Below are 57,671 nucleotides of genomic sequence, written 5' to 3'. Positions count from 1 at the left end.
GAGAATGTATTTTTAAAGATTTTGAACTTTTTAAATAGAAAAAATGTTAATACAATTAATCCTACCAAAACAGCAATAATTAAAGGCAAAGGATAAGATTGATTAATATTTTCCACAACCTCATAAGTATAGATCAGATAATCAACCGCGATGAAGTTGAATCTTACTCCAAACTCATCCCAGAAAGGAATTTCGGCTAGTAAACTGAAGTAAATGATAATAAAAATAAGACTTAAATAAAAATAAGTAAAACTTTTATCAAACAAAGATCCTATCCATTTTTTAGGCAGGAATAAAAGATAAATTCCGTACAAAGAGAGCATTAACAATCCCATTGTAAGGTCGAAACCTAAGCCTGTAAAAAATGCTCTTAATATGTAAATTGGATTAAAATCTACATCTTTTGAAGACACAATAAGAAATGAAATTCTTATTAATAAACACAAAAAAATATATAAACTTAAAACACTGAAAAATGTTGAAAATCTTCCTTTAAATAATTTTTGTAATTTTCCTGAAGCCATACTTTATCTTTAAAAGATACAAAGTAAAGACTCAATTTAGAAGAAATTTAGAATTTTTAGAAAATCACAACAAAAATGTGATTATTGTTTTCAAATTTATAATCAATTGTCCAGTTTTGTGATTTACAAATTTCCTTTATAATGGCCAGTCCAAGACCACTTCCGTTACTATCTGTTGACAATCTTGAGAAACGTTTAAAAAGAAGATCCTCATCTAATTTTTTGTCCCCAGAATTCACAACTTCGAATTTTTTTTCTGATAACTTTATCAAAATTACCCCGTTTTTTGGAGTATGACGAATTGCATTGATTAATAGATTATTAATTAAAACCTCTGTTAAGCTACTATTTGCATTTACTTTGACATTAGCAGAAATCTGAGATTTTACAGAAATACTCTTCTGTTCAAAATGTTCTTCTAACATTTCAATGCTTTGACTTACCAAAAGATTAAGTTGAATTTCCCCCGAATTATTAAACTGACTATTATCAATTTTTGCTAACAATAAAAGATTTTTATTAATTCTTGAACTTCTTGTTAATGCCTTGTTTATATCTTCAACAATTTCGTATTGCTTTTCCGTAAGATTCTCGTTTTGAAGTAAAATATCAAGTTTATATTTAATAATTGCTAAAGGGGTTTGTAATTCGTGAGAAGCATTTTCTGTAAATTCTTTTTGAGTTTTATATACCGAAATGCTATGTTCTATCAGCTTATTCAATGATTGATGAAGTTCTTCAAATTCAATGGTATTTGTTTTTTCAAATTCAATATTATTTTGATGATTCAGGTTAAAATCTTTCAGTTTTTCCAATGTATTTCGAAAAGGAAGCCAGATCGTTTTGGAAAGTCTTCTGTTTAAAAATAACAACCCAACGACGATCATAATAAAGAAAAAAGTAGTCGTAATCGCAATTACACCAATAGTTTCTTCAGACTCCTCAATATTGGTTTCAATCGTTAGGAGAAAAGGTTTATTATTAATGTAAATAACCTTTTTCAAACATCTATATCTTTCATTTTCAACATCTGCCGAAAAAGGTTTTGGTCTTTCTACCGTAAAATATAAGTCTTCTTTTAAATTATTAAACGAGATTTCCTCAATATTTGTTTCAGGCTGAATTTGTCGCCATAAACCAATACTTTTTTCCAATTCCTCGTCCGAAAGCTTAAGATGATTAAATTCGTAAGCGGTCTTTTCAGCAATGGTTTTGTTGTGTTCATCAAGCTCGTTTTTCCAAATGGTATCAACAACCAAAAAATAGACGGGAATACTGATGACCAAAATAATAAGGACATAAATTAGAAAAGGTCTGGTTGCTTTGCTTAAAAGGCGTTTCATGTAAAATGACGTAATTTTAGTTTTTCAAGAGTGAATCGTCAATTGTGAATTTTATCCCATAATATTGACAATTGACATAAAATAATTCACAATTCATCAGTTTCATCCATTCGCTTCCCATTTATAGCCTGTTCCGTAAACTGTTTTCAGATAATGTTCACAACCTGCATCATTCAATTTTTTCTTAAGATTTTTCACGTGTGCATAAACAAAATCATGATTATCCAACATATCTGCAAAATCTCCTGAAAGATGTTCTGCTAAAGTACTTTTTGAGATAACTTTATTCTTATTTCCAATAAAATAAAGCAAAAGATCAAATTCTTTTTTGGTCAACGCGATAGACTGATTATTTATAGAAACCGTTTTCGCCAAAATATCTATCTCCAATTCATTTTGTTTGACAATATTAGAATTATTAAACTGTTTTCGACGAATGATAGAATATATTCTCGCCATTAATTCAGACAAATGGAAAGGTTTTGTTAAATAATCATCTGCGCCCATCTGAAGACCATTGATTCTGTCATCCAAAGCATTTTTTGCAGAAACAATGATCACTCCATCTTGCTTATTTTGTTTCTTTATTTCTTTCAAAATTTCAAGCCCATTTCCGTCAGGAAGCATGATATCCAGTACGATACAATCGTAATAAAACGTTCCGATTTTGTTCATGGCTTCGGTGAAAGTAGTCGCAAATTCACATAGATAATTTTCCTCGGAGAGATATTCTGCGATGCTTTTTGCAAGTTCTGTTTCGTCTTCTATGATCAGGATTTTCATTTGGCTAATTTACATAATCAATTTTGAAGAAAATTTGAATTAAATATAATAAAAATGAATTATGGTGTCTCGTCATGAGGCATGTCAACAGGTTTTGATTCCGGAGAGCCCTTTTCCCGAAGCCATATGGAGAGGATAACAAGCGATGCAACCGCCAGAAATTCACTTTGCCAGTTTTGGAAAGATTCAAACCAAAATCTTGATTGTGAAATATAATCCAATGCAGTAGTTGTAGGTTGATTTTTCATAATTTGCTCTTCATTAAAATCTTTAAGGCTTCCATAGAAATGCAGCGAAAAACTTACTATAAACAAGATTGCAAAAGCCAATGACAAAGAATGCTTGTAAATGGCAAGCAAGACTCCTCCCTTCTTTACAGGCCAAGGTGCTTTTGGATGAGGTTTAGGTTCATTATCGACCTCCTCTTTTTCTTCTAAAGATTTAGATTCACTGGAACCTTTTTGCCTTAAAGAAATTGTTAAAACAACATATAGCATCATCTGGAGAAATTCACTTTCCCAATTCTCGAAAGTGGCTTGTATAAAGTGCCCGCTGTGAATATATTGCGCTAAACTTAACAATGCCTTTCCGTTTTCTGACAGTTCTTTATTTTCTGTTTTCCAACCTGTAAGAAATTGACCGAAAAGACAGGAAATCATTAAAATTATTAAGACAATACTTAAGCTATTACGATAAAAAAAATTCTTCTTAGCCATCTTTTTAGTTTTGATGTTAAAAATAAACTTGAGCCAAAAATGACCCAAGTTTCTATATATAAAATTATTTGAGATTCAGTGAGTCGCTTTCTGGCGAACCACTTTTTTACAGCTTTTTATCCGTTTACGATAAGACCACCGTTGGGATGAAGAGCCTGCCCCGTAATTTGCGCTGCATCATCACTTGCCAGAAAAAGAAAACTTGTCGCTATCTCTTCGGTAGAAGCATTTCTTTCCAGAGGTGGTTTGCTTTCATCTTCTTCCTCTTCCCCGAAAGTTTTTTCCGTTAAAGGTGTTGCGACGGGTCCGGGAGCAACGGCATTTACACGAATTCCTTTAGACTTTGCCTGTAAGGCTAAAGATCTTGTGAATGAAACAATTGCACCTTTTGTAGCTGAATAATCCAACAATTCTTCGTGTCCCTGATAAGCGGTTGCAGACGTTGTATTGATGACCGAACTTCCCTGTTTTAAATAAGGAAAAACAAATTTCGTCAACAAAATCATTCCTATAATATTAGAATCAAATGTTTTACGAATATTTTGTTCTTCCATATTTTCAATATTATCGGTAGGAAACTGGACTCCGGCATTATTAATTAAAATATCAATCCCTCCAAATTCCGAAGCTACTTTTTTCGTGGTTTCTTTACAGAACTCAGAATCATTAATATCACCTTGAAAAATGACGGATTTTCTACCCAATTTTTCAATTTCTGCTTTTGTTTTTTCAGCATCTCCTTTATCAGAATGATAAATAATTGCAACATTGGCTCCGTGATGCGCAAAAAGCAGGGCTACAGCCTTCCCGATTCCACTGTCTGCACCGGTAATAAGAACGGATTTATTTTCTAATTTTAATTCCTGCATATTAAAATTTTTACTTTAAAATTAACATCTGATTCATTTCGCTTTTAAAACATCCCAAAATAAATTCAGTATAATACAATTGGGCGTTTAATGCTTGAGTTTTTGGATGTAATTCTAATTTTTTAGTTAAAATTATTTCGCCTTTGTAAGCAAAAGAGAAATAGGCAAAAATTTTATACATTGAATTTCTTATGGGTGTACAATACCCTGTTGTCGCAATCGACCAGTCCGATTGGAAGAGTCTTGCGGCATTCAAAGCCATAGTTTCTGCGATATTTTCTGAAACACAATCGCATTCTTCAGCTTCGTCTTTATCTACATTCAGCAACCTTACTTTTTCAGATATAGTATAAGCCGTCATTCCGCCTTTGTAAAAAAGTGAAGCATTGGGCATTTGTGAAAAAGCAAGCTGCAAACAGCCTGATGTAACGCTTTCTACAATAGAAATCGTTTCATCTGCAGTCATTAGAGACTGGCTGATATATTCTAAAAGATTTTTTTGAAATTCCATAATTTTAATATTTTAAGTGGTGTGAAAGGTGTGATCTTATTTAAATTTTACTCTATTTTTAAATATTTCGTTCGATTTCTAAATCCCAGACTCTGTGCTGTGAAATAGCATTTATAAATTTATCCGCAGAATTATTATCTTCCCAAGTTATAATTGCAGGATCATCATGTTTTTTTGCGGCGACATTACTGTTTTTGTACAAGTTCTCAGTTCCGTTGCCGAAAGAAATTGCTTTACAATGCATATACGCTTCATTGATAAAATGCAAAACTTTATGCCTATTTTCGGGAAGGGAAAGTTCTTTTACAGAATCTTCTCCAGCACTGATATACAATGCATCAAAGCAAACACTTGCAGTATTGGTTAAAGTATGTTTCGGCGTTGCAGAACTACCGTCGTTTAATGTAATAGGTGCTAAACTTGGAGCAATAACCTGTACTTGCGCACCTGCATTTTCGAGTTTTGTTTTTAAATCGTTAAAAGAGTTTGCATCCGCTCCATTTCCTGCAATAAATCCGATAACTCTTGTTTTAATGGTATTTTTAACAGTGTTCTGCATGCTCAAAGCATCAGAAGTTTTGGTGTGAGATTCTCGTTCTTCACTTTGAAGTTCGGAAGCATCTGCATCGGCAGGAATACTTTGATTTGGTGAGTCTAATTTTTTAACTTTTAAACCTAATTTTGCAGCAACTTTTTCCGCTAAATCTTTATCGATAAATGCCAATTGACCAACCATTCTTTCGCGGATTTCAGGAATTGTAACTTTTGATAATTCAAAAATCAAAGCATTTTGTAAATGTCTTTTTTCCGGTTCGGATTGGCTATTGTAAAATAATTTTGCCTGAGAATAATGTTCAACAAAACTCAAACTTCTTTCCCTGATTTTCGTTCCTGAAACTCTCTCCTGATGCGATGTAAAACCACCTTCGGACATCATTGCCTGATATGGACATCCGCCACCGATAGAATTGGGTTCGTAGCTTACTTTTCCTTTCACAATTTGCTGTCTCATATGTCCATCACGCTGATTGTTGTGAACGGTATTGATTGATTTATTAATCGGAATTTCATGGAAATTTGGAGATCCCAATCTCGACAATTGTGTGTCTGTATATGAAAATAATCTTCCCTGCAAAAGTGGATCATTACTGAAATCTATTCCGGGAACGAGATGTCCCGGATGAAAAGCGATCTGCTCTGTTTCTGCAAAAAAGTTATCCGGATTTTTATTTAATGTAAATGTTCCGATGATTTCTACGGGAACTTCCTCTTCAGGAACCAGTTTTGTAGGATCAAGAAGATCAAAATCAAACTTATCTTCATCTTCTTCGGGAATCAGTTGTACACCGAAATCCCATTCCGGGAAATTACCGCTATCAATGGCATCCCAAAGGTCTCTTCTATGAAAATCGGGATCGACACCAGAAATTTTCTGAGCCTCGTCCCAAGCCACAGAATGAACACCCAATTTTGGTTTAAAATGAAATTTAACAAAGTGAGATTTCCCCTGTTCATTGATAAATTTAAAAGAATGTACTCCAAAACCTTCCATCATCCTCAAGCTTCTAGGAATGGCTCTGTCACTCATTACCCACATAATCATGTGCATACTTTCGGGCATTAATGAAATAAAATCCCAAAATGTGTCATGAGCCGATGCAGCCTGCGGAATTTCGTTGTCGGGTTCAGGTTTTACGGCATGAATAAGATCCGGAAACTTAATCGCATCCTGAATGAAAAACACTGGAATATTATTCGCAACAAGATCATAATTTCCTTCTTCCGTATAAAATTTTACAGCGAAACCGCGTGCATCTCTTGCAAGATCAGAACTTCCTCTGCTTCCTGCAACGGTAGAAAATCTTACGAAAATTGGAGTTTCTTTACCAACATCCGATAAAAATTTTGAAGTGGTATATTCTGCAAGACTTTTAGTTAATTTAAAAACGCCGTGTGCGCCTGAGCCACGTGCATGAACAATTCTTTCAGGAATTCTTTCGTGGTCGAAGTGAGTAATTTTTTCCCTTAAAATAAAGTCCTCCAATAAGGTTGGACCTCTATCTCCTGCTTTCAGAGAGTTTTGATTATCATTAATTTTTATTCCCTGATTGGTTGTCAGTTTTTCATCTTCATTGGATGTACTGTGCAACTCGAGCTGATCTAACTTTTCATTAGTTTGTTTAATGTCTTTCATATCTTAATATTTTTGTTGGTGTGGTGTAATTTCTTTTTTTAAACAATCAAATAAAAGTCATTATTCTTTATTTCAAAGGTTTTTAAATAGAGTTAATAGCAACGATTAGAATCAAACCGTTTTGGTTGTACTCTTTCAATCGTTGGTATTGGATGTAAAAGAACTTTTGTGTTTTGTGAAATGATACTCTATCAAATTTACTTATTTAATAGAGCTGAATTTTATGACCTAAGTCATGTTTGAGGCTTTAATAAAGGATTTTTCGGTTTTCTATCTTTATCTTTCCTTCTTTTTCCATCTTTTTTAAAGTACGGATTACTGTTTCGACTCTTAAACCTACAAGATTTGCCATTTCCTGTCGGGTTAACTCAACATTAAAACATTGTTCGCATTCGCCATTATGGTAACTTTTAAGGTAATCCAGCAAACCTTTTAAACGATGCACAGGATTTTGGGAAGCCAAACCTTGCAACATAAGAGATTTAAAATAAAGTCTTTGCGAAAGACAGGCATTCATTTCTAAGGAAAGATGAGGGTTTTTATCCAGCATTTCAAAGAAATTCTTCTTGGGAAGCCTCATTAATTCGACAGGTTGTACGCAGATCGCATTCATTCCATGAAATCTTTCCAAAAAAAGAATAGAATCTCCAAAACTCTGATTTTCACCCAGTAAATTTTGGATAAATTCTTTTCCTTCTTCATCATAATTGTTAAGCTTTACTTTTCCACTTACAATCTGATAATAATAACCTGCATTTTCTCCTTCCCGAAAAATAACATCTCCTTTTTTATAAGTTTTACTTTCGGCACCAAATGAACGAAGCACATCTTGGTCGATATTCATGCAACTTATTGTTTTCATGGCTTTTTCTTATTTTTTAATATAAAATTTTACGATCCTTTATTTTGAGCAGATTGTTCCGCTCCATTGTTTTTATAGTTCTTATAGCAGTTTCTACACAAAGACCTGTGAGACTTGCCATTTGTTGTCTTGTTAATGGAATCGTGAAAGTATAAGGCGTTTTATCATCCTGAAAACTTTTAAGATAATCCATTAAATTTTTAAGTTTAAACGCAGGACTCTGCGAATACAGATTTTGCGTCATTACAGTTCTGAAATACAATCTCTGAGCCAAAAATGCATTCATATCCTGACAAATTTCAGGATTCAGCTTTAAAAGATTTAAAAATATAGGTTTAGAAAGCTTTAGAACGCTACATTCAGTGATTGCAATTGCGTTCATTGGATATAATTTATCGATAAAAAGCAAAGATTCTCCGATGCTTTGTCCATCTTCCAGAAGTGTCTGAATAATTTCTTTCCCTTCTTCACTGTAATTATTAAGTTTTACCTCTCCACTTACAATTTGATAGTAAAAGTTAGGAATATCTCCCTCATTGAAAATGCTTTCCGAGGGTCTGTAATTTTTTATATTTGCTCCTGCTGAGTGCAAAATTTCTTCTTTAATAACCATTTTAGCTGTTTACTGTTTCTTTAATTCAAAATTTTGACATCTGAAGTAGAAATAAAATTGTGGTGTTTAATAAGTATGCAAAAATCGAACCTTTACATTAAAAACAAAGTTAAATTTTAGTTATTTATTGGGAATAATTTAAACGTAATGCTTTTTTTTAATTTAATTTATAAATTATTATTTGTTTTCATGTACTTTCTTCACTTCAATACATCTTTTTTCTCTAATTAAATCAAAACTGATGTCATAAGGAATAATTACCTATTTTTTCTAAAAGGTAATAAAGCGGATAAAAAAATCAAACCCGTTTTAATTGATAAAAACGGGTTTAAGAATTAATGATGGGGCAAAATTTTATTTCTTGACGGCTGTTTTCATCGTGTCCGTTCGTACTGCAGAAGTGGTATCTACAGCTGGAATAGTGTCTGACGGAGCAGGAGTAACCGTTGTTACGCTGTCTGTGGTAACGACCGTGGAGTCTGTTGTAGTAGTTGATGTTTCTGTTTTTTTGTTGCAACTCAAAGCTACGACTCCTAGTAGAGCCAGTGATAAGACAAATTTCATAATTTTATATTTTAAGTGGTGTGAGAATCAAAGCTAGAGATTTATTATTATAAAATTTATGACTTGGATCATATTAACAAAATAAGTCCTCATTTAGCGAATTTTTTAGTTCCTGCAACACAGAGAATTACACCAACTGTTACACCCAACATTCCGATGCTTACCTGCTCATGAAGTACATATGCTGCCAAAGCCAATCCGAAAAACGGCTGTAAAAGCTGTAGTTGTCCGACCGTGGTAATTCCGCCCTGCGCCAAACCTTTATACCAAAATATAAAACCAATAAACATACTGAACAGAGAAATGTATCCTAACCCAAACCAACTCTGAAAGGAAATTATTTCTACATTTTCAGGAAAATAGATAAAAAATAATGGTAACATTAATGGTAATGCCAAAATCAAAGCCCAGGAAATAACTTGCCAACCTCCCAATGTTTTCGATAATTTTGCACCTTCCGCATATCCCATTCCGCAAAGAATTACTGCTAATAACATCAAAATATCGCCAATAGGAGAAGCCGAAATTCCTTGTGCAATGGCATAACCTATAACTAGTGAACTTCCAATGACTGAGAAAACCCAAAATATCGGATGTGGTTTTTCTCCTCCGCGAAAGACTCCAAATAAAGCGGTCATCAATGGCAGCATCCCTAAAAATACAATTGAATGTGCCGAAGTTAAATATTGCAATGCCATCGCCGAAAGTAAAGGAAATCCAACAACACAACCAATCGAAACTAAAATTAATGGAAAAATCTGATTTTTCGTAGGGCGTTTTTCTTTATAAATCAATAAAACAGAAAGTGCTAAAACTCCAGCAATTCCTGCTCTTGCAATTGTTACAAAAAGCGGCGTCATTTCCATTACGGCTAATTTTGTTGCAGGCATTCCCGCACTGAAAAGCAAAACTCCGATAAAACCGTTGATCCACCCACTCACCGACTGATCTTTTGAAATTGTATGTGTTGTCATTTTTTTTAATCTTATTTAATGCTTCAAAATTATTAAGGTTAAAAAAATAAACACAGTCTCAGTTTTGTATATTTGCATGAGCACAGTTTTAAAAATGAATAAAGAATATTTATACACAGAAATCGCCAACGAAATTGCTTCGCAGATAAGAAACGGAATTTTAAAATCAGGAGATAAACTGCCTTCTGTAAGGAAATTATGCCAAGATCATCAAATAAGTATGAACACCGCAAAACGTGTTTTTCTTGAGCTGGAATCACAATCTTTGGTTGATTCTAAGCCTCAATCGGGTTATTTTGTAAGCAATATTCTTTCTGTTGAACTTCCTCTTCCGGAAGTGAGTCGCCCCTCTTTGATTGCCAATAATGACGAACCCGATGAACTCATCAGCAAAGTTTATGAAAATATAGGCAAAAAAGATATGACGATCTTTTCAATCGGAATTCCGTCGGGAGATTTGCTTCCACAGGCTAAATTGAAAAAAGAAATCATCAATGCAACCCGAACTCTAAGAGAAGGAGGAACCGAATATGAAGAATTGCAGGGAAATGTGAAACTTCGCAGAATGATTGCCATGAAATCGCTACAATGGGGTGGAAACTTTCATGAAAATGATTTAATTACAACAAATGGCGGTATGAATGCGCTATCATTCTGCTTAATGGCTTTAGGAAAACCTGGCGATACAATTGCTATTGAAAGTCCGTGTTATCCGGGAATTTTGCAATTGGCAAATGGTTTAGGTTTAAGGGTTTTGGAGCTTCCGACTCACCCTACGACAGGAATTGAAATTGAAGCTTTGAAAAAAGTGATTCCAAAAATTAATATTTGTCTATTGATTCCTAATTTTAATGCGCCTTTGGGAAGCTTAATGTCCGATGAGAATAAAAAAGAAGTCGTAAAATTACTTTCAGAAAACAATATACCTTTAATTGAAGATGATGTTTATGGTGATCTTTATTTTGGCTCAAACCGTCCAAAATGCTGCAAATCTTTTGATAAAGAAGTAAATGTTTTGTATTGCAGTTCGATTTCAAAAACATTGGCTCCGGGCTATCGTGTCGGCTGGATCGCGCCAGGAAAGTATAAGGATAAAATTTTAAAATTAAAACTACTCCACTCGACTTCTTCGATATCTATTGTAAATGAAGCTGTTGCTAATTTTCTCAAATCCGGAAAATATGAAAAACATCTTCAGCAAATGAGAAAAGCGCTTCAAAATAATTATCAGAACTACGTTCAGACTATTGCAGAATCTTTTCCGGAAGGTACCAAAACCAGTCGCCCACAGGGAGGATTGTCTCTTTGGGTTGAATTTGATAAAAAGATTAAAACAACGGAATTGTATGATTTAGCCATCAAAGAAAATATAAGTCTCGCACCGGGAAGAATGTTTACATTGCAAGATCAGTTTGAGAATTGTATGCGATTTTGTATTGGCTTACCATGGTCAGAAGAAACACAGGTGAAGCTTAGACAAGTGGGGAGTTTGGCGAAGCAAGTTTTTAGAAAAGGATAATCGAAGCTCGAGGAAATATGCAAGTTTCAAAAACAAAGTCTGTCATTCTATAAGAATATTAGCAATTATTATTAAAATTATGCCTAGATTCTTAAGGAATGATAAACTTTATGTTTAATTTATTTAAAGAAAAATAAGAGTAGCTTTAAACGTACAGTACCCAGCTTCAAGTCTTCCCACCTACTTATTATCCGGGACGAAATTTTTCCTAGCCAGTTCCTTTCTCACACGGCTCAAGCTTTCAGGAGTGATTCCTAAATAAGAGGCAATCATCCATTGTGGAACTCTTAACAACAAATCGGGATACATTTTGATGAATTTCATGTATCGTTCTTCTGCCGTTTCTCCTAGCAAAGAATTGATCCTGTCTTGTAAACTTTTAATATGTTTCTGAACCAAAATATCGCTTTTTTCAAGACTGTTCGGAAATTCACCAACCAATTTGCTGATAAAATCAGGGTGTAATAACAGTACTTCCGAATCTTCAACAGCTTCAATATAATAGATCGATTTTTCGTTGAAATAAAGACTGCTTCTGTCGGAAATCAGCCAACTTTCCGGCGCAAACTGAATGATATGTTCCTTTCCGTTTTTGTCGATAGAATACATTTTCAAAAGTCCTTTTTCCACAAAATAAATGTGCCTGCAGACTTCACCATATTGTAAAATAAACTGATTTTTCGGTATTTTTTTTACTTCATAGTGCAGACTGCACATGTTCACCTTTTCTACGGGAACGCTTAAAACTTTTGCTAAATAATTATTAATATTCTTCATTATATAAGTTGGTCTGCGGATATATCCTGATGCGAAGCGTTGTTGATGGCTTTTCCGTTCTCTATTACGATTAATTGCGGGCTTTGATGCGTGACATCCAGATCTTCTGCAATCTTGTTGGAGATCGGTCTGTAAGCCAGCAAATCCAGGTAATATAAATCTGCTTTCTGATTTGAGCTTTCTATTTCTTTTTCAAAATTTCTCAATACCGTTTTGCTGATAAAACAACTTGTTGAATGCTTGAAGATTGCAATTCTGTTTTCAAAAGATTTTTCTAAAGCATTAGCCAAATCCTGCTCAGATTCTATCTTTTTCCAGAAAGATTTTTTGTCTTCCGAAGGCTGTTCTTTTCCGCCAAATATTTTATCAAAAAAACTCATACGTTAAATTGTTTTAGATGATGATTAAGATGCTTGTATTCCAGAAAACCCCAGTCTTTTTTTCCCATTTTTCCAAACAGAACATGATGCTCAGGTAGGCTTTTATTTTGAAAATTCTGCCAGTATTCATCAAGTGTTCTCAAAAGACTTTGTTTTTCTTCATCAAAATCACATTCAAAATTAATGATAAGTTTTTGAAAAGTAGGCATATTTCGGGGAATTCCGTTATTAAAAATCTGCATTTCTATTTTTGTAACAATACCGATTGCTTCAAAAAAGGCATTAACATTCGGAAGTTCAATCTTTTTCAGCGGAACTTGTAAGACAAAATTACAATGCTTCATCATTTGTGAAGCATTCATTTTTCCCCATTTTCTTTGAGAATTTTCGTTTAAACTGGAAATTCTATTTACAATTTCCTCAAAATAAACTCGATTATGAAGACTTTTTCTTACCAACCTTTTTCTATCTTCAAGTTTTCAATATGAGCAAAATGGTGATTACAGTGCCACGCGTAATGGGCAAGGTAAGTTCTCAGATCATAATTTTTATTCTGCTCAGGGTGATGAAAAGTTCTTTCGAACTGTTTATTGGTCATGCTTTTCAGCAGAACAGTCCATCTTTGATGAGTTCCTTTTATCATCCTCATCGCAGGTTTTATCGGCATACTTACACTGTCTTGAAGTTCCGCCCATTTTGCTTCGTCGTAAGGTCTTATGGTAGGATTTTCTTCTGTCAGAGCTAGTTTGAGACGCATAAAACTATTAATATGACTATCTGCAAGATGATTTACAACCTGTCTCACCGTCCAACCGCCTTCTCTGTATTGCGTATCCAATTGGTCGTCTGAAAAATGCTCAATCAGATTTTTTAGTTTTCCGGGAAAATCTTTAATGACTTTAATATATTCATCTAGTTTTATATCGCAGATATTTTCAGGTTCTTCAAACTGACCAATAGGAAATTTCTTTTTCTCTAAAGTGCTCATTTTAATAGTTTTAATTTTAAATAATTTAGTTTTATTCAAGACAAATTTCAATGATTTTGCCTTTTGTAAATTTATTTAAAAAATCTGCAATTTAAATATGATTATGTTTAATAAAATGAAAAATAAATCTTTATGCTTTTTAGTTTATTAGAAGCTTTATCCCGCTTTCCACTGTATCTTTTTGGTTACGGCTCCGCTTCTCTCCGCCGCAACCAAAAAGGATGTCGTTTCAATCGGGGCTATGGCGGAAGTCAACCATTTAGGCATTAGAAAAAATACGATCAAAGTTTGTCATCCTGAAAGGATCTTGACTTGAATATTTCCATAATATTTTCTAATACTATGTCTAGATTCCTACGAATGACAAACTTTGTGAAAATTATACAAAAAGAATTTTTGTTGATTTATTGGTTTTAGAACAATTTATTAGTATCCATGCAAATCAATATCTCCTGTTCTTTGCAAAGTCACCTTCTTCCCCATTTTTTTCTGAATCACTCTGAAATGCTGCAATTCATCATCTGTAAGAATAGAAATGGCAGTTCCTTTCTCGTTTGCACGACCCGTTCTACCAATTCTGTGAATATAATCCAAAGGCGATCTTGGCAATTCATAATTGATAACACACGGTAAAAAATCGATATGAATTCCACGACCGATCAAATCCGTAGCGACCAAAATCTGAGCACCGTTTGATTTAAATTCCTCTAAATTATTTCGACGCGCTCCCTGCGATTTCTGACTATGAATCGCGACTGCTTTTATTTTATTCTTTTTAAGTTTTTCAACCAAATTATCTGCAGATCTCGTTGAAGAAACAAAAATCAAGGCTTTTTCTACCTTTTTTTCTTTAATTAAATACCGCAAAAAAGGACCCTTGTTTTCAGGAGCAACATGATAAGCCAACTGTTCGATATTATCGATTTCAACCTCCTCTTTTTTAATCTCAACCATCACAGGATTGATGGATAAACGTTCCTTCATTTCAGAAACTTTATCGTTTAGAGTCGCAGAAAATAATGTGGTTTGTTTCGCAACAGGCATCATTGCGAATAATTTATTCATTTCTTCACCAAATCCCAGCTGAAACATTTTATCCGCTTCATCGATCACCAAATGCTGAATTCCTGAAATGCTCAGCGCGTTATGATCAATTAAATCCAATAAACGTCCCGGAGTTGCGATGAGTACCTCAACCCCAAACATTCCTTTCATTTGAGGATTAATGGAAACTCCACCATAAACTGCCATTGTACGAACTTCACGCTTCAAATTGTCTGTAAAAGCTCTGAAAACTTCATCAATCTGAATAGCAAGTTCATGAGTCGGAACCAATATTAAAACCTGAACATTACGGTCTTTTTTAACCTCAGTATTTTGTAATTTTTCTAAAATAGGCATTACAAAACAAGCTGTTTTCCCAGAACCTGTCTGCGCAATTCCCATCAGATCTTTTCCCTGCAAAATAACTGGAACAGCCTGCTCCTGAATCGGAAATGGCTTCAAATACCCTAATTTATTAACAGATCGAATAATATTGTGTGATAATCCTAAAGACTCAAATGACATAAAAAATTTAATTTCCTGCAAAGATAAGTTTTTAGAATTTGGTTTTTGTGCTTCTTTGCGATTACCAACGAATCATTCAAACGTCTGTCAAAAACATTCAACGAAATGCCGATTTGTCCGATTATTCTTTTTTGGATAAATTTTTGAATCATTGTTTTTCGTAGATTTATCAAAAATTCGAGAATTTTAAATATGAAAAAAGCATTAATAATCGTAGATGTACAGAATGATTTTTGTGAAGGTGGCGCATTGGCTGTTCCGGGAGCAAATGAAGTGATTCCTTATATCAATGCTCTGATGGAGGAAAACGAGTACGATCAAATAGTTTTAACTCAGGATTATCATCCTGCCAATCATAAAAGTTTTGCCAGCAATAATGGCAGAAAAGTAGGTGAAAGTATTATTTTAAATGGTGTTCCTCAGTTTATGTGGCCAGATCACTGTATTGAAGGAACTTTTGGAGCAGAGTTTCACAAAGATCTGAACAGAGATAAAGTGACTCACATCATACAAAAAGGAAAAAACACTGAGATTGATGCGTACAGCGGTTTTCAGGACAACAACCATTTCATGAAAACAGGTCTTGATGATTTTTTAAAATATCATGATATTCAATTAGTAGAAATTGTCGGTCTTGCGATGGATTATTGTGTGAAATTCACTTGTACAGACGCCGTTGCGAATGGATATGTGACATGTCTGCATTTCAACGGAACCCGTGCTGTAAATGTGAAGCCGGATAACGGAAGAGATGCAATTTATGAGATGATCCAAAAGGGTGTGACTGTTCTCGGGTAGTTTTTTCGAGTTATGAATTATAAATTATGAGTTATAAGTTTCTCTCATATTAAAATAATAACAGAAAAGAAAATGCAAAAAAAGACGCTGAAAAATTCAGCGTCTTTTTTATTTTTTTAACTTAAAAGTATTTAAGAAAAATTTTAAATTAAGAATTATCAAAACTCATAACTAATAATTCAAAACTTATAACTTTTTAAAGCATTTTAAGATTATTCACTTCCTGTTCTGTAAGAATTCTCCAGTGTCCTCTTTTGATGTTTTTCTTCGTCAGCCCTGCAAACATTACTCTGTCAAGCGCCTCCACTTCATATCCAAGTCTTTGGAAAATTCTTCTGATAACACGGTTCCATCCGATGTGGATTTCGATACCTACTTCATTTTTAGGTTTTCCTTCAATGAAAGAAATCTGATCTACAACTGCAACTCCTTCATCCAGACGAATTCCTTCTGCAATTAACTTCATGTCTTCATGAGTTAGTTTTTTATCCAATGTTACGTGGTAGATTTTTTTTGCATCAAAAGACGGGTGCGTCAATTTCTTCGTCATGTGTCCGTCGTTGGTCAGCAAAATAACACCGGTCGTAGAACGATCCAGTCTTCCAACCGGAAAAACTCTGTATGGAGAAGCATTTGCCACCAAATCCATCACCGTTTTTCTAGCTTTATCGTCTTTTGTAGTAGAAATATAACCTTTTGGTTTGTTTAATAGAACGTAAACAGGTTTTTCTGGAGTAATATTTTGTCCGTCAAAAATTACTTTATCCGTTTTTTGAACCTGATAACCCATTTCCGTAACCACTTTTCCATTAACTTCTACAAGGCCCTGAGTGATTAATTCATCCGCTTCTCTTCTGCTGCAAATCCCTGAATTAGCAATATATTTATTAAGACGAATTGTATCTTTATGGATATCTTTTTCTATTTTATTCAGTCTTCTTTTTTGTACGAAAGATTTTGCACCGTCCTGATTTCTATCATCTCCGCTTCCAGGTCTTCTGCCGTATTTTAAGCTACCTCTTTCATATTTATCTCTGGTATCAAAAGTATTCGGTCTGCTTCCACCTCTTTTAGGTGCAGATTTTGCGAAAGTTTTTCTCTCTTCACTCGAATTGGTAACAAAGTCTGTTTGTTCAGTTTTTCCAAACTTCTTATCCATTCTGTCCTGATAACTTGTACCAGTGCTCTTTCTGGAATCGGAATTTCTTTCTCCCGCTTTAGGAAAAGACTTTTTGAAAGGTTTAGCTCCGGAATTTCCAGATTTTGAAGCACGAGAACTGTCAGCATTATTTCTTGTTGAACTTCTTGGTTTTTTGGGTCTTCCTGAATTATTGTCTCTGCTCATGCTAAATATTTGTGCAAAGATAGTTAATTTAATGACGAGTTAAAAATTAAGAATCATAACTTTGCAATATAGTTTTAGTCTTAACTTTATAGAAAAACGGAAAATGATAACAATAGTAGACGATAATTTTTCTCAATTAAACAACTTTTTACACGAAAAATCTTTCAGCAAAATCTTTATTTTGGTTGATGAAAATACACATGAATATTGTCTTCCAACCCTTTTAGGAAATATGGAAACCGATCTTGGCTTCGAAATTCTGGAGATTGAAGCAGGAGAAGAAATGAAAAATATTCAGACAGCCAATCAGCTTTGGGAAATCTTAACTGAAATGCAGGCAGACAGAAAAGCATTGATTATCAATTTGGGAGGCGGCGTGATTACGGATATGGGAGGTTTTGTGGCTTCAACTTATAAAAGAGGTATCCAATTTATAAATATTCCGACGACCCTTTTATCGATGTGTGATGCTTCTATTGGTGGTAAAACGGGAATCGATTTAATGCATTATAAAAATATGGTAGGAACTTTTACGTTCCCAGAAAAGATTTTTGTTTATCCTAAATTTTTAGAAACTCTTCCTTTTAAAGAATTAAGAAGCGGTTTTGCAGAAATGCTGAAACATGGATTAATTGCCAACAAAGAACACTGGAACAGCTTAATTCAGATACACAAGCTGGATGTAGAATCTGTAATTCCTCATATTCAAACTTCGATGGATATTAAACAAAATGTTGTGGATCAGGATTTTCATGAAAAAAATATCAGAAAAACTTTAAATTTCGGTCATACTATCGGTCATGCCATTGAAAGTCTTTGCCTGGAGCAGGGAAATCCTATTCTTCATGGGGAAGCGGTTGCAATGGGAATGATTTGCGAAGCTCATCTTGCTTTTCTGGAAGATCTGATTTCTGAAGAAACAGCCAATATCATTATAGAAAACGTACAGAGATACTATCCTTACCTTGATATCAGCGATTTTAAGGATGAAGATATTTTTTCATTATTATTGAATGATAAAAAAAATGCAGACAGTAAAATTAATTTTTCCTTGCTTTCAGGAATTGGAGAATGTACATTTGACTATCAATGCAGCAAAAAAAATATTACAGAATCCCTTAATTTCTATAGAAAATTAATTGATGTTAAACTTTAAATTAAAATTTTACATCTCAGGAATATGATTTTTTATCAATAGTTTAGAAAAACTTTAAAAATTTCCAAACAATCATTTAAAAATGATTATTGAACTGATTTACAATTAAATAAATTAAAAATCCGCTTTATTACTGAGCGGATTTTTTATTGACTTTTATCATGATTTTCAATTTTGGCAAACAATTTGAAAGATACTCCTCGTCAAACAGTAAAATTGACAAGTAGTAAAATTTAAAATTAGAAAAAGTAAATTATTAAAAATTAAAGTTATGAAAAAGTTAATCTTAGGAATAGCAATAACTGCAGGATCATTTGCATTTGCTCAGACAACAGGTAATACTCCATCAACTTCAACATCTCCAGTAAGATTCGGTATTAAAGGTGGGATGAACGTTTCTTCACTTTCAAACGATGCTGGATTAGATGATTCAAAATCTAAAATCGGTTTCAATGGTGGTGTATTTGCGAACATTCCGGTAGCAAGTTCATTCAGTATCCAACCAGAGGTTTTGTATAACAATCTTGGATCAAAAGTAACTCTTACAGATGTTAATATCGGAGGTAACAATTATACAGCAGAATATGCAAGACATTTAGATTATATTTCAATTCCGTTGATGTTCCAATATAATTTAGTTCCAAATTTCTATCTTGAAGCAGGTCCTGAATTCAGTTTTATGGTTGATGCGAGAGATAAGTATAAAAACACTAAGAATGGAAGTACAACTGGTGCGGAATCTTATGATTTAAATAAAGATGCATTCAACAAATTCAATTTTGGTATTGGTATTGGTGCGGGATACTATTTCACGGACAATATCGGAATTACAGCAAGATATGTTGCAGGAACAACAGATATTTATAAAAATAATAATGGCGATGCAGTAAGAAACAACAATTTCCAAGTTGGTTTAGCATTTAAATTTTAAATAAAGAATAAGTTAGAAATAACAAATTTTGATTTCAATAAAAGTCAGACTTAATATTTTTAAGTCTGACTTTTTTATTTTAGAAAAATCATCATTCCTGTGGTATCATTAGTTTTTTGATTAATTTAAAACTATTTTTTTGACAATTCCTAAATTAATTAATAAAAATTGGCAAGAAATTTGCTCGAAATCCAAAGAATATACTATTTATTAATAAACACTTAAAAACAATAGCTATGAAAAAACTATTCTTAGGATTTGCCATTGCAGCAAGTTCTCTTACATTCGCTCAGGAAAAAGCGAAGGCATCTACTTCTTCACCAGTAAGATTCGGTATTAAGGCTGGTCTTAACGTTGCCTCAATTAATGATAATGATTTTAAAGGTAAAGCCGGGATTTATGGCGGTTTCTTTGCAAACATTCCGATAGCAAGCTCTTTCAGCATTCAGCCTGAAGTTTTATATAATGGAGCTGGTGCCAAGTATAAACACCTTTCGGACGTTAGATTAAATTTAGATTATATTTCAGTTCCTGTGATGGTTCAATATAATGTTCTTCCTGAACTATATTTGGAAGCAGGTCCACAATTCAGTTTTGCAGTTAATAAAAAAGTAAAAGGTGATGGCGGATCTGTAGACGTGGATAATCTTTTTAAAGGATTTGATTTTGGTTTAGGATTGGGAGCTGGTTATTACTTTGCTCAGAATTTTGGTCTTACAGCTAGATTTGTTGCCGGAGTTGTTGATATTGCAGAAAACAATCCAGGAGATGCCATTAGAAACAGCTTATTTCAAGTGGGAGTTGCTTACAAGTTCTAGAAAAACAATTTATATTTTATAAAAACAGCCGGGTTTATTTTGTAAGTCCGGCTATTTTATATTTAAAGATAAAATTATTTGTAAAATTAATTTTAGTATATAATTCATTATTGTTAAAGTTTGAAATAACAAATAAATATTCCATTTTTAGTTATTAAATCATTAATAATAACCAACAAAATTTAATAAATTTTCATTTATATTGAAAAAAAATACAAGTTTTTATCTTTTTTAATTGATTTTTGGCACATATTTTGAAATTAGATTTTCATCGATTTTTCGATATCTTAAAAAGTAAAAACAAACACACAAATGAAACATTCACTTACTTACCAGCAAAAGTTGGAAACCTTTTACCTATTCAAATATTCTAAATTTATATTTTATAATCTGTGATTTTAAAATATTGAGTCTAATCCTCTTAAATAATTATTGATTTTTTAAAAATCAGTAAACCCCCCATATACCTTAGCTTCATTTTAATATATGTTGGAGAACATTCCAAGGAGGCTTAGCATATAAATTCAAATAGAAAAATTTCTTCTGATATAAATTGATTTCAAAAAAGTCAGCATATATTTCTATGCCTAGCTTTTCTAAACAAAACAAGAAAAACAAAAACAAACATATAAAAAACACATTATGAAAAAAATGCTTTTAAGCTCTGCTCTTTTTGTCGGGGTATTTACATTTGCCCAGAATTCTCAAATAAGATTTGGTATTAAAGCCGGATTAAATGTTTCCAGAATCAGCAATACCGAAACAATTGATGAATCACCTAGAAATGCCCTTCATGCAGGAGTTTTTGGTAATTTTCCTTTTGCTGAAAAATTTAGTTTTCAACCGGAATTATTGTACTCTACTTATGGAGAAAAAGAAAAAAGTTCAGATGTATATGCAGCAGACGATATTAATGTAAAATCATTCAGTAATTATTCTATAAAACTAGATTATATCACAATTCCATTGATGTTTCAATACAACATGCTTCCTAATCTTTACGTAGAAGCTGGACCTGAGGTTGGGATTTTATTTTCAGAAAGAGTAAGAGGAACTTCTGAAATTATAACAACATCTGGAAATTCTACGTCTACATCTACTGAAGATTTTAAAAGTCCTGTTGAAAGAAAGAATTTTCAAGGGGTGAATTTAGGTTTTGGTGTAGGAGCCGGATATTATATCACGCCAAAATTTGGTATTAATGCAAGATATGTTGCAGGTTTAAGCGATGTTATGAAACAAAATCCGTTACATCATTCTAATGCAATCAAAAACAATGTTTTTCAATTTGGAGTGATGTATAAATTTTAATGATTATTTTTTTTAAAAAAATAATGTTAAAATTATTTTTTGCGATGATCAGGCTTATAAGTTAATTTTTTTAATTATTAAGGTTGATTAAATTAAAAAATATTTAGTCAAATAATAAAATACTGTTTTAAATAAATGTTCAAATATATCCAATTTAACAATTTTTAAAACCTTTTATTTTTTTTGGCAAACAATTTGCAAAATAACCCAAGTCTGATTAAACGATTAGGCAAATACAAATAATAAAATAAAAAAACAAGATTATGAATAAGTTATTTCTAGGATTGGCATTAGTTGCCGGTACTCTATCTTTTGCTCAGGAAACTAAAGAAACAAAAACGGTAACAACAGTTACTACAACACTTAAAGAGAAAGATCCTGTAACATTTGGTATTAAAGGAGGAGCAAATGCCTCTCAGTTTAGCGAGCAACAACTAAGCGCGAAAAATCAGAAAATCGGTTTCAATGCTGGTGCATTTGTAAACATTCCTTTATCTAAAAAATTTGCCATTCAGCCAGAAGTTTTATATAATCAATTGGGTTCAAAACAAGTTTTAAATATTAAAGAAGTTACGGGCGCTAGTTCTGATATCAAAACTAAAAATGATTACACAACATATCTGAATTATATTTCTGTACCGTTAATGCTTCAAATGAAACCTGTAGATAATTTCTACATTGAAGCAGGTCCTGAATTCAGCTATTTCTTAAATGGTAAAAATAAGGGTGAAACTACGATCACTACAACATCAGGAAGTACAACAACTACACAGACTGCCTCTTATTCACAAAGCATCGATAAAGATGATATTAAGAAGTTTAATGTAGGATTTGGTCTTGGTTTAGGATATTATTTTACAAAGAATTTGGGTATCAATGCTAGATATGTAAACAGCTTAACTCACATTGCAAATAACTCGGGACTTGCAGATGCGAATAAAGATATCAATACAAACAGAGTTTTCCAATTAGGATTAAACTACAAGTTTTAAAAATACTTCATATACATAACCAATTTAATTTTCAAATGAAAAGGTCGGGCTTAATTATTAAGTCCGACCTTTCGATTTTTTATTTAAACTAAAAATTTTAATTAAATAATTCCACCTCTTCTCCTTTTCCTACAGGATATTCTTCTGTAAAACATCCAAAGCAGTGGTTGGATGACCCTAAAATTACTTTTAGGTTCTCAGTGCTTAAAAATTCTAAAGAGTCAACTCCCAAGTAATCTCTAAGCTCTTCTGTCGTCATATTTGCAGAAATCAAATCGTCTTTTGATGGCGTATCGATTCCTAAATAACAAGGTGCAATAATCGGCGGAGAAACACTTCTGAAGTGAATTTCCTTCACGCCTGCATCTTTCAGAATCTTAACCAATCTTTTCGAAGTTGTTCCACGAACGATTGAATCATCGATAATTACTACTCTTTTATCTTTAATTTCAGAAATAATCGGGTTCAGCTTCAGGTTAACTACCCTTTCTCTCATTTCCTGAGTCGGTACAATGAAAGATCTTCCGATGTATCTGTTTTTAATCAAAACCGGACGGAAAGGAATCCCTGAAGCTTTAGAAAAACCAATCGCAGCAGGAACTCCGGAATCCGGAACTCCAATGACAACATCAGCTTCCACAGGAGCCTGTTCCCAGATTTTCTCCCCAGATTTTTCTCTGATTTCGTAAACGTTGATATTTTCTAAAGATGAGTCAGGTCTTGCAAAATAAATGTACTCGAAAGAACAAATTCTTTGCTTTGCTTTTGCTTCATCCACCATGATTGAGTGAAGTTTTCCAGGTTCGTTTTCATTTGTATAAATGATTTCTCCTGGTAAAATATCACGAACATACTGAGCTCCAACAGCATCTAAAGCAACAGATTCTGAAGCCACAACGTAAGAATTTTCGTTGATCGCTCCCAAAACCAAAGGTCTGATTCCGTTGAAATCTCTGAATGCGAAAAATTTATTTCGCGTCATTCCGACAACTGAATATGCTCCTTCAATTTTCTCCATCGTTGCTTTAATCGCTCCACGAAGTCCAAGATCAAGATTTTTTTGAATTAATCTTAAAATAACCTCAGAATCCGAAGTTGCCCTGAACACAACACCTTCCGCTTCCAATTCCGCTTTTAGCTCTTTTGCATTGGTAAGGTTACCATTGTGTGCAATCGAAAGGATAATCTGATCATATTCGTTTTTTGCGAAAAATGGCTGAAAATTATATTTCTTTTTATCTCCCGCAGTCGTATAACGAGTGTGTCCGATTGCAGAATTTCCCATAAAAGTTTCAGGATCAGCGATCTCCTTATAAACGTCTAAAACCAAACCTTCATCTTTCATGTTGGTGATTTTTCCGTCTTTAAGAACAGAAATACCACATGCTTCCTGACCTCTGTGCTGTAATGCAAAAAGCCCGAACTGCGAAAGAGAAAACGTATCCAAATCGTTATCAGAATACATTCCGAAGATTCCGCACTCTTCATTGGGAGCGTCCAATCTCTCTTCTTCCTGCGTTCTGAAAAGATTTCTTCCGTAGGTTTGAGTTTCAAATTGTTTTAAATATTCACTTTTATGAATGTCTAAACTTTTCATTTCTATTTTTTCTAAAGTAGATTTTATTTTTATAGATCTTATCATTAGATATAAAATTAAATATTATGTTAAATAGAAAATCTTACATCTAATTTTTTATCTAAAATCTTATTTGCCTAAAGCAACTTTCAGTCTGTTGTAGATCTCAACGTAAGCTTCAGTAACTTCACCAAGATCTCTTCTGAATCTGTCTTTATCCAGCTTCTTCATGGTATCTTTATCCCAAAGTCTGCAAGTATCAGGAGAAATTTCGTCTGCAAGGATGATTTCACCGTCAGCAGTTTTTCCTAATTCGATTTTGAAATCAACCAGGATGATGTTCATTTTGTCGAAAAGATCGATTAAGATTTCGTTGATATCTGAAGTTAATTCATACATTTCATCAAGCTCTTCGTAAGTTGCAGCACCTAAGAAAACAGCGTGGTGATCGTTGATAAGCGGATCTCCCAACTCGTCTTTTTTATAGCAGATATCGAAGATGGTAACCGGAGATTTAATTCCTTCTTCCACTCCTAATCTCTGAGCCATGCTTCCTGCAGAATAGTTTCTTACCACCATTTCCAAAGGAATGATCGATACTTTCTTTACCAATTGCTCTCTTTCGTTCAATTGTTTAATGAAATGAGTCTTAATCCCTTTTTCATTTAAATATTCAAAAATAAGAGTTGTGATGGCGTTGTTCATTTCACCTTTCAAATCAACAGATCCCCTTTTCTGAGCATTAAATGCAGTAGCGTCGTCTTTGAAACGTACAACTACTTCATTAGGATTATCGGTAGCAAATACTTGTTTTGCCTTACCTTCGTACAACATTTCTAACTTTTCCATTTTCTAAAATTACTTTTTATTAGATTTATATTATTTAATTAAAATTCCTGTTAAAACCGCCATTCCAAAACTCAACAATGTACCGATTAATACATATTCTGTCAGTTTTCTTTGTTTGGCCTGTGCTAAATCGCTGAACCTGAAAACAGATTTCGCCGCGACCATAAAACCTACGCCTTCCCAATGATTCACCATGATAAAAGTGAAAACCAGTAAACGTTCTAAAATCCCAATATATTTTCCGGCACTTGATAAAGATTCGGTTTGTATATTTGTTGCTGTCTCCGGAACGGGCGTCCATGAAGACAATAATATTTTAATAAAAATTGAAGCAGGTGTTGTTAAAAACAAAGCTGCCATTAATATTTTTAAGAAGTTCTGATCTTTTAAAAATTCAACATTAAATTCATTAAAATAAAGAGAAACTCCTCCAATTACCCCAATATGCAAAGCCTGATCGATAAAAAACCAGCTTTTTTTATTTTTAACTGTCTGAAAAATAAGTTTCGCAGCATCAATAATAAAGTGTGAAATTCCCACCAAAGCAGCTACCCACCAAAGTTCCAAGTCCCAAAGAAAAATAAAACTTAATGCGGTGTGAATCAGAACATGAAGATACAAATATTTGCTCTTCAGTTTTTTGCTTTCTTTCTCTGCAACCCAAGAATTTGGCTGAAGAATAAAATCTCCAAGTAAATGTGCCAATATGAGTTTAATGAAAATCATGCTTACAGTTCTGAAATTTTCTTTCTAAAATATTGATTGGTTTCTACGATCAATTCATAGTTTGCGCGCTTTAGTCTCTGGCTTACAGAGGACTGTGAGATGGCAAACTTCTTCGCAAGATCTTCCTGCGTGATATCTTTATTCATGATCATTTCATGGATGATTTCCGCGGTCGCCATCGTCCAGTTATCGAAATCTTTGGATGACCATTTCAGTAAAATATTCAAATCTCTGTCTACAGAATCGTTGGATGTTTTAATAGAAACGGTGTGTCCGTCGCTTTTCAGATCATTCAATAATCTTCCTGAATGTACATAAGCCGTTCCGTTCGATTCCGTAATTTTTTCGGACGAAAAATTTTCCTCACCAATACCAATGGCAATTCTTACATCTAAATTTTCCTGACTTCTGATAAGTGATTTTATGGCTAAGAAACGCCAAAACACGTCGTCTATTTTACATTTGAACTGAAACTCATCTCCTCTGTAGATTTCCCATGTGCCGGGAGCGCTTCCCCAATTTTCGAGAAGATTTTTAAGCTTGGTGATCCAAACCTCTGTTTCCGCGTGTTGTGAATTTATAATATCTCCGGTAATGACCGCTATCATTCTGCAAATATAAGCATAATTACTTATAAATAAAAAATATAAGCAGAAACACTTATAGATATTGATTATTAGTGAATCTGCTTATATCGATAATTCTGTAAAACAGTCTGTTTAAAGACTTTATTTATCAAACCGTCAAGATTTTTGAAACCTTGATGATTTAAGTTTAGAGATTTTATTTTTTAATAAACTGATAAACTTTCCCGTCCAAATTCAATAAATAAGAACCTGTCGAAAGATCTTGAACAGGAATATTCTTTTTATTTTTAAATGGATCTTGTTCAGAGTAAATTAATTTTCCTGAGAAATCTAAAATTTGCGCTGATTTTATATTTTCAATTTTTCCATTTACAAAAATATTTTCATGAGCAGGATTTGGATAAATTTTAATATCATTTCCTGCTAAAACAATGTCCGAGGCAGAAAGTGTTCCTAAGTTTTGACAATAATTAACAGCATATGAATCCCATTCACCAATAGTAAAAGACGAATTCGGTTGAGACACTGTATTTTTTCTGTAAAGAGAAACATCACCGTTTGAATTGCTTACAAATTTGCTCCCGATAGCATCTACGGTTGCAGATTTGTATGCCAATTCAACATATTGTGTTCCTGAAAAAGTTAGAGCATCACCTGCTGTAAGGAATTTAGCATTGGAGTTTGTGTAACATGATAATGTAGATTTAGGATTAAGCACTACAAAAGTCTCATTGTTTGGTATTTTTCCTTCCAGTTCAAAGCTGTTTCCAAAATAGTAAGAATCACTTGTACTGTTATAATATTGTACTCTGATGCTGTAATTATTTAAATCTACTTCATGTCCTGTTTTATTTATAATTTCAAAAGCTTTGTTATTGCCTGTACCTTCAATATATTTAGTGATGAAAAGATCTTTCGAATTAGAATCAGAAGCTAAAGTAGACACTGGAGCAATATTGCTGTCAGCAGATTGCAGATAGCCGTTATCATAAGCTTTTACCGTAAATGAATACGAAGTTGATGGACTCAAATGATCAATAACAATTGATGTAGATTTTGTAGTCGCTACTAATGTACTATTTTGATAAACGTTATAGCCAATAACATCTGTGCTTGTACTTGGCGACCATGCTAAAGTTGTATAATTGGCTCCTGTTTGTGTAGAATTTAAATTTAAAGGTGCTTGCGGTACAACAGCATCCGGAGTCTGAACCCAGATTGCATTTACCCACTGAGGATTATCAACAAAAGGATTTCTATTGTTTTGAATAGCATACACCGCATTATTTCTGTCAATTTCTCTCTGAGATACAGGATCTTGAGCATGCCATTGAAGGAGCATAGCAATATAAGGTGCATCAAAAGCCCTTTCCGCAGTTCCGTCTAATGCAGAGCGGTCTGCTGCAGGATTGGTGTTTGTAGAATAATTAAATGATGGTAACTTATCTTCATATCTTACCGCAAAATACAACAGCATTCTTGCAATATCTCCTTTAAACTCATTAAGAGGTTCATAAACTCTATTGGTATAAACATAATTCGGAATTGCGCTGTTCGCAATTTTGGATGAGTTTGAAAAAGTATAGTGAACAGTTGAATTTCCAACTCCATAAGGATAATTATTCCTTAACTGATTGATTCTGGCGTCTGTAGGAATCACATAATGCAAATCAGAATACATCGGGTAATTACTATTGAATGTACTTTGCGGAACGGCATGTTCTCTGTTATAGCCTAATCCCTCAGCACCTGAGGTACTTATTAAATTTGCAGATGTATATTCATAAACATCCGGTCCTGTTGGAATTTCAGAATATATATCTAATAATATCGTAGTGTTTGTAGCATCGTGATCGTAATATTTGTCTAAATCTGTCTGATTATAATAATTTGGCAGATCACCATAATTCCAGTTTATATTCTTCGCCGAAATAATATCATGAAGTTTAGATTTCAGTGCGTAACCCGTCAAACCTGTTGTTCCATCGTAATATCCGGCAGGTGCCTGAGCCGAAAAATAAGATGAAATAAAAATAATAGGAAGTAGAAGTTTTTTCATGCTTTAAAAATTGGGTGGCTAAAATAGTAAATTAATCAACTCAAAGTTCTGAATTTTTTATTAATTAATAATTAATTATCAGAATATAAAAAATTGAAAATTAGAAATTTGCGAATGACTTTCTATGGCCTGAATAATTTTTTTGGACGTTCCGCCAATTTGGTTATCTTTGGGCACTAACTATTTTATCTTATGAATACAGAGACTATTGACAACATCAAAATGATAGCGGAGACGGCAAGAGAGTTTGCTGAAAAGAATATTAGACCTAATATTATGGAGTGGGACGAAAGCCAGACTTTCCCGAAAGATTTGTTTCATGAGTTAGGAGAAATGGGTTTCATGGGAATCGTTATTCCTGAACAATACGGTGGTTCTGGTCTTGGGTATCATGAATATGTTACGATCTTGGATGAGATCTCTCAGGTAGATCCTTCAATCGGGCTTTCTGTAGCGGCACACAACTCACTTTGTACCAATCATATTTACGAATTCGGAAACGAAGAGCAAAGAAATAAGTGGCTTCCTCAGTTGGCTTCTGGTAAAGTAATCGGAGCTTGGGGACTGACGGAGCACAATACAGGTTCAGATTCAGGAGGAATGTCTACTACTGCTGTAAAAGACGGAGATGAATGGATCATTAATGGTGCTAAAAACTTCATCACGCATGCAATTTCAGGTGATATTGCTGTTGTAATGACAAGAACTGGAGAAATTGGTGCTAAAAATAACTCAACGGCTTTTGTTTTAGAAAAAGGAATGCCTGGTTTTTCTTCTGGTAAAAAAGAAAACAAGCTAGGAATGAGAGCTTCTGAAACAGCTGAATTGATTTTCGATAACGTTCGTGTTCCGGATTCTCACAGATTAGGAGAAGTTGGTGAAGGGTTCAAACAGGCTATGAAAATTCTAGATGGAGGTAGAATTTCTATCGCTGCTCTAAGTTTAGGAACCGCAAGAGGAGCTTACAAAGCCGCTTTAAAATATGCTAAAGAAAGACAACAATTCGGAAAATCTATTTCAGAATTCCAGGCGATCAATTTCATGTTGGCAGACATGGCAACGGAAATCGATGCAGCAGAATTGTTGATCCAAAGAGCAGCAACTTTGAAAAACGCTAAGCAGAAAATGACAAAAGAAGGAGCTATGGCTAAGCTTTATGCTTCTGAAGCTTGCGTAAGAATTTCAAACAACGCAGTTCAGATTTTCGGTGGGTATGGTTATACAAAGGACTTCCCTGCTGAAAAATTCTACAGAGATTCCAAACTTTGCACAATTGGAGAAGGTACTTCTGAGATCCAAAGATTGGTAATCGGTAGAGATATCACAAAATAAAATTATTTCAAAAAAACATACAACAAATGATTAAACAAGCCTTATTAGGTGAATTTTTGCATGAAGCGGAAAGCACCAGAAAACTTTTGAAAGCTATTCCGGACAGTGCTTTGGATTTTAAACCATCTGATATCAACTGGACGACAGGTCAATTGGCTTCTCACATTGCGGAAGTTTACAATTGGTACGACGCAACATTTAATCAAGACGTATTTGATATGGGAACATACCAATATGATAAAGGTGATATTTCTAAAGCAGAAAATATTGTCGCTAAATTTGAAGAAAATGTTGCCAAAGCACAGAAAGTTTTAAAAAACTGGAACGAAAGTACCGCAACAAACGAATGGAAAATGGAGATGGATGGAAATTCAATCTTCCCTCCTATGCCGAAAATTCAGGTGATTCGTGCCTTTTTATTCAATCATTTGTATCATCACAGAGGTGAGTTGGTGATTTATTTAAGATCAACAGGAAATAAAGTTCCGGGAATATACGGACCGACTGCCGACGACAAGTTTTAGAAATTAGAATTATATCATTAATAAGTTAATAACACTCGTATTTTGCGGGTGTTATTTTCTTTTTATGAGAAAATATATTTTTAATGATATTTAATGTATTGCATAATAAATTAAACAAATACTCTAAAATTTTCTTAAAAAATTTTGTTTTTCATAATTAAATTTTTATTAGCTTTGATATTCCACAATCAAAATAGGAATTATATGAAAAAACAACTATTGGTGATTGGAGTGCTTTTTATTTCAGGCATTTCATTCGCTCAAACTGACCGACTTTGGACTTCAGGTTCTCAAAAAGCTTCCGCAGACATTTTTGAAAACAAAACCAACATCATTAATCCAAAGATTTACAATCTTAATTTCGACGGTTTAAAGAATGCTCTTGCTAAAGCTCCAAAAAGACTGGCAGCAGGAGAAAAATCAGAGATCATTATTTCTTTCCCGAATTCTGAAGGAAGAATGGAAAACTTTAAAGTAAGAGAAAATTCCAACTTCGATCCTCAGTTAGCAGCAAAATTCCCGGACATCAAATCTTACGTGGGAGAAGGTCTTGAAGATCCAACTTCTACTGTTTATTTCAGCATTTCACCATTAGGCTTATCATCAATGGAAATTTACGGCGATAAATCCGCAGTTTTCATTGAGCCTTATACTAAAGACCTTTCATCGTATGTTGTTTATAAAAAATCAGACAAAAAAGATGATCTTAGTAAATTCGAATGCACGGTTATTGATGTTGCACAAAAAGGAGTTTCAAATACCAATCTTGTAGCAAGACCAAACGCAGATGATGCTAAATTAAGAACTTTCAGATTGGCATTATCGTGTACAGGGGAATACACCACGTATTTCGGAGGGACAAAAGCCAACGCTTTAGCCGCAATGAACAACACCATGACTCGTGTAAATGGAGTTTTCGAAAAAGATTTCTCTGCGAGAATGGTTTTAATTGCTAATAATGATGCGGTAATTTACACCAATGCTTCAACCGATCCATATTCTGCAGCTTCAGGAATGAGCAACTGGAATTCACAATTACAATCAACTTTAACTTCGGTGATAGGCGAAGCTAACTACGACATCGGTCACTTATTCGGAGCTTCTGGAGGTGGCGGAAATGCAGGTTGTATCGGTTGTGTTTGTACAAATGGCTCAAAAGGAAGCGGCTACACTTCTCCGGCAGATGCAATACCGTCAGGAGATAATTTTGATATCGATTATGTAGCTCATGAAATGGGACATCAATTCGGAGGAAACCACACATTCTCTATGAGTAACGAAGGAACAGGCGCAAATATGGAGCCTGGTTCAGGATCAACAATCATGGGTTATGCGGGAATTACTTCTCAGGATATCCAACCGCATTCGGATGCATTTTTCCATGCAATAAGTATTCAGCAGATTACAAATAATATTAAAGCTAAAACCTGTCCGGTTAGTACAAACACAGGAAATTCAATTCCAACAGCCAATGCAGGTTTAGATTATACGATTCCGAAAGGGACACCATTTATGTTGACAGGAACCGGAACAGACGCAAACGGAGATTCTTTAACCTATATCTGGGAGCAAATGGACAACGCTTCTTCTTCTCAGACAGGAGCAAGTTCGGCAGCAAGTGCTACAAAAGCAACAGGTCCAACGTTCAGATCCTGGACTCCTCAAACAACACCAGTGAGATATTTCCCAAGAATGGCATCTGTTTTAACAGGAGCAACGACAACAGCAGGTTCTGAAATTACGGTTGAAGCTTTATCAAATGTAGCAAGATCTTACAACTTCAGATTTACCGTTCGTGATAACAGAGCGGGAGGCTCTGGAAATAATTCTGACGACTCAGTAATCACTGTAAACGGAACAGCAGGACCTTTCTCGGTAAGTTCTCAAAATTCAGCAACAACTTATTCAGGAGGAACTTCACAAACCGTAACTTGGAATGTTGCAGGAACGACTGCAAATGGTGTAAACGCTGCAAATGTTGATATTCTTTGGTCTACAAACTCAGGAACAACGTGGACTACTCTATTAGCCGGAACTCCAAACGATGGTTCTCAGGCGGTAACAATTCCGAATGTTTCTACAACAACAGGAAGAATCATGGTAAAAGGTTCAAATCATATTTTCTTTGATGTAAATAATGCAAATATTACTGTAAATGCAGGTTCGGGAACTTCTGACACAACAGCTCCTACAGCACCTACATTGGCAGCTTCAGGCACTACTTCTACAAGCACAAATCTTTCTTGGTCGGGAGCAACAGATAACGTGGCAGTTACAGGCTACGATGTTTATCAAGGCGCTTCTTTGATCGGTTCCACAGCTTCGACTTCATACACTGTTACCAGCTTGACTCCTTCAACAACGTATAGTTTCTCTGTTAAATCTAAAGATGCGGCAGGAAATGTTTCACCATCAAGCAACACGGTTTCTGTAACAACTTTAGCAGGAACTTCAGTTTCTTATTGTTCAGCTTCTGCTAATAATACGGCAGACGAAAGAATCGGAAATGTGAAATTCGGAACCATCAACAATACTTCAACAGGAACTGCCGGTTATGAAAACTTTACGACAATTTCCACAAATGTAACAAGAGGTTCTGCTTATACAATTTCTGTAACTCCGGTTTGGACTTCAACAGTTTACAGCGAAGCTTACGCAATTTATATTGATTACAACGGAGACGGTGATTTCACAGACAGCGGAGAGTTGGCTTGGTCTAAAACAGGTTCTACAACAAGTCCTGTAACAGGATCCATCACTATTCCGTCAACAGCAACGCTTGGAAATACAAGAATGAGAGTAATGATGCAGTACAGCTCTGTTCCTTCATCATCTTGCGGAACGTATACATACGGACAGGTTGAAGACTATACTTTAAATATTGTTTCATCAGGAAGAGGCGAAACAGTAAATACTAAAGATCTATTAACTGATATTAAATTATATCCAAATCCTGTAAAAGACATTTTATATATCTCAAATACAACGGCAGAAGATTACAAAATCTTCGATATGGGTGGAAAACTAATCAATTCAGGAAAACTTGAAAGAGGATCCGTAAATGTAAGCAGCCTGATAAAAGGAGCTTACGTAATACAAATCGGAGAAGTCTCTAAGAGATTTATCAAAAACTAATCACTTTCTCGAATTTAAACACAGGATTAAAGGCTGTCTGGAAACGGGCAGTCTTTTTTATATATTTAATAGATTCTTCACTCCACTTTGTTTCGTTCTGAATGACAAATTGCATATATATTCAACAAAAAACCTAAGTCCCGATTCCTAAAATCTAAAACCCAATCATTATATTTGCCTTAAATAAAAATATTCATGGATAAAATTGACAGTCTGAACCAAGTAGCAGAATTCCACACAACGTTTAAAGCTCCTATTTTAGATACCCCACAGATTCCTTCACCGGAAAGATGCAACCTTAGAGTTGAGCTTTTGCAGGAAGAATTAAACGAATTAAAACAAGCGATTGCAGACAATAATATTGTAGAAATTGCTGATGCATTGTGCGATTTGCAATATGTTTTGAGCGGTGCAGTTCTGGAATTCGGACTTGGCAACAAATTTGTAGAACTATTCAACGAAGTTCAGCGTTCCAACATGTCGAAGGCTTGCGATAATGAAGTACAGGCGCAGGAAACGGTTGAATTTTACAAAGCAAAAGACGTAGAATCATTTTATGAAAAATCGGGAGAGAAATTCAATGTTTACAGACAGGCAGACCATAAAGTCCTGAAAAATAAATATTATTCTCCGGCCGATCTGAAGACAATTATTGAAAAATAGTATGAAAAAATTTATTACAAATGTTGCCGTAATTTCTTGTTTGGCTCTTACAGCTCAACAATTCAGCGCTCAGAAAGTGGTGATGAACCGCGAAGTTGAAACAACAAATGATGGCAAAATGCTTTTGGGAAATCAGTTGAAAGAACAGTTTCTAAAGGCTCCATATGCAGATTGGTACGTAAAAGAACACGACGAATATGCGATCGATCAAAAAGCAATTGACCAACTGAGAAAGGATAAGATCAATTCTTATAATATTGTTGTTTTTATGGGAACGTGGTGTGAAGACAGCCACAGAGATTTCCCTAGACTGATGAAAATTTTAGAGGAAGTGAAATATCCTGAAGGTAAGATCACAATCATTGCAGTTAATCGCAAAAAAGAATCTCCAACAGGCGATGAAGCGCGTTACAATATTCAGAAAGTTCCAACCATTATTGTCGAAAAATACGGTAAAGAAATTGGAAGAATCGTAGAAATGCCTACAACAGGATATATTGAAAGAGACCTGGTTGAGATTTTGAAAAAAGACGACAAATCGGTGATCAAAGAAATTTTTGGTAAATAAGATTTTGAAAAATATCAGATTAATAATATCATTCGCAGCGGGAGCACTTATCATGGTGATCCTGTTTTTTGGGTTGAAATCCTGTTTTAATCTTGGAAAAAAAACCGAGCAGTCAGATTATTATATTCTGACCAACCAGATTTCTAAGATGAATAAAATGGTGGTGATCGAGCAAAATTTCTCTTCGATGCAGAAGACCAAAATGGGATACGAATTTTTTGGAAAAGAAGTTTCAAGCAACAGCATTATCACTTATACCAAAACCAATGCTCAGGTTTCTTATGATCTTAATAAAATGAAGATTAAGGTCGATTCTATTAATAAAAAACTGATCATCACAGACCTTCCGGAAGCCGACATCAAAATTACACCAAGTGTTGAAATTCAGTCGCTGGACGATTCTTTTTTTAATAGAATTTCTGAGAAAGATATTAAAAACGTGACTCAAAAAGCAAAAGATGCTGCAGTGAAATCTGTTAACCAAAATGACTTGAGAACGGAAGGACGTAAACAATTAATGGAAAATCTTAATAATATTTTCGTTTTGGCAAAGGCTTTGAATTATAGTATAGAAGACCAGACAGGTAAGCTGGGCATTTTAGGACTATAAATCTAAACGTTATGGACTCAAACGAAAACGACAAAAAGAAAGAATCTGCCAACAGCGCAGAGACCAAAAAACAAAATCAGGATTTCCAGAATATTCCGTCTTCTTCGGAAAAAACGAATCCGCCTGATGTAGAAAAAGAAGAGGTTCAGAAATCTTCTAAAAATAAATCAGGGAAAACAGATAATACAGAAAAACATTAATAAAAATCCATCTTAATTAAGGTGGATTTTTTTGTGAATTTTAAACATAAAGCTAAAAACTCCTAACCTTTTTTGAACCATTAAGGTATATTTTAAGATGTTTAGAAAATTAAAAGTTTAAATAAAGTCATAAAAAAGGTTTCAGCTCATTGAGTTGAAACCTTAAAAAAATATACAAATAAAAGTCAAATATCTTTATGAACCGGCAGTGGTCAATTCGCTTCGCTCGTGAATTTATGGACTATCTAATTAACTAACTATTGACTCGCGAAGCAAAATTGACAAGTTCACTTTTTTATACAATCGTTGATTTTCCGATTCTTACATTCTCAAAATTATAATAGGTCTTTTCGGAATATTTAATATAATCTGCAATAAAACTTCCTACTTCACTCGTAGAATACGGCTGTTGTGAATTTAAATCTACCGTAACATATTTATTTTCAATAGCATGCTCTACAGATTCTCTTAATTTTTCGGCAGCGTGATCCAATTTTAAATAATCCAGCATCATCGCTGTACTTAAAATAGAAGCAATCGGATTAGCAATTCCCTTCCCTTTTGCCTGTGGATAAGAACCGTGAATAGGCTCAAACATTGCATTTTCCTGACCAATAGACGCTGATGGAAGCAATCCTATAGAACCGCCGATTACACTCGCTTCATCGGAAATAATATCTCCAAACATATTTTCCGTAACGATCACATCAAACTGTTTAGGATTTAAAATTAATTGCATGGCTGCGTTGTCTACAAACATAAAATCCAACTCAACATCAGGATATTCTGTGGCAATTTCTTTGCACACTTTTCTCCATAATCTTGAGGTATCCAAAACGTTGGCTTTATCAATCAAGGTTAATTTTTTCCTGCGTTTTTGCGCTTCCTGAAAAGCCATGTGAACGATTGGTGCGATTTCATCACGGTTGTATTTGCAAATATCATAAGCATAACCCGCTTCTTCGTCCTTAAATTTTTCTCCAAAATAAATTCCGCTCACCAATTCTCTGAAGATCTGGATATCCGTTCCTTCAATAATTTCTTTTTTCAACGGACTTTTTTCAATTAAAGAATTGTACGTTTGCAAAGGACGAATGTTGGCAAAAAGTCCCAATTCTTTACGAAGTTTCAACAAACCTTGTTCGGGACGAACTTTTGCATCCGGATTGTTATCAAAAGAAGGATCTCCGATCGCACCGAAAAGTACGGCATCAGATTCTTTGCAGATCGCCAGTGTTTCATCGGGAAGAGGATTTCCTGTCTGAAAAATTGCTTCGGCTCCTACCATACCTTTCTTAAATTCAAATTTATAGTGGAAACATTCCGCAATGGCATCTAAAATTTTAATGCTTTCATTTACTACTTCGGGTCCGATTCCGTCTCCTGCAAGTACCGCAATTTTAAAATCAGTTTTCATATACTTTTTGTGTCTTTAGTTCAAATTCTTGGATCGCCTGTTTTTTGCTGATTAAAAAGTCAATATCGTCGTAACCATTTATCAGACATATTTTTTTATAAGAATCAATTTCAAAACTTTCGGTTTTATCATTGAAGGTAATTGTTTGTTTTTCAACATCTACCAAAATTTCTTTTTCAGGATTTTCGGTGATATCATTTAAAATTTCTTTCAAAAATTCTTCGGAAACTTTTACAGGTAACAAACCATTATTCAAAGCATTACCTTTAAAAATATCTGCAAAGAAACTGGAAACGACAACCTTAAAACCATAATCCGTCAGCGACCAGGCCGCGTGTTCACGACTGCTTCCACATCCGAAATTATTTCCGGCAACAAGGATTTCACCGCTGTATTTTGGATTGTTTAAAACAAAATCAGAGTTCGGTTCATTTGTATGAACATTGTATCTCCAATCTCTGAAAAGATTATCTCCAAAACCATTTTTGTCAATACTTTTTAAAAATCTGGCAGGAATAATCTGGTCTGTATCTATATTTTCTACCGGCAAAGGAATTGCTCGGGATTGTATAATCGTTAATTTTTGCATTTTTTTAGTTCAAAAATAGTTTTAATTACTTTTTAAATTTTCAGAAGCTGAATCCCGCTATCCACTATATCTTTTTTATTACGGCTTCCGCTTCGCTCCAGCCGCAACAAAAAAGGATGCCGTTTCTATCGGAGCTAGGACTTTGAAATTTTTACAATTCTAGTTTTCAAAGACTGAAATTTTCCCTTCAATTGCCACTTTTGCGGCAGTCAACGGACTTGCAAGAATCGTTCTTGCACCTTGCCCTTGCCTTCCTTCAAAATTCCTGTTGGAAGTCGAAACACAATATTCACCTTCCGGAATTTTATCATCATTCATCGCTAAACACGCCGAACATCCCGGTTGTCTTATTTGAAAACCAGCTTCATTGAAAATTTTATATAAACCTTCTTCTAAAATCTGCTTTACCACCTGTTGCGAACCTGGAACAATCAAAGCCTGAACATGTTCCGATTTGCTTTTTCCTTCAATATAACTCGCAGCAGAACGGAAATCCTCGATTCTCGCATTCGTGCAACTTCCGATAAAAACATAATTAACTTTAATATCAGAAAGCGCTTGTCCAGCTTGTAAACCCATGTATTTCAAAGCCTTTTCCTCTGATTCATTCTGCGGATTCGGAATATTCTGATGAATTGAAATTCCCATTCCAGGGTTTGTACCGTAAGTTATCATTGGGTAAATTTCGGAAGCATCGAAAGAAAATTCAGCATCGAACACAGCTTCTTCGTCTGTTTTCAACGTTTTCCAATATTCTAATTTTTCTTCCCACTCCTCACCTTCTGGAGCGAAAGTTCTGCCTTTAACATAGTTGAAAGTTGTTTCATCAGGAGCAATCATTCCACCACGAGCGCCCATTTCGATGCTCATATTACAAACGGTCATTCTTCCTTCCATCGACATTTCTTCGAAAACATTTCCGGCATATTCGCAGAAATACCCTGTTCCGCTATCAGTTCCTACTTTAGAAATGATGTATAAAATCACATCTTTTGGCTGAACATTTTTATTTAGCGTCCCGTTTACGGTAATTCTCATCGACTTTGGCTTGTTCAACAACAAACACTGACTAGCAAAAACCTGCGCCACCTGACTCGTCCCAATTCCAAAAGCAATAGAACCAAAAGCGCCATGCGTAGAAGTGTGACTGTCACCGCAAACAATGCTCATTCCGGGTTGTGTAACGCCTAATTCCGGAGCAATAATGTGTACAATTCCCTGATATTGATGTCCTAAACCGTACAGTTCAATATTATTTTTCTTACAATTCTCTGTTAGCTGCTCAACTTGGTTTCTTGAAGAATCATCGCGAATAGGCTTATCCTGATCCAATGTCGGAACATTGTGATCGGCAGTTGCCACAATCTGATTTGGTCTGAAAATTTCTAAATTTCTGGCTTCCAGTTCTGCAAAAGCCTGTGGACTTGTTACTTCGTGAATCAGATGCTTATCTATGTATATAATTTGAGGTCCGTCTGGAATCGTTTCTACAACGTGTGCATCCCAAACTTTGTCAAAAAGTGTTTTTTTTGCGTTGTTCATTTTAATTTTAATTGAAAATCAATCCTTCTATCCTATTTTTCTTGTCACTTTATCGATGATTAAACTTAAATCATCATTATTCACCTCTTTTTTCATATCAGCAATTTTCAAAAACTCCTGATATAAAAAATCCAATTCATTTTTAGTAACATCAAATCCAATATGTTTGAATCTGTACGCCAATGCAGAACGTCCGCTTCTCGCTGTCAATACAATGGTTGAAGCATTTACACCAACTTCTGCCGGATCGATAATTTCATAAGTTTCCCTGTTTTTAATGACGCCGTCCTGATGAATTCCTGAACTGTGTGCAAAAGCGTTTGCTCCAACAATTGCCTTATTTGGCTGCACCGGCATTCCCATCAGATCAGAAACCAAAATGCTCATTCCGTTGAGCATTCTGGAATTGATATCAGTATGTAATTTTAAGTCTGTATGCTGTTTCAGGATCATTACCACTTCTTCCAAAGCTGTATTTCCTGCTCTTTCACCAAGCCCGTTGATGGTGCATTCGATTTGTCTGGCTCCGTTGATAACTCCCACAATTGAATTTGCAGTAGCCATTCCCAGGTCGTTATGACAGTGACAAGACAGAATCGCCTTGTCAATGCCCGTAACATTTTCTCTCAAATACTTTATTTTCTCCCCGTATTCTTCGGGTAAACAATAGCCTGTAGTGTCAGGAATATTAAGAACAGTTGCTCCGGCTTTAATCACTTCTTCGCAAACTCTCGCCAAATAATCGTTATCCGTTCTTCCTGCATCTTCAGCGTAAAATTCTACATCTTCTACGAAGGTTTTAGCATATTTTACAGCCTGGAACGCTCTTTCAATAATATCTTCTTTGTTTGAATTGAATTTAAACTTAATATGAGAATCAGAAGTTCCGATTCCTGTGTGAATTCTTGGTCTTTTCGCATATTTTAGTGCTTCTGCAGCTGTGTCAATATCTTTTTGGTTGGCTCTTGTTAAACCGCAAACCTTCGCATTTTTGACCAATTTTGAAATCTCCGAAACGGAATGAAAATCTCCGGGACTAGAAATTGGGAAACCCGCTTCGATTACATCTACACCCAGCTCGTCCAGTTTTTCGGCAATAATTAATTTTTGTTCGGTATTTAATTTACAACCCGGGACTTGCTCTCCATCACGCAACGTGGTATCAAAAATTTCGACTTTTTCGGAATTCATAATGAAGTTTTTTACTTAATTTTGATTCAAAACTAGAAAGATGAAACGTTTCGTCACTTTTGGTTTAGATAAAAATTACAATACTCAAAATATTGAATTTTAAAGTTAACTATTTAATTATCATTATTTTAAATTCCATAAATTTACAATGGCAGAATTGCATAAAGATTTTTTATTTGTATTGATTAAATCATTAACGACCTCCGAAAAAAGGCAATTCAAGCTATATGTAAACCGTCTCGGAATTAACGTAGACGCTAAATTTCTTCTTCTCTTTTCCGAACTTGACAAGATGAAAGAATACGATGAAAATATCATCCTCGACAAGAAAATTTCGACCAAACAACAATTATCGAATCTGAAAGCTCACCTTTATAAACAAATTCTGGTAAGTTTAAGAATGAATCCTAGTCATCAGAATTATAGGATACAATTGCGCGAACAACTTGATTTTGCGAATATTTTATATCAAAAAGGGCTTTATAAGCAGGCATTGAAAATTTTAGATAAAACGAAACAAACCGCTTTAGAATTAGATGAAAAAAGTATTGCTTTGGAAATCATCGATCTGGAAAAAGTAATTGAATCCCAATTCATTACCCGAAGCGTAGAAGGTCGTGCAGATGAATTGATAAAACAATCAACTGAAATCAGTAAACAAAATCATTATGCTACAGAATTGTCTAATCTTTCATTGAAATTATACAGTGAAATGTTGATACACGGTTATGTAAAAAATGATGAAGATCGTGCTGAAATCATGGAAATTTTTAATGCTCAGATTCAAAAAATTAATTTTGAAAAATTGAATTTCACTGAAAAATTATGGTATTTTAAAGCACACGTCTGGAAAAACCAATTGTTTCAGGAATATAAATACACATTAAAATACGCTTTCCAATGGGTAGATTTATTTCATAAAAATCCGGAAATGATTGTAAGTCATCCCGTTTGGTATGTTAAAGGCAATACTTATCTCTTGAAAATTCTATTTCTGTATGGAAATATTGATATTTTAGAAGATAGTTTTAAAGAGTTTAATGAAGTTGTTTATTCTTCAACTTTTGCTCAAAATGAAAATTTACAATCACTTGTTTTTCTGACTCATTACAATACTTTAATGAACATTCACTTTGTGAAAGGAGAATTTTTTTCCGGCTCAAAATTGATTCCTGAAATCGAGCTTAAAATGGAAAAGCTTCGCGATAAAATCGATGACCACCATTTTATGATTTTATACTTAAAAATGGCAGCAATGTTTTTTGGAAGTAAGAAGTTTAAAGAGTCCATAAAATATTCATTAAAAGTGATTGAATCTAAAGGGAATGTGCAGGAAGATTTGCTTTTCCATACAAGAATTTTGATTTTAATGGCAAAATATGAATCTGGAAACGATGAAGATTATGACGATTTTATTAAAGCAACTTCAAAGTTTGCGAAAAAGATGAAAAAACCGGATGATTTTCATTTTGAAAGCATTCAGTTTTTTAAAAATTTAAATAATTTATTGCCCGACAAACAGCTTCAATCCTTCCAAGAATTTGATAAAAAACTTCAGATTTTCTCACAAAATGAATATTACAGAAGATCATTATTTTATATTGATATTCACGGTTGGGTAAAATCTAAGGTAAGAAATGTGGATGTGATTGAAATTATTAAGGAAAAAGTAAGATATAAAAGAAAGCATTAATCTAATTTTAACTTATTCATAATTAGACCGTTGATTGGTTCACAATTATTAAAAACGATTTTCCTGAATTTTTAGTATTAAATATCGCTTCAAATATATAGGAATATAGTATTTTAAATAAAAAATCCGTATTTTTGCATCTTAAAATTTCTTAGTAAACAATGATAAAAATTACACTTCCAGACAATAGCGTCAGAGAATTCGAGGCGGGAGTTACTCCGCTAGATGTGGCAAAATCTATAAGCGAGGGATTGGCTAGAAATACCATTTCCGCAGTTGTAAATGACAAACAAGTAGAAACAACCACACCTATAACCACGGATTCTACGTTACAGTTGTTGACATGGAACGACGATCTTGGAAAGAAGGCTTTCTGGCATTCTTCAGCCCACCTTTTGGCGCAGGCTATCCTTGAGTTTTATCCTAATGCTAAGTTGACCATCGGTCCGGCAATCGAAAAAGGGTTCTATTATGATGTAGACTTCGGTGACGAAAGTTTGTCTGATAAAGATTTCGAGAAGATCGAAAAGAAGGTTTTAGAAAATGCTAAAAAAGGTTCTACATTCTCTTTATATCCGGTTTCTAAAGAAGAAGCTTTAAAAGTTTATGCAGACAATCCTTATAAAGTGGAATTGATTTCTAATCTTAATGATGGAGAAATCACTTTCGTTACACACGACGATTTCACAGATCTTTGTCGTGGAGGTCACATTCCGAATACTAGTATTGTAAAGGCAATGAAGATTTTAAATGCTGCCGGAGCATACTGGAGAGGAAATGAAAAAAATCCTCAGTTAACAAGAGTTTATGGTATTTCTTTCCCAAAACAGAAAGATTTAACAGAATATCTTGAACTTTTAGAAGAAGCTAAAAAGAGAGACCACAGAAAACTAGGTAAAGAACTTGGAATTTTTGCTTTCTCTGAAAAAGTGGGGCAAGGTTTACCTTTATGGTTGCCAAAAGGAGCTGCTTTGAGAAAGAAATTAGAAAATTTCCTTTCAGAAGCTCAGAAAAAAGCAGGTTATGAGTTTGTAATTTCTCCGCACATCGGAGCGAAGGAACTTTACGTAACTTCCGGTCACTGGGATAAATATGGAGCAGACAGCTTCCAGCCGATTAAAACTCCGAATGAAGGAGAAGAATTTATGCTGAAGCCAATGAACTGTCCGCATCACTGTGAGATTTACAAAACTTCACAATGGAGCTACAGAGATTTGCCTAAGAGATATGCTGAATTCGGAACTGTTTACAGATATGAGCAAAGTGGAGAACTTCACGGTTTAACAAGAGTTCGTGGATTTACTCAGGATGATGCGCATTTATTCTGTACTCCGGATCAGTTGATGGATGAATTTAAGAAAACGATTGATTTGGTTCTTTACGTTTTCGGTTCATTAGGTTTTGCTGATTTTACCGCTCAGATTTCACTAAGAGATCCTGAAAATAAAGAAAAATATATCGGAACTGATGAAAACTGGGAAAAAGCAGAAAACGCAATCGTAACTGCTGCAACTGAAAAAGGTTTAAATACTGTAACTGAATATGGCGAAGCTGCATTCTATGGACCTAAACTGGATTTCATGGTAAAAGATGCTTTAGGAAGAAAATGGCAATTGGGAACAATTCAGGTTGACTATAACTTGCCTGAAAGATTTGATCTTTGGTACACAGGAAGCGATGGCGAAAAGCACAGACCTGTAATGATTCACAGAGCGCCGTTTGGTTCTATGGAAAGATTTATTGCGATTCTTATCGAGAATACGGCTGGAGATTTCCCATTGTGGCTGGCTCCGGATCAGTTTATTATCCTTCCAATCAGTGAAAAATACGTAGATTATGCTAAAAAAGTTTCTCAATTATTGGAAAATCACGATATTAGCGGATTAATTGACGACAGAAACGAAAAGACGGGTAAAAAGATCCGTGATGCAGAATTGAAGAAAATTCCATTCATGATTGTAGTAGGAGAAAATGAAGAAAACGATGGCACAATTTCTGTAAGAAGACGTGGAGAAGGTGATTTAGGAGTGATGAAAATTGAAGATTTTGTTACTTATTTTAAAGAACAGTCAAAAACAGGATTTGAGTTTAATGCTTAAATCTGAAAAAAATATCATTCTGAATACATTTTAAAAATTAATTTTTATTCAGAATGATTGATAAAAAATAGAAAGTTAACCAATAAAATTATAATACAATAGCACAAAGATTTAACAACAGGGGCCCACAAAGACGTCCTGTACAGGAGGACTTACACTTAATCAACGATAAAATTCGTGTGAGAGAGCTTCGTTTGGTGGGAGACAACGTAGAGCCGGGAATTTATCCAATCGACAAAGCAAGACAAATTGCTGCGGAACAAGAATTGGATCTAGTAGTAATTTCCGATAAGGCAGAACCGTTTATTGCAAGAGTATTAGAATACAAAAAATTCTTATACGAGCAAAAGAAAAAACAAAAGGAACTGAAAGCTAAGCAAGTAAAAGTGGTTGTAAAAGAGATCCGTTTCGGTCCTCAGACAGATGAGCACGATTATGAGTTTAAAAAGAAACATGCTGAAAAATTCCTTGAAGAAGGTTCAAAATTAAAGACCTACGTATTTTTTAAAGGACGTTCGATTATCTTTAAAGATCAGGGAGAAATCTTGCTTCTAAAACTGGCTCAGGAACTTGAGCACGTTGGAAAAGTAGACCAACTTCCTAAACTTGAAGGAAAAAGAATGATTATGATGATGAGTCCTAAAAAACCAGCTAAATAATCGATAGCCGGATCTTCGGATCTGACTTTACAATATTAAAACCTCAAAATAATTTGAGGTTTTTTTGTTTCTATAATTGCTATTTACTCATTGCTCTTTTTTAGAAGCTATTTCCAGCTATCCACTCATACTCCTCACTCCCATCCTTTCCCACCTTCTCCAACCCTAAAAACCCTTATGCTCCCAAGCTCTCCGACGTAAGTTGCGGGGTAACCGTTACTATCTGGGCTAGGAACTTGCAACCGTTAGTGTGAAGCGTAAATTGTCAATTTTATGCTTTCATCTTTATAACATCACGGAATTCAGTAAAATTACATTTTTATTAATTTAGTTTAATCAATTATTAAATTTTGATTATTATTTTTTATAATTTTATACTAATTATTAATTATCTATTAAAATTTAACATACATCAAGATTTCGATGAAAATTTCGCTATAGATTTGCTTAATCGATGAATAACAAAAACAATTCATATAAACTCAATTAAAAACAATTTAACACCAAAAAGCTATGAGCACATTTACATTAAAAGACGGAACTGAAATTTTTTACAAAGATCAAGGACAAGGACCAGTTCTAATGTTTCATCACGGATGGCCTTTATCATCAGATGATTGGGACGCACAGGTAATCTTCTTTTTACAGAAAGGATATAGAGTTATTGCTCACGACAGAAGAGGTCATGGACGTTCTAGCCAAAATATTTATAATCATACGATTGAGCAATATGCTTCCGATGCAGCTGAACTAGTGGAATTTTTAGATTTGAAAGACGTTGTTCACATTGGGCACTCAACAGGTGGTGGAGAAGTAATTCGTTATGTTAACAAATATGCAAACGGAAGAGCTAAAAAAGCAGTATTGATAAGCGCAGTTCCGCCAATTATGGTAAAAAGCGAAAGCAATCCTGATGGAGTTCCGATGGAAGTTTTCGACGGAATCAGAGATCAGACTTTAAACAACAGACAACAGTTTTATATTGATCTTACTTTCCCTTTCTACGGATATAACAGAGAAGGAGCAGATGTAAAAGAAGGAATTCAGAGAAACTGGTGGAGACAAGGAATGATGGGAGGAATTGTTGCTCATTATGATGGTATTAAAGCATTTTCAGAAACAGATTTCAGAGAAGACCTGCAGAATGTTGATCTTCCGGTTCTATTGCTTCATGGTGAAGATGATCAAATCGTTCCTATCGAAAATGCAGCCATAAAATCTGCTAAATTATTGAAAAACGGAAAATTGATCACGTATCCAGGCTTCCCTCACGGAATGCCAACGACCCATGCGGATGTTATTAATAAAGATCTTTTGGAGTTTATTGAGTCATAAATTTTTATCTATATTGAAGGAAAAGCTGTGGACATTTTGTTTACAGCTTTTTTGTTAGTTTTGGACTGGTGGCTTCGAGTGCCTCAGCCATCATAGAAAAGGAAGTTTTTATCACAAGGATTATCGGCTAAATCAAACTAATAAACCTCATAAATTATTGAAAACCACTACTTTTTGATTGCGCTACGGCCTACTAAGAAATTACAAATCTTCTATGGTGGCTGAGGCACTCGAAGCCACCAATCCTCCAACTCTAGCCCTGATGTTCTATGTTAATATGCAAATTCTTCAAGTTAAAATTTTAAAGTTTTTCTGATAATCTGCTTGATAAGCTATTTTATTTTTGACCACACCGAAACAGATTCTTAAGAGTTTATTACAAACGGCAATCAATGCCAATTTCTTAGGTTTGCCTTTGGCCAATAATCTTAAATAAAGTTCTTTGCAGTGAACGTTGTGTTTTATTGCGGTCCACGAGCAAACATACAGTAGACTTCTGATATGAGTTTTAGAGGTTCTGCACTTTCCCGGAGAATAACATTTTTTTCCAGACTGATAAATTCTGGGAGCCAATCCAAAATATTTAACCAATGACTTTGCAGATTCAAAATTCTTAAAACCGGAAGTTGCTGCCATTAATTGTAATGAAGTCTTTTCGCCAATTCCCGATACACTTTGTATTAAATCCTTCACTTCCTTAAACTCTTCATCCTGAAGTTTTGGAAGGCGTTGCTCAACTTCATTGATTTCTTTTTCCAACTGTTTCAACCTCCTTTCATAATGCTTTTCTGTATCTGGATTTAGGTAAGGATTAAAACGAAGCGATTTTAGTTTTACAGCATATCGGCGTTTTTCTTCTTCCAAATCATTCAACAGTTTAATCTCTTGGTCAAGATGTTCAATCTCAATACTTTTGGGCATGTAATTCTCAGGACGGAACATCTCACCATAAAGCCTGATCAACTTGGCGTCTTCGGCATCAGTTTTTGTAATAATATTTTTCATCCTTGCAAAATGCTTGACAGACATACAGTTTATAAGGCTGGATTCAAAATCTTTACCCAAAGAAAAATGAAGAATTCTACTACTGTAATTACCGGTAGCTTCAATAACAAAACAATAATCATCTGAGGATATTTTCTTTAAAAATGATAATATCGAGCGCTGATTGTTTTCGATATTACTAATTTGATCCTGACCATTGTGATCATTAAAACTTAACGTTAAAAACTTAGACCCTACATCTACTCCAATCACTTTTTTTGATAATTTTGCCATCATAAATCTTTTTTATAAAGAGGTTTTCTTCTGATCCATCATGGTAAAAGTTATTACCAACAATGTTCTATCCGGATTTGGAAGAAAACAGCAGCAGGGGAATAAAATCAGGGGCGATATCTATCTATCAATTGAACGTCTGTCTTTATCCTGCTGCTTTTTCTTAAAGTTAATTTTTTTAACTAATTTATAAATCGGTTTTTCTTAATGCAAACTTACCATTGAAATGACATCCTTTTTCTGAATAGGTTTTGAAAAAAAGCGTCGGCGAAAAAGATATAGTGGAAAGCAGGATAAAGCTTCAAAAAAAAAATTTTTAAATAGATCAATATTTAGGATTTAAAATTACCTCTTCCAGTTCAAAATCTCTTTCAAGTCTCAGTTTTTTTTCGTAATTTTGCAAACTATTATTCCTAAATGTCTTAGGAGTAGCCAATATAGATATTGATAACAAAACAATAAAAAGCAAAACAATGCCAAAATTAAAAACGAAATCAGGTGCTAAAAAGCGTTTTGCTCTTACTGGTTCTGGTAAGATCAAAAGAAAGAATGCTTACAAAAGCCACATTTTAACTAAGAAAGAAACTAAACAAAAGAGAAATCTTACTAGTACTTCTTATGTTGCTGCTGTGGACGAGAAAAGCGTATTACGTCAATTAGCAATTAAGTAGTTTTTATAAATCTATATTCGGTTTATAAGAATTCAAACAAATTCAAAATTTTAACCCTGAAATGGAGCCACTAAGAGTAATGAAAAATTTACCGCACATTTCAAAAAAACAATTTAAATTATGCCAAGATCAGTAAATGCGGTAGCTTCTAGAGCTCGCAGAAAAAAAGTTTTAAAGCAAGCTAAAGGTTTTTTCGGTAGAAGAAAGAACGTTTGGACAGTAGCTAAAAACGCGGTAGAAAAAGCAATGCAATATGCTTACCGTGGTAGAAAAGAGAAGAAAAGAAACTTCAGATCTCTTTGGATCACTCGTATCAACGCGGGTACTAGAGAGCACGGAATGTCTTACTCTCAGTTTATGGGAGCTCTTAAAAAGAACAACATCGAACTAAACAGAAAAGTTTTAGCAGATTTAGCAATGAATCACCCTGAAGCTTTCAAAGCTGTTGTAGATCAAGTAAAATAATAAATGTAGAATTTTTTGTTATCAATATAAATCCTGAGTTTTTTGCTCAGGATTTTTTTATTATATACATTTGCTTATTATTTACAGAATTTATAAAACTTTCCCTTAAAGTGAAAAAAATAACTACCCTTCTACTTATTTCATTATCAAGTTTTGGTCTTCAGGCTCAAAATTTTATTCAGGCTTACCAAAACAGAGCCAATATGGTGACGCAAACCAACATCACCAACAATCTTCTTGAGTTTGAAGCGCTTGGCGTAAAAACTACTGGTTCTGCAGCCAATACCAACGCCTTTAACTGGCTTAAAAATAAATATCTTTCTTACGGATATTCGGTTAGTCAGATTTCAGAAGATCCTTTTACTTTTGGAGGAACTACAAGTTCGAAAAATTTAATTATAACGAAAACAGGAACGGTTTATCCAAATACATATGTTATTATCTGCGGACATTACGACACGATTACGGGTCCCGGAGTAAGCGATAACGGAAGCGGAACTTCAATTATATTGGAAGCTGCTAGAATTTTAAAGGATATTCCGACCGAATACTCCATCAAATTCATTCATTTTTCCGGTGAGGAACAAGGTTTACAAGGAAGTGGACATTATGCAGATAATGTGGTTTTCCAAAATAATATTCGCCAATTAAATATCAAAGTTGTTTTCAATCTGGATCAGGTTGGCGGGAAAATCGGCAATACAAATAATGCAATTAAATGTGAAAGCGACCAAGCAGGATTGACGGGAAATAATGCTCAATCTTTGGCTATGACTCAACAATTGGCAACTTGTACAACTTTATATTCTCCGCTTCAAACTGTAATGTCAAACGCTTATTCGTCGGATTATATTCCTTTTGAACAAAATGGAGATATCATCACAGGTTTTTACGAAAATGTAAGAAGTTTCAATGAGCATACAGTGAATGATACTTTTGCGAATGTTGATCCTGTATACGTTTTTAATGTAGGAAAAGCTGCTGTTGGAGCGTTACAGCATTTTGCGGTAGCAACAAGTGTTTTAGGTACCAATGAGGTTGCTGCTAATTCTTTGGAATCTGTGAAAATCTATCCAAATCCAGCAAAGGATTATCTGAATATTGAACTTCCAAAAGATATTAAAAATTTCAATTTAGAAATTACAGATCTAAATGGCCGTTTGATTTTAAATAAGGAAAACGAAACGAAAATAAATGTTTCTGGTTTTACGAATGGGGCTTATTTGTGTACCATTAAAGCCAATGACAAAACTGCGGTAAGAAAAATAATCATTGGAAAATAATATAAAAAAAATTTAAATTATGAAATCCTGAGTATTTGCTCAGGATTTTTTTATTACTACATTTGCAGGATTATTAAAAAAATAGCACAAAATGAAAAAAATTACCCCACTTTTACTTTTTTCTTTATCAACAATGAGTTTTAATGCTCAAAGTTTTATTCAGGCTTATCAGAATAGAGCCAACATGGTTTCACAAACCAATATCACGACTAATCTTCAGGAATTTTCAAATCTTGGAGTGAAAACCACAGGTTCTACGGCGAACAACAATGCTTTCAACTGGCTTAAAAACAAATATTTAGCATTCGGATACTCTGCCAATCAGATCACGGAAGATCCTTTTACGTTTAGCAATAAAAGTTCGAAAAATTTAATTATAACTAAGATTGGAACGACCTATCCTGATAAATATGTGATTATCTGCGGACATTTCGACAGCATCAATGGTCCCGGAGTAAACGATAACGGAAGCGGAACTTCGATTATTCTGGAAGCTGCTAGAATTTTAAAAGATGTTCCTACGGAATATTCGATTAAATTTATCCATTTTTCTGGCGAAGAACAAGGTTTAATTGGAAGTGATCATTATGTAAATAATGTTGTGTACCAGAATAATGTAAAACAATTAGACATAAAAGTAGTTTTCAATCTGGATCAGGTTGGTGGGAAAATCTCGAACAATAACAATACGATCTATTGCGATCAGGACATGGCTGGCGTGTCAAGCAACAATGCAGCTTCCGCGGCAGTTACGCAGCAATTGAGAAACTGTACACAACTATATTCTCCCCTTCTTACCGACGTAGATCCTGCAGAAGATACCGATTATATTCCTTTTGAAGAAAGAGGTGAAGTTATTACGGGATTTTTCGAAAAAATAAGGAGTAATCTTCCTCATACAGTGAATGATACTTTTGCAAATACAGATCCGGTTTATATTTTTAATGTAGGAAAAGCTTCTGTCGGTGCTTTGCAGCATTTTGCGGTAGCAACAAGTTCTTTGTTAAAAACCGAAGAATCGATGGCTAAAAATCCTTTGGAATCTATAAAACTTTATCCAAATCCGGTAAAAGACACTTTGAATATTGAGCTTCCAAACGATATCAAAAATTTTAATTTTGAAATTACAGATTTGTCGGGAAGATCATTATTGAAAGCAGAAAATGAAACAAAAATAAATGTTTCAACCTTGAAGAAAGGTGTTTATCTGGGTGTTATAAAATCTAACGATAAAACGGCTGTACGTAAAATTTTAATTAAATAATAAGTGGTTTCGGCGGGCTTCGCCCGCCGAAACCTTTCCCTATATTAACGATTTCTTTGGAACAAAATTTCTTCAATATTTTCCAAAGTCAAATTCTTTGCTTTCAATAAAATTAATAAATGATAAAGAAGATCTGCAGCTTCGTTTTTAAAAAGGCTTTCGTTATTATCTTTAGATTCAATTACCAGCTCTATTGCTTCCTCTCCTACTTTTTGAGCAACTTTATTGATTCCACTTTGAAATAATGAATAGGTATAAGAATCTCCGATTTTTTCATCAATCCTTTGGTTTATTTTTTCCTCCAATTCATAAAGAAAACCTTTAAAATTTTTATCTCCAAAACAACTGAAACTTCCTGTGTGACAAACTATATTTTTAGGAATTGCTTTAATTAAAATCGTATCATTATCACAATCAATTTTAATGTTTTTTACTATTAGAAAATTACCGGATTCCTCACCCTTTGTCCAAAGTCTATTTTTTGAACGACTGAAAAATGTAACAATCCCCTCCTTTTTTGTCTTTTCAAAGGCTTCTTCGTTCATATATCCCAACATCAAAACCTGTAAAGTTCTGTTGTCTTGAATAATAACAGGAACTAATCCTTCACTTTTGTTAAAATTAATTTTCATCGTATTGCAATATTTTTAGATTTTAATTCATTTTTTAAATCTTGAATTTTCACTTCTCCAAAATGGAAAATACTTGCAGCCAAGCCTCCTGTTGCTTTAGTTTTATTAAAAATCATTTCAAAATCTTCAATTTTACCCGCTCCACCAGAAGCAATCACCGGAATATTCACATTTTTGGAAATTAATTTTGTGATTCTCAGATCAAAACCATTTTTTGTTCCGTCTCCATCCATTGAAGTTAAGAGAATTTCACCAGCTCCTAATTCTTCTGCTTTTTTTGCCCAATTTAAAGTCTTTAAATTCGTAATTTCTCTACCTCCTTTTACATGAACCCAATCTGATCCATTAACCAATTTTGTATCAATCGCAACAACAACACACTGACTACCAAACTCTTTAGCTAAATCAGAAATTAACTGTGGATTTTTTACCGCAGAAGAATTAATGCTGATTTTATCCGCTCCTACTTCCAACAATTTTCTCACATCTTCAACTGTGGAAATTCCACCACCAACAGTAAAAGGAATGCTCAGTTCTTTTGCAATTTTTTTCACCAAATCAACGAACGTTTTACGCTTTTCAAGGGTTGCAGTAATGTCAAGAAAAACCAATTCATCAGCGCCTTCATATTCATATCTTTTAGCCAATTCAATAGGATTTCCTGCATTTCTCAAACCCTCAAAATTGATTCCTTTTACCGTTAATCCATCTTTTATATCCAAACAAGGAATGATTCTTTTTTTAAGCATTTTCAATAAATTTCTGTAATTCTTTCAGTTCAATTTTTCCTTCATAAATTGCCTTTCCTATTATTGTACCTGTGCACCCGATTTCATTCATTATATAAACATCTTCGATACAGGAAATTCCTCCGCTTGCCACTAATTGAATTGGTATTTGAGTTAAAATTTCTTTATACAAATCATTGGATGCACCTTCCAACATTCCATCTCTTGAAATATCTGTGCAGATTACATTTTTTACACCATTTTTTTGATATTGGCGAATAAAATCAATTACATCTAAAGTGCTTTCTTCCAACCAACCTGAAGTTTTTATTTTCCTATTACAACAATCAGCTCCTAGAATAATTTTCTCTGGTCCGTATTTTTCAATTAAATCAAAACAAAACTCAGGATTTTGTACAGCAATGCTTCCAACAGTAATCTGCTGGGCTCCCGAATCAAAAGCGGTCCGAATATCTTCCATACTTTTTAAACCACCCCCAAAATCAATCTGTAGAGAAGTTTCTTTCGCAATATTTTCCAATACTTTTTGATTGACTATATGCTTGGATTTTGCACCGTCCAGATCAACCAAATGAAGATATTTCACTCCGAAACTTTCAAATTCTTTGGCAACTTCAACAGGATTGTCATTGTATATTTTTTTCGTTCCGTAATCACCTTTCGACAGACGTACACATTTTCCGTCAATAATGTCAATTGCAGGAATAATTTTCATAATTAAAGCTTTAAAAAATTTTCTAATAAAAGACTTCCGATTTTCCCCGATTTTTCAGGATGAAACTGCATTGCATAAAAATTATCCTTCTGCAAAGATGCGCTGAAAGGCAAAATATAGTCACAGGTCGAAGTAGTATTTGCGGATAATTCACAATAAAAACTGTGCACAAAATAAACGTCACGATTCTTTTCAATTCCCGAAAATAGATTTGATTTAAAATTTGAAATCATATTCCAACCCATATGTGGAACAATATCTCTCGCAGGAAATTTCTTCACTTTAATATCAAAAATCCCCATTCCAACCGTATTGCCTTCTTCATTGTTTTTACACATCAACTGCATCCCTAAACAAATTCCCAAAACAGGTTGCTTCAAAGTCGGAATTAATTGATTTAAGCCTTTTTCCTTTAAAATTTTCATCGTTGAAGATGCTTCTCCAACTCCTGGAAAAATAACCTTGTCTGCATTTCTTATCAGCCCAAAATCATCAGTAATAATCGACTCTACACCTAATCTATCTAAAGCATTTTCAACAGAGTTTACATTTCCACCATTATATTTTATAATTGCTATCATACTACAAACTTCCTTTCGTTGATGGTAAATTGAAATTCTGATCCGATTGATTTACAGCCATTTTTATCGCTTTCGCAAACGCTTTAAAAATAGATTCAATCTTGTGATGTTCGTTTTCTCCCTCAACTTTAATATTTACATTACATTTAGCAGAATCGGCGAAAGATTTAAAGAAATGATAAAACATTTCCGTCGGAACATCTCCTATTTTTTCACGTTGAAAGTCCGCTTTCCAAACCAGCCAAGAACGTCCACCAAAATCAAGCGCAACCTGTGCCAGACAATCATCCATCGGAAGTAAAAATCCATACCTTTCAATACCCTTTTTCTTTCCTAAAGCTTTTAAAATAGCTTCCCCTAAAACAATTCCGGTGTCTTCAATTGTGTGATGCTCATCAACGTGTAAATCACCTTTTGCTTTAATTTTTAAATCTAAATTGCCATGTTTCGAAATTTGCTCAAGCATATGATCAAAAAAATGTAAACCTGTAGTAATTTCAGAATTTCCATTTCCATCAAGATTTATTTCTATTTCGATATCTGTTTCATTAGTCTTTCTTAATACTTTAGATTTTCGTGGAATTTGCTTTAGGTATTGATAAATTTCACTCCAGCTTTCTGTTGTTAAAACAGCATCTTTATTCTGAATTTTATTAATAAAAATAGCTTTTGAGCTTAAATTTTTAGCCAATAGTATATCCGTAATTCGATCTCCTATAACGAAAGAATTTTCAAGATCATAATCTCCGTAAATATATTTTCCTAACATCCCGATTCCAGGTTTTCTTGTTGGTAAATTTTCGTTTTCAAAACTTTTATCAATCAAAATATCAGAGAAGACAATTCCTTCATTTTCAAAGGCTTTTAACATCTTTTCATGAGGCGCTATAAAGTCTTCATAAGGAAAACTTTCCGTTTCCAGCCCATCCTGATTCGTCACCATTACTAATTCATAATCAAGCTCTTTCGCAATTTTTGAAAGATTTTGAAAAACTGCGGGATAAAATTCCAATTTCTCTAAAGAATCTACTTGAAAATCTATTGGAGGTTCGATAATTAAAGTGCCGTCGCGATCTATAAACAATACTTTCTTCATAATTAAATTCTTTTTAAAACCTGAGTCAATTGAATATTTTCTTCTCGATTTCCAACATTTATTCTAATACAATTCAGAATTTGTGGACTTCTTTTGCTTGTCAAAATTTCTTTTTCCAACAATTTTTCATAAACTTTTTCTATATTTTCAAATTCAATTAGAAAGAAATTAGCATCCGTGGGATAGACTTTTTTAATACAATTAATATTTTCAAATTCGGTTTTAAGCCATGCGATTTCATTTAAAGCATTTTCTATATTTGATTTTACAATTTCCTGTTTACTAATTAGTTCAATAATTTTATTTAAACTTAAATAATTAACATTATAAGGAGCTTTTACAGTATTAATTAATTTAATAATTTCTTTCGAAGAGTATGCAATTCCAACTCTTGCTCCTGCCATTCCCCAAGCTTTTGAAAAGGTCTGAAGAACAACTAAGTTCGGATATTTCTCCAATAATTCAATACAAGATTTTTTACCAGAAAATTCAATGTATGCTTCATCAACAACAACAATTCCATTGAAGTTTTTAATGTAAAATTCTATATCTTTAATACAATTTCCAGTTGGATTATTGGGCGAACACAGAAAGAATATTTTTAATTGATTTTCTTTTATTATGTTTAAAAATTCATCTTTATCAATTTCAAAATTTTCGTTTAAATTTAGCTTTACAACTCTATTTTCATTGATAGATGCATAAAACCCATACATCGCAAAGGAAGGATTCATCATTAAAATTGAATCATATTTAGGCTCACAAAACACTTTGATAATCAAATCAATCAATTCATCACTTCCGTTTCCAAGTGCAATTTGATCGGGTGAAATATTTTTTACTTTTGATAATGTTTGTTTTAATTTTTTCTGAGTGGAATCCGGGTAACGGTTAAATTCGCCAAAAGGACTTTCATTAGCATCTAAGAAAATAGGATTTTCAAACTCATTATTGTCCCTAAAACTGATGTAAGGTTGTAGTTCTAAAATATTTTTTCTAACTAAATTATTTATATTAAATTTTTTCATTTTCTTCTTTTAATCTGATACTTACGGCATTTTTGTGAGCAAATAATCCTTCTGCTTCCGCCATGATTTCTATTGTTTTTCCTAAATTTTGAAGTCCTTCCTTCGATAAATTCTGAAAGGTAATTTTCTTTACAAAACTGTCTAAAGAAACACCACTGTAATTCTTTGAAAATCCATTAGTTGGAAGCGTATGATTCGTTCCGCTTGCGTAATCTCCCGCGCTTTCGCATGAATAATTTCCTAAGAAAACAGAACCTGCATTTTGAATTTTTGAAATATACTTTTCATAATCTGTCAAAGCTAAAATCAAATGCTCCGGCGCATATAAATTGCTAAATTTGAGAGCTTCATCATTTGTATTTAATAAGAGAAAAAGACTGTTTTTTAAGGCTCCTTTAGCATACTCATTTCTTGGGAGTTCTTTAAGCTGTTTTTTCGTTTCTTCAATGGTTTGATTAAAAATTTTCTCATCTGTCGAAAGAAAAACAACCTGACTATCACTTCCATGCTCTGCCTGAGAAAGCAAATCTGCAGCGCAAAACCCAGGATTTGCCTGTTCATCAGCAATTACCAAAACTTCACTCGGTCCTGCAGGCATGTCAATCGCAACATTATAATGTTGAGCAAATTCTTTTGCTGCTACAACATATTGATTTCCAGGACCAAAAATTTTATATACATTGGGGATGCTTTCTGTACCTAAAGTCATTGCCGCAATCGCTTGAGCACCGCCCGTTTTAAATATTTTTGTAACGCCACAAAGTTTTGCTGTGTATAAAATAGCAGGATTAATATTTCCTTTTTTATCAGGAGGTGTGCACAAAATAATTTCCTCACAACCAGATAATTGAGCAGGAATCGCTAACATTAAAACTGTTGAAAATAAAGGAGCTGTCCCTCCGGGAATATAAATTCCCACCTTTTCAATGGCTCTGTTTTCTCTCCAACAAACAACACCTTTTGTCGTTTCAATCTTTTCAATTTCAACAATTTGAGAAGCGTGAAATTTTGTAATATTATCTTTTGCCTGTTGAATCGCTTCTTTTAATTCTGCGCTGATTAAATTTTCTGCATTTTCTATTTCATCTTCAGAAACATTAATATTTTTAACTTCTGCTTTGTCAAATTTTTTATTAAAATCAATTAAAGCCTGGTCTCCATTTTTTTCAACTTCTTTGAAAATATCAGCAATTAATTCTGTTAATTTTTCTCTTTGTAAAACGGGTCTTTTTACTAATTCTGACCATATTTCTTTTTGAGGATATCTACTTATTTTCATTTTAAATTACCATTTTATCAATTGGAATTATCAAAATATCCTGTGCTCCTTTATCTTTCAATTCATCAATAACCTCCCAAAATCGTTCTTCATCAATCACAGAATGAATGCTGCTCCATCCCTCTTCTGCCAAAGGAATAACAGTCGGACTTTTCAGAACAGGAAGCGTTTTTGAAATGATTTCAATTTTGTCATTTGGAACATTCATCAAAATATATTTTGAATTTTTCGCTTTTAAAACAGCTTTAATTCTAAACATAAATTTTTCCAGAATAACCAACTTTTCGAAATCCAAATTGGCGGTTTTCGCTAATACTGCCTCAGACTTTAAAAGAGTAATTGTTTCTCTCAACCCATTTTTAAACAAAGTACTTCCAGAGCTTACAATATCACAAATTCCGTCAGCAAGACCGATGTTTGGAGCTATTTCCACTGAACCTGATATGATATGAATATCCGCAGAAACGTTATTTTTTTTAAGAAAATTTTTAAGTGTATTGGGATAAGATGTAGCAATTTTTTTCCCTGAAAATAATTGATGTCGTCAGTCTCAATTTCTTTTGGAATTGCTAAGGAAACACGGCATTTTGAAAAACCAAGAGGCTGAATAATTTCAATATTCTTTTGCTTTTCTACTAAAAGATTTTCGCCAACGATAGCAATATCAACGACTCCATCTTCCAGATATTGAGGAATATCGGAATTTCGTAAGTACATGATTTCCATTGGAAAATTGTCT

At 33.9% G+C, this 57,671-nt stretch carries 56 protein-coding genes and 1 pseudogene (2 of these 57 only partly in view); 22 read left to right on the top strand and 35 right to left on the bottom strand.

The annotated features are described in order from the left end of the window. The 11 genes from ACKX2A_RS01575 to ACKX2A_RS01525 all read right to left on the bottom strand — a co-directional run. Positions 1–413, bottom strand: partial view of an LTA synthase family protein gene (locus ACKX2A_RS01575; RefSeq protein ID WP_415327266.1) — the 5' portion only. The gene continues 1,450 nt to the left of window position 1, outside the view; only the first 413 of its 1,863 coding nucleotides appear in the window; it begins with the start codon at positions 411–413; its stop codon lies beyond the left edge, outside the window. 167 nt (positions 414–580) lie between these two features. Beyond that, positions 581–1,867, bottom strand: coding sequence for a sensor histidine kinase (locus ACKX2A_RS01570; protein ID WP_415327265.1), 1,287 nt, complete (start codon positions 1,865–1,867; stop codon positions 581–583). A gap of 102 nt (positions 1,868–1,969) precedes the next feature. Beyond that, positions 1,970–2,650: a response regulator transcription factor gene (locus ACKX2A_RS01565; RefSeq protein ID WP_415327264.1), complete on the bottom strand. Its 681-nt coding sequence runs from the start codon at positions 2,648–2,650 to the stop codon at positions 1,970–1,972. A gap of 59 nt (positions 2,651–2,709) precedes the next feature. Further along, positions 2,710–3,366, bottom strand: a complete 657-nt coding sequence (locus tag ACKX2A_RS01560) for a DUF6766 family protein (RefSeq protein ID WP_415327263.1) — start codon at positions 3,364–3,366, stop codon at positions 2,710–2,712. A gap of 116 nt (positions 3,367–3,482) precedes the next feature. Then, positions 3,483–4,235 (bottom strand): SDR family oxidoreductase, encoded by a 753-nt coding sequence (locus ACKX2A_RS01555; protein ID WP_415327262.1) that lies wholly within the window; start codon positions 4,233–4,235, stop codon positions 3,483–3,485. 10 nt (positions 4,236–4,245) lie between these two features. Beyond that, the gene (locus ACKX2A_RS01550; RefSeq protein WP_415327261.1) at positions 4,246–4,746 is read right to left on the bottom strand and encodes a CinA family protein; all 501 of its coding nucleotides are present in this window, start codon (positions 4,744–4,746) and stop codon (positions 4,246–4,248) included. 58 nt (positions 4,747–4,804) lie between these two features. Continuing rightward, a complete protein-coding gene (locus ACKX2A_RS01545; RefSeq protein ID WP_415327260.1) occupies positions 4,805–6,940 on the bottom strand; it encodes a catalase in 2,136 nt (711 codons plus the stop codon). A gap of 247 nt (positions 6,941–7,187) precedes the next feature. Continuing rightward, a complete protein-coding gene (locus ACKX2A_RS01540; protein ID WP_415327259.1) occupies positions 7,188–7,802 on the bottom strand; it encodes a Crp/Fnr family transcriptional regulator in 615 nt (204 codons plus the stop codon). 16 nt (positions 7,803–7,818) lie between these two features. Further along, positions 7,819–8,415 (bottom strand): Crp/Fnr family transcriptional regulator, encoded by a 597-nt coding sequence (locus tag ACKX2A_RS01535; protein WP_415327258.1) that lies wholly within the window; start codon positions 8,413–8,415, stop codon positions 7,819–7,821. Between the two features lie 354 nt (positions 8,416–8,769). Continuing rightward, positions 8,770–8,979, bottom strand: coding sequence for a hypothetical protein (locus ACKX2A_RS01530; protein ID WP_415327257.1), 210 nt, complete (start codon positions 8,977–8,979; stop codon positions 8,770–8,772). An 89-nt stretch (positions 8,980–9,068) separates the two neighbouring features. Then, complete coding sequence (locus tag ACKX2A_RS01525) at positions 9,069–9,953, bottom strand: DMT family transporter (RefSeq protein ID WP_415327256.1); 885 nt, start codon at positions 9,951–9,953, stop codon at positions 9,069–9,071. Between the two features lie 94 nt (positions 9,954–10,047). Between ACKX2A_RS01525 and ACKX2A_RS01520 the strand changes: the two genes are divergently transcribed. Then, complete coding sequence (locus ACKX2A_RS01520; RefSeq protein WP_415327255.1) at positions 10,048–11,472, top strand: PLP-dependent aminotransferase family protein; 1,425 nt, start codon at positions 10,048–10,050, stop codon at positions 11,470–11,472. Positions 11,473–11,652: 180 nt separating this feature from the next. On the opposite strand, the gene ACKX2A_RS01515 is transcribed toward ACKX2A_RS01520, so the two are convergent. The 5 genes from ACKX2A_RS01515 to ACKX2A_RS01495 all read right to left on the bottom strand — a co-directional run bounded on the left by ACKX2A_RS01515 (position 11,653) and on the right by ACKX2A_RS01495 (position 15,186). Next, positions 11,653–12,249, bottom strand: a complete 597-nt coding sequence (locus ACKX2A_RS01515; protein WP_415327254.1) for a Crp/Fnr family transcriptional regulator — start codon at positions 12,247–12,249, stop codon at positions 11,653–11,655. Continuing rightward, entirely contained in the window at positions 12,249–12,629 is a 381-nt protein-coding gene (ytxJ, locus tag ACKX2A_RS01510) for a bacillithiol system redox-active protein YtxJ (RefSeq protein WP_415327253.1), read from the bottom strand. Before ytxJ ends, ACKX2A_RS01515 begins: the two co-directional genes overlap by 1 nt. Further along, complete coding sequence (locus ACKX2A_RS01505; RefSeq protein WP_415327252.1) at positions 12,626–12,991, bottom strand: DUF1569 domain-containing protein; 366 nt, start codon at positions 12,989–12,991, stop codon at positions 12,626–12,628. Before ACKX2A_RS01505 ends, ytxJ begins: the two co-directional genes overlap by 4 nt. Positions 12,992–13,080: 89 nt before the next feature. Further along, positions 13,081–13,617 carry a YfiT family bacillithiol transferase gene (locus ACKX2A_RS01500; RefSeq protein WP_415327251.1) on the bottom strand — a complete coding sequence of 179 codons (537 nt, stop codon included), beginning with the start codon at positions 13,615–13,617 and terminating at the stop codon, positions 13,081–13,083. Between the two features lie 426 nt (positions 13,618–14,043). After that, complete coding sequence (locus tag ACKX2A_RS01495; protein ID WP_415327250.1) at positions 14,044–15,186, bottom strand: DEAD/DEAH box helicase; 1,143 nt, start codon at positions 15,184–15,186, stop codon at positions 14,044–14,046. A 192-nt stretch (positions 15,187–15,378) separates the two neighbouring features. Here ACKX2A_RS01495 and pncA point away from each other — a divergent pair, with 192 nt between their 5' ends. Beyond that, positions 15,379–15,984, top strand: coding sequence for a bifunctional nicotinamidase/pyrazinamidase (pncA, locus tag ACKX2A_RS01490; RefSeq protein ID WP_415327249.1), 606 nt, complete (start codon positions 15,379–15,381; stop codon positions 15,982–15,984). Positions 15,985–16,180: 196 nt separating this feature from the next. Here the strand turns inward: pncA and ACKX2A_RS01485 are convergent, their stop codons facing one another. After that, positions 16,181–17,329, bottom strand: coding sequence for a pseudouridine synthase (locus ACKX2A_RS01485; protein ID WP_415327248.1), 1,149 nt, complete (start codon positions 17,327–17,329; stop codon positions 16,181–16,183). A 103-nt stretch (positions 17,330–17,432) separates the two neighbouring features. On the opposite strand from ACKX2A_RS01485, the gene aroB reads away from it, so the two are divergent. The 5 genes from aroB (at position 17,433) to ACKX2A_RS01460 (ending at position 22,537) form a co-directional block, all read left to right on the top strand. After that, positions 17,433–18,485: a 3-dehydroquinate synthase gene (gene aroB, locus ACKX2A_RS01480; protein ID WP_415327247.1), complete on the top strand. Its 1,053-nt coding sequence runs from the start codon at positions 17,433–17,435 to the stop codon at positions 18,483–18,485. A gap of 271 nt (positions 18,486–18,756) precedes the next feature. Next, the gene (locus tag ACKX2A_RS01475; protein WP_415327246.1) at positions 18,757–19,416 is read left to right on the top strand and encodes a porin family protein; all 660 of its coding nucleotides are present in this window, start codon (positions 18,757–18,759) and stop codon (positions 19,414–19,416) included. Between the two features lie 236 nt (positions 19,417–19,652). After that, positions 19,653–20,234: a porin family protein gene (locus ACKX2A_RS01470; protein ID WP_415327245.1), complete on the top strand. Its 582-nt coding sequence runs from the start codon at positions 19,653–19,655 to the stop codon at positions 20,232–20,234. A 642-nt stretch (positions 20,235–20,876) separates the two neighbouring features. Beyond that, a complete protein-coding gene (locus ACKX2A_RS01465) occupies positions 20,877–21,545 on the top strand; it encodes a porin family protein (protein ID WP_415327244.1) in 669 nt (222 codons plus the stop codon). A 263-nt stretch (positions 21,546–21,808) separates the two neighbouring features. Next, positions 21,809–22,537, top strand: coding sequence for a porin family protein (locus ACKX2A_RS01460; RefSeq protein ID WP_415327243.1), 729 nt, complete (start codon positions 21,809–21,811; stop codon positions 22,535–22,537). 97 nt (positions 22,538–22,634) lie between these two features. Here ACKX2A_RS01460 and purF read toward each other — a convergent pair whose 3' ends face one another. From purF to ACKX2A_RS01435, 5 genes are all read right to left on the bottom strand, one after another. Next, entirely contained in the window at positions 22,635–24,134 is a 1,500-nt protein-coding gene (gene purF / locus ACKX2A_RS01455; protein WP_415327242.1) for an amidophosphoribosyltransferase, read from the bottom strand. A 108-nt stretch (positions 24,135–24,242) separates the two neighbouring features. After that, positions 24,243–24,962, bottom strand: a complete 720-nt coding sequence (gene purC, locus ACKX2A_RS01450) for a phosphoribosylaminoimidazolesuccinocarboxamide synthase (protein WP_072956013.1) — start codon at positions 24,960–24,962, stop codon at positions 24,243–24,245. 30 nt (positions 24,963–24,992) lie between these two features. Beyond that, on the bottom strand, positions 24,993–25,688 hold the full coding sequence (locus ACKX2A_RS01445; protein WP_415327241.1) for a DUF3307 domain-containing protein: 696 nt from the start codon (positions 25,686–25,688) through the stop codon (positions 24,993–24,995). A gap of 2 nt (positions 25,689–25,690) precedes the next feature. Next, positions 25,691–26,296 (bottom strand): SatD family protein, encoded by a 606-nt coding sequence (locus tag ACKX2A_RS01440; protein ID WP_415327240.1) that lies wholly within the window; start codon positions 26,294–26,296, stop codon positions 25,691–25,693. Between the two features lie 175 nt (positions 26,297–26,471). After that, entirely contained in the window at positions 26,472–28,334 is a 1,863-nt protein-coding gene (locus ACKX2A_RS01435) for an endonuclease (RefSeq protein ID WP_415327239.1), read from the bottom strand. Between the two features lie 192 nt (positions 28,335–28,526). Here ACKX2A_RS01435 and ACKX2A_RS01430 point away from each other — a divergent pair, with 192 nt between their 5' ends. The 7 genes from ACKX2A_RS01430 to ACKX2A_RS01400 all read left to right on the top strand — a co-directional run bounded on the left by ACKX2A_RS01430 (position 28,527) and on the right by ACKX2A_RS01400 (position 35,366). Further along, positions 28,527–29,666: an acyl-CoA dehydrogenase family protein gene (locus tag ACKX2A_RS01430; RefSeq protein WP_415327238.1), complete on the top strand. Its 1,140-nt coding sequence runs from the start codon at positions 28,527–28,529 to the stop codon at positions 29,664–29,666. A 26-nt stretch (positions 29,667–29,692) separates the two neighbouring features. Continuing rightward, positions 29,693–30,190, top strand: a complete 498-nt coding sequence (locus tag ACKX2A_RS01425; protein ID WP_415327237.1) for a DinB family protein — start codon at positions 29,693–29,695, stop codon at positions 30,188–30,190. A gap of 204 nt (positions 30,191–30,394) precedes the next feature. Then, positions 30,395–33,325 (top strand): reprolysin-like metallopeptidase, encoded by a 2,931-nt coding sequence (locus tag ACKX2A_RS01420; protein WP_415327236.1) that lies wholly within the window; start codon positions 30,395–30,397, stop codon positions 33,323–33,325. A gap of 195 nt (positions 33,326–33,520) precedes the next feature. Beyond that, positions 33,521–33,988, top strand: coding sequence for a hypothetical protein (locus tag ACKX2A_RS01415; RefSeq protein ID WP_415327235.1), 468 nt, complete (start codon positions 33,521–33,523; stop codon positions 33,986–33,988). Between the two features lies 1 nt (position 33,989). Further along, positions 33,990–34,556 carry a TlpA family protein disulfide reductase gene (locus ACKX2A_RS01410; RefSeq protein ID WP_415327234.1) on the top strand — a complete coding sequence of 189 codons (567 nt, stop codon included), beginning with the start codon at positions 33,990–33,992 and terminating at the stop codon, positions 34,554–34,556. Positions 34,557–34,560: 4 nt separating this feature from the next. Continuing rightward, positions 34,561–35,166 carry a DUF4230 domain-containing protein gene (locus ACKX2A_RS01405; RefSeq protein WP_415327233.1) on the top strand — a complete coding sequence of 202 codons (606 nt, stop codon included), beginning with the start codon at positions 34,561–34,563 and terminating at the stop codon, positions 35,164–35,166. 11 nt (positions 35,167–35,177) lie between these two features. Then, on the top strand, positions 35,178–35,366 hold the full coding sequence (locus ACKX2A_RS01400) for a hypothetical protein (RefSeq protein WP_415327232.1): 189 nt from the start codon (positions 35,178–35,180) through the stop codon (positions 35,364–35,366). A 295-nt stretch (positions 35,367–35,661) separates the two neighbouring features. On the opposite strand, the gene leuB is transcribed toward ACKX2A_RS01400, so the two are convergent. The 4 genes from leuB to ACKX2A_RS01380 all read right to left on the bottom strand — a co-directional run bounded on the left by leuB (position 35,662) and on the right by ACKX2A_RS01380 (position 40,105). Continuing rightward, positions 35,662–36,783 (bottom strand): 3-isopropylmalate dehydrogenase, encoded by a 1,122-nt coding sequence (leuB, locus tag ACKX2A_RS01395; protein WP_415327231.1) that lies wholly within the window; start codon positions 36,781–36,783, stop codon positions 35,662–35,664. Further along, positions 36,773–37,372 (bottom strand): 3-isopropylmalate dehydratase small subunit, encoded by a 600-nt coding sequence (gene leuD, locus ACKX2A_RS01390; RefSeq protein ID WP_415327230.1) that lies wholly within the window; start codon positions 37,370–37,372, stop codon positions 36,773–36,775. The genes leuB and leuD overlap by 11 nt, the downstream gene beginning before the upstream one ends. 159 nt (positions 37,373–37,531) lie before the next feature. Then, a complete protein-coding gene (gene leuC / locus ACKX2A_RS01385; protein ID WP_415327229.1) occupies positions 37,532–38,914 on the bottom strand; it encodes a 3-isopropylmalate dehydratase large subunit in 1,383 nt (460 codons plus the stop codon). Between the two features lie 27 nt (positions 38,915–38,941). Further along, entirely contained in the window at positions 38,942–40,105 is a 1,164-nt protein-coding gene (locus ACKX2A_RS01380) for a 2-isopropylmalate synthase (RefSeq protein WP_415327228.1), read from the bottom strand. Between the two features lie 148 nt (positions 40,106–40,253). Here ACKX2A_RS01380 and ACKX2A_RS01375 point away from each other — a divergent pair, with 148 nt between their 5' ends. The 4 genes from ACKX2A_RS01375 to ACKX2A_RS01360 all read left to right on the top strand — a co-directional run bounded on the left by ACKX2A_RS01375 (position 40,254) and on the right by ACKX2A_RS01360 (position 45,891). Continuing rightward, complete coding sequence (locus ACKX2A_RS01375; RefSeq protein ID WP_415327227.1) at positions 40,254–41,798, top strand: hypothetical protein; 1,545 nt, start codon at positions 40,254–40,256, stop codon at positions 41,796–41,798. A 161-nt stretch (positions 41,799–41,959) separates the two neighbouring features. After that, positions 41,960–43,897, top strand: a complete 1,938-nt coding sequence (gene thrS, locus ACKX2A_RS01370; protein ID WP_415327226.1) for a threonine--tRNA ligase — start codon at positions 41,960–41,962, stop codon at positions 43,895–43,897. 179 nt (positions 43,898–44,076) lie between these two features. Next, positions 44,077–44,556: a translation initiation factor IF-3 gene (infC, locus tag ACKX2A_RS01365; RefSeq protein ID WP_053073305.1), complete on the top strand. Its 480-nt coding sequence runs from the start codon at positions 44,077–44,079 to the stop codon at positions 44,554–44,556. A 513-nt stretch (positions 44,557–45,069) separates the two neighbouring features. Continuing rightward, positions 45,070–45,891 (top strand): alpha/beta fold hydrolase, encoded by an 822-nt coding sequence (locus ACKX2A_RS01360; protein ID WP_415327225.1) that lies wholly within the window; start codon positions 45,070–45,072, stop codon positions 45,889–45,891. Positions 45,892–46,179: 288 nt separating this feature from the next. Here the strand turns inward: ACKX2A_RS01360 and ACKX2A_RS01355 are convergent, their stop codons facing one another. Beyond that, entirely contained in the window at positions 46,180–47,172 is a 993-nt protein-coding gene (locus tag ACKX2A_RS01355; RefSeq protein WP_415326660.1) for an IS110 family transposase, read from the bottom strand. 470 nt (positions 47,173–47,642) lie between these two features. On the opposite strand from ACKX2A_RS01355, the gene rpmI reads away from it, so the two are divergent. From rpmI to ACKX2A_RS01335, 4 genes are all read left to right on the top strand, one after another. Then, positions 47,643–47,840, top strand: coding sequence for a 50S ribosomal protein L35 (gene rpmI / locus ACKX2A_RS01350; RefSeq protein WP_294197647.1), 198 nt, complete (start codon positions 47,643–47,645; stop codon positions 47,838–47,840). A 120-nt stretch (positions 47,841–47,960) separates the two neighbouring features. Continuing rightward, the gene (rplT, locus tag ACKX2A_RS01345; protein ID WP_103292569.1) at positions 47,961–48,305 is read left to right on the top strand and encodes a 50S ribosomal protein L20; all 345 of its coding nucleotides are present in this window, start codon (positions 47,961–47,963) and stop codon (positions 48,303–48,305) included. 110 nt (positions 48,306–48,415) lie between these two features. After that, positions 48,416–49,588 carry a M28 family peptidase gene (locus tag ACKX2A_RS01340; protein WP_415327224.1) on the top strand — a complete coding sequence of 391 codons (1,173 nt, stop codon included), beginning with the start codon at positions 48,416–48,418 and terminating at the stop codon, positions 49,586–49,588. 91 nt (positions 49,589–49,679) lie between these two features. Continuing rightward, positions 49,680–50,852 (top strand): M28 family peptidase, encoded by a 1,173-nt coding sequence (locus ACKX2A_RS01335; protein ID WP_415327223.1) that lies wholly within the window; start codon positions 49,680–49,682, stop codon positions 50,850–50,852. Between the two features lie 44 nt (positions 50,853–50,896). On the opposite strand, the gene hisIE is transcribed toward ACKX2A_RS01335, so the two are convergent. From hisIE to hisG, 8 genes and pseudogenes are all read right to left on the bottom strand, one after another. Next, positions 50,897–51,484 (bottom strand): bifunctional phosphoribosyl-AMP cyclohydrolase/phosphoribosyl-ATP diphosphatase HisIE, encoded by a 588-nt coding sequence (hisIE, locus tag ACKX2A_RS01330; protein WP_415327222.1) that lies wholly within the window; start codon positions 51,482–51,484, stop codon positions 50,897–50,899. Continuing rightward, positions 51,481–52,233: an imidazole glycerol phosphate synthase subunit HisF gene (gene hisF / locus ACKX2A_RS01325; RefSeq protein WP_415327221.1), complete on the bottom strand. Its 753-nt coding sequence runs from the start codon at positions 52,231–52,233 to the stop codon at positions 51,481–51,483. The genes hisIE and hisF overlap by 4 nt, the downstream gene beginning before the upstream one ends. Next, positions 52,226–52,948, bottom strand: coding sequence for a 1-(5-phosphoribosyl)-5-[(5-phosphoribosylamino)methylideneamino]imidazole-4-carboxamide isomerase (gene hisA / locus ACKX2A_RS01320; protein ID WP_415327220.1), 723 nt, complete (start codon positions 52,946–52,948; stop codon positions 52,226–52,228). The genes hisF and hisA overlap by 8 nt, the downstream gene beginning before the upstream one ends. Before the next feature lie 2 nt (positions 52,949–52,950). Next, a complete protein-coding gene (gene hisH / locus ACKX2A_RS01315; RefSeq protein ID WP_415327219.1) occupies positions 52,951–53,529 on the bottom strand; it encodes an imidazole glycerol phosphate synthase subunit HisH in 579 nt (192 codons plus the stop codon). Between the two features lies 1 nt (position 53,530). Further along, positions 53,531–54,625, bottom strand: coding sequence for a bifunctional histidinol-phosphatase/imidazoleglycerol-phosphate dehydratase HisB (gene hisB, locus ACKX2A_RS01310; RefSeq protein ID WP_415327218.1), 1,095 nt, complete (start codon positions 54,623–54,625; stop codon positions 53,531–53,533). 2 nt (positions 54,626–54,627) lie between these two features. Further along, positions 54,628–55,653 carry a histidinol-phosphate transaminase gene (hisC, locus tag ACKX2A_RS01305; RefSeq protein ID WP_415327217.1) on the bottom strand — a complete coding sequence of 342 codons (1,026 nt, stop codon included), beginning with the start codon at positions 55,651–55,653 and terminating at the stop codon, positions 54,628–54,630. Continuing rightward, on the bottom strand, positions 55,640–56,932 hold the full coding sequence (gene hisD, locus ACKX2A_RS01300) for a histidinol dehydrogenase (RefSeq protein WP_415327216.1): 1,293 nt from the start codon (positions 56,930–56,932) through the stop codon (positions 55,640–55,642). The genes hisC and hisD overlap by 14 nt, the downstream gene beginning before the upstream one ends. Before the next feature lies 1 nt (position 56,933). Continuing rightward, positions 56,934–57,671, bottom strand: a pseudogene (gene hisG / locus ACKX2A_RS01295) (ATP phosphoribosyltransferase); it runs 119 nt beyond the window's last position.

The organism is Chryseobacterium sp. MMS23-Vi53, assembly GCF_047651245.1.
GTDB lineage: Bacteria > Bacteroidota > Bacteroidia > Flavobacteriales > Weeksellaceae > Chryseobacterium.
Note: the sequence above shows the minus strand (reverse complement) of the source record. Positions and strands in the feature narration are given on the sequence as shown.

Excerpts from the sequence above, each read along its gene's own strand:
- ACKX2A_RS01570 (WP_415327265.1), bottom strand. The coding sequence starts at position 1,867 with ATGAAACGCCTTTTAAGCAAAGCAACCAGACCTTTTCTAATTTATGTC.
- ACKX2A_RS01565 (WP_415327264.1), bottom strand. The coding sequence starts at position 2,650 with ATGAAAATCCTGATCATAGAAGACGAAACAGAACTTGCAAAAAGCATC.
- ACKX2A_RS01560 (WP_415327263.1), bottom strand. The coding sequence starts at position 3,366 with ATGGCTAAGAAGAATTTTTTTTATCGTAATAGCTTAAGTATTGTCTTA.
- ACKX2A_RS01555 (WP_415327262.1), bottom strand. The coding sequence starts at position 4,235 with ATGCAGGAATTAAAATTAGAAAATAAATCCGTTCTTATTACCGGTGCA.
- ACKX2A_RS01550 (WP_415327261.1), bottom strand. The coding sequence starts at position 4,746 with ATGGAATTTCAAAAAAATCTTTTAGAATATATCAGCCAGTCTCTAATG.
- ACKX2A_RS01545 (WP_415327260.1), bottom strand. The coding sequence starts at position 6,940 with ATGAAAGACATTAAACAAACTAATGAAAAGTTAGATCAGCTCGAGTTG.
- ACKX2A_RS01540 (WP_415327259.1), bottom strand. The coding sequence starts at position 7,802 with ATGAAAACAATAAGTTGCATGAATATCGACCAAGATGTGCTTCGTTCA.
- ACKX2A_RS01535 (WP_415327258.1), bottom strand. The coding sequence starts at position 8,415 with ATGGTTATTAAAGAAGAAATTTTGCACTCAGCAGGAGCAAATATAAAA.
- ACKX2A_RS01530 (WP_415327257.1), bottom strand. The coding sequence starts at position 8,979 with ATGAAATTTGTCTTATCACTGGCTCTACTAGGAGTCGTAGCTTTGAGT.
- ACKX2A_RS01525 (WP_415327256.1), bottom strand. The coding sequence starts at position 9,953 with ATGACAACACATACAATTTCAAAAGATCAGTCGGTGAGTGGGTGGATC.
- ACKX2A_RS01520 (WP_415327255.1), top strand. The coding sequence starts at position 10,048 with ATGAATAAAGAATATTTATACACAGAAATCGCCAACGAAATTGCTTCG.
- ACKX2A_RS01515 (WP_415327254.1), bottom strand. The coding sequence starts at position 12,249 with ATGAAGAATATTAATAATTATTTAGCAAAAGTTTTAAGCGTTCCCGTA.
- ytxJ (WP_415327253.1), bottom strand. The coding sequence starts at position 12,629 with ATGAGTTTTTTTGATAAAATATTTGGCGGAAAAGAACAGCCTTCGGAA.
- ACKX2A_RS01505 (WP_415327252.1), bottom strand. The coding sequence starts at position 12,991 with ATGAATGCTTCACAAATGATGAAGCATTGTAATTTTGTCTTACAAGTT.
- ACKX2A_RS01500 (WP_415327251.1), bottom strand. The coding sequence starts at position 13,617 with ATGAGCACTTTAGAGAAAAAGAAATTTCCTATTGGTCAGTTTGAAGAA.
- ACKX2A_RS01495 (WP_415327250.1), bottom strand. The coding sequence starts at position 15,186 with ATGTCATTTGAGTCTTTAGGATTATCACACAATATTATTCGATCTGTT.
- pncA (WP_415327249.1), top strand. The coding sequence starts at position 15,379 with ATGAAAAAAGCATTAATAATCGTAGATGTACAGAATGATTTTTGTGAA.
- ACKX2A_RS01485 (WP_415327248.1), bottom strand. The coding sequence starts at position 17,329 with ATGAGCAGAGACAATAATTCAGGAAGACCCAAAAAACCAAGAAGTTCA.
- aroB (WP_415327247.1), top strand. The coding sequence starts at position 17,433 with ATGATAACAATAGTAGACGATAATTTTTCTCAATTAAACAACTTTTTA.
- ACKX2A_RS01475 (WP_415327246.1), top strand. The coding sequence starts at position 18,757 with ATGAAAAAGTTAATCTTAGGAATAGCAATAACTGCAGGATCATTTGCA.
- ACKX2A_RS01470 (WP_415327245.1), top strand. The coding sequence starts at position 19,653 with ATGAAAAAACTATTCTTAGGATTTGCCATTGCAGCAAGTTCTCTTACA.
- ACKX2A_RS01465 (WP_415327244.1), top strand. The coding sequence starts at position 20,877 with ATGAAAAAAATGCTTTTAAGCTCTGCTCTTTTTGTCGGGGTATTTACA.
- ACKX2A_RS01460 (WP_415327243.1), top strand. The coding sequence starts at position 21,809 with ATGAATAAGTTATTTCTAGGATTGGCATTAGTTGCCGGTACTCTATCT.
- purF (WP_415327242.1), bottom strand. The coding sequence starts at position 24,134 with ATGAAAAGTTTAGACATTCATAAAAGTGAATATTTAAAACAATTTGAA.
- purC (WP_072956013.1), bottom strand. The coding sequence starts at position 24,962 with ATGGAAAAGTTAGAAATGTTGTACGAAGGTAAGGCAAAACAAGTATTT.
- ACKX2A_RS01445 (WP_415327241.1), bottom strand. The coding sequence starts at position 25,688 with ATGATTTTCATTAAACTCATATTGGCACATTTACTTGGAGATTTTATT.
- ACKX2A_RS01440 (WP_415327240.1), bottom strand. The coding sequence starts at position 26,296 with ATGATAGCGGTCATTACCGGAGATATTATAAATTCACAACACGCGGAA.
- ACKX2A_RS01435 (WP_415327239.1), bottom strand. The coding sequence starts at position 28,334 with ATGAAAAAACTTCTACTTCCTATTATTTTTATTTCATCTTATTTTTCG.
- ACKX2A_RS01430 (WP_415327238.1), top strand. The coding sequence starts at position 28,527 with ATGAATACAGAGACTATTGACAACATCAAAATGATAGCGGAGACGGCA.
- ACKX2A_RS01425 (WP_415327237.1), top strand. The coding sequence starts at position 29,693 with ATGATTAAACAAGCCTTATTAGGTGAATTTTTGCATGAAGCGGAAAGC.
- ACKX2A_RS01420 (WP_415327236.1), top strand. The coding sequence starts at position 30,395 with ATGAAAAAACAACTATTGGTGATTGGAGTGCTTTTTATTTCAGGCATT.
- ACKX2A_RS01415 (WP_415327235.1), top strand. The coding sequence starts at position 33,521 with ATGGATAAAATTGACAGTCTGAACCAAGTAGCAGAATTCCACACAACG.
- ACKX2A_RS01410 (WP_415327234.1), top strand. The coding sequence starts at position 33,990 with ATGAAAAAATTTATTACAAATGTTGCCGTAATTTCTTGTTTGGCTCTT.
- ACKX2A_RS01400 (WP_415327232.1), top strand. The coding sequence starts at position 35,178 with ATGGACTCAAACGAAAACGACAAAAAGAAAGAATCTGCCAACAGCGCA.
- leuB (WP_415327231.1), bottom strand. The coding sequence starts at position 36,783 with ATGAAAACTGATTTTAAAATTGCGGTACTTGCAGGAGACGGAATCGGA.
- leuD (WP_415327230.1), bottom strand. The coding sequence starts at position 37,372 with ATGCAAAAATTAACGATTATACAATCCCGAGCAATTCCTTTGCCGGTA.
- leuC (WP_415327229.1), bottom strand. The coding sequence starts at position 38,914 with ATGAACAACGCAAAAAAAACACTTTTTGACAAAGTTTGGGATGCACAC.
- ACKX2A_RS01380 (WP_415327228.1), bottom strand. The coding sequence starts at position 40,105 with ATGAATTCCGAAAAAGTCGAAATTTTTGATACCACGTTGCGTGATGGA.
- ACKX2A_RS01375 (WP_415327227.1), top strand. The coding sequence starts at position 40,254 with ATGGCAGAATTGCATAAAGATTTTTTATTTGTATTGATTAAATCATTA.
- thrS (WP_415327226.1), top strand. The coding sequence starts at position 41,960 with ATGATAAAAATTACACTTCCAGACAATAGCGTCAGAGAATTCGAGGCG.
- ACKX2A_RS01360 (WP_415327225.1), top strand. The coding sequence starts at position 45,070 with ATGAGCACATTTACATTAAAAGACGGAACTGAAATTTTTTACAAAGAT.
- ACKX2A_RS01355 (WP_415326660.1), bottom strand. The coding sequence starts at position 47,172 with ATGATGGCAAAATTATCAAAAAAAGTGATTGGAGTAGATGTAGGGTCT.
- rpmI (WP_294197647.1), top strand. The coding sequence starts at position 47,643 with ATGCCAAAATTAAAAACGAAATCAGGTGCTAAAAAGCGTTTTGCTCTT.
- rplT (WP_103292569.1), top strand. The coding sequence starts at position 47,961 with ATGCCAAGATCAGTAAATGCGGTAGCTTCTAGAGCTCGCAGAAAAAAA.
- ACKX2A_RS01335 (WP_415327223.1), top strand. The coding sequence starts at position 49,680 with ATGAAAAAAATTACCCCACTTTTACTTTTTTCTTTATCAACAATGAGT.
- hisIE (WP_415327222.1), bottom strand. The coding sequence starts at position 51,484 with ATGAAAATTAATTTTAACAAAAGTGAAGGATTAGTTCCTGTTATTATT.
- hisF (WP_415327221.1), bottom strand. The coding sequence starts at position 52,233 with ATGCTTAAAAAAAGAATCATTCCTTGTTTGGATATAAAAGATGGATTA.
- hisA (WP_415327220.1), bottom strand. The coding sequence starts at position 52,948 with ATGAAAATTATTCCTGCAATTGACATTATTGACGGAAAATGTGTACGT.
- hisH (WP_415327219.1), bottom strand. The coding sequence starts at position 53,529 with ATGATAGCAATTATAAAATATAATGGTGGAAATGTAAACTCTGTTGAA.
- hisB (WP_415327218.1), bottom strand. The coding sequence starts at position 54,625 with ATGAAGAAAGTATTGTTTATAGATCGCGACGGCACTTTAATTATCGAA.
- hisC (WP_415327217.1), bottom strand. The coding sequence starts at position 55,653 with ATGAAAAAATTTAATATAAATAATTTAGTTAGAAAAAATATTTTAGAA.
- hisD (WP_415327216.1), bottom strand. The coding sequence starts at position 56,932 with ATGAAAATAAGTAGATATCCTCAAAAAGAAATATGGTCAGAATTAGTA.